Source organism: Shewanella sp. SM73, assembly GCF_025653795.1.
GTDB lineage: Bacteria > Pseudomonadota > Gammaproteobacteria > Enterobacterales > Shewanellaceae > Shewanella > Shewanella oncorhynchi.
The window spans coordinates 576717-634387 of record NZ_JAKKRY010000001.1 but is presented as its reverse complement, the minus strand read 5'-3'; the positions used below and the strand labels follow the sequence as shown (position 1 = coordinate 634387).

49 protein-coding genes and 8 tRNA genes (2 of these 57 cut by a window edge) are annotated in these 57671 nt (G+C 45.9%); 36 read left to right on the top strand and 21 right to left on the bottom strand.

Going from position 1 to position 57671, the window contains the following annotated elements; all coding sequences use genetic code 11:
* The 5 genes from nadA to astE all read right to left on the bottom strand — a co-directional run.
* On the bottom strand, positions 1 to 567 hold the 5' portion of the coding sequence (nadA, locus tag L5M51_RS02805; protein ID WP_263171518.1) for a quinolinate synthase NadA. The gene continues 516 nt to the left of window position 1, outside the view; the window shows 567 of its 1083 coding nt (coding positions 1-567); the start codon lies at positions 565 to 567; the stop codon falls past the left edge of the window.
* Positions 568 to 699: 132 nt separating this feature from the next.
* Complete coding sequence (locus L5M51_RS02800; protein WP_263171516.1) at positions 700 to 2322, bottom strand: dihydrolipoyllysine-residue acetyltransferase; 1623 nt, start codon at positions 2320 to 2322, stop codon at positions 700 to 702.
* 9 nt (positions 2323 to 2331) lie between these two features.
* Positions 2332 to 3309, bottom strand: a complete 978-nt coding sequence (locus L5M51_RS02795; protein ID WP_028759982.1) for an alpha-ketoacid dehydrogenase subunit beta — start codon at positions 3307 to 3309, stop codon at positions 2332 to 2334.
* Between the two features lie 3 nt (positions 3310 to 3312).
* Entirely contained in the window at positions 3313 to 4491 is a 1179-nt protein-coding gene (locus tag L5M51_RS02790; protein WP_263171515.1) for a thiamine pyrophosphate-dependent dehydrogenase E1 component subunit alpha, read from the bottom strand.
* A gap of 162 nt (positions 4492 to 4653) precedes the next feature.
* Positions 4654 to 5688, bottom strand: coding sequence for a succinylglutamate desuccinylase (gene astE, locus L5M51_RS02785; RefSeq protein ID WP_263171513.1), 1035 nt, complete (start codon positions 5686 to 5688; stop codon positions 4654 to 4656).
* A 330-nt stretch (positions 5689 to 6018) separates the two neighbouring features.
* On the opposite strand from astE, the gene msrA reads away from it, so the two are divergent.
* Positions 6019 to 6498, top strand: coding sequence for a peptide-methionine (S)-S-oxide reductase MsrA (msrA, locus tag L5M51_RS02780; protein WP_028759985.1), 480 nt, complete (start codon positions 6019 to 6021; stop codon positions 6496 to 6498).
* Between the two features lie 117 nt (positions 6499 to 6615).
* Here the strand turns inward: msrA and pgm are convergent, their stop codons facing one another.
* Positions 6616 to 8268, bottom strand: a complete 1653-nt coding sequence (gene pgm, locus L5M51_RS02775) for a phosphoglucomutase (alpha-D-glucose-1,6-bisphosphate-dependent) (RefSeq protein ID WP_263171510.1) — start codon at positions 8266 to 8268, stop codon at positions 6616 to 6618.
* Positions 8269 to 8341: 73 nt separating this feature from the next.
* On the bottom strand, positions 8342 to 8884 hold the full coding sequence (seqA, locus tag L5M51_RS02770; RefSeq protein ID WP_198573466.1) for a replication initiation negative regulator SeqA: 543 nt from the start codon (positions 8882 to 8884) through the stop codon (positions 8342 to 8344).
* 298 nt (positions 8885 to 9182) lie between these two features.
* On the opposite strand from seqA, the gene L5M51_RS02765 reads away from it, so the two are divergent.
* The 6 genes from L5M51_RS02765 to efp all read left to right on the top strand — a co-directional run bounded on the left by L5M51_RS02765 (position 9183) and on the right by efp (position 13047).
* The gene (locus tag L5M51_RS02765) at positions 9183 to 9959 is read left to right on the top strand and encodes an alpha/beta fold hydrolase (protein ID WP_263145683.1); all 777 of its coding nucleotides are present in this window, start codon (positions 9183 to 9185) and stop codon (positions 9957 to 9959) included.
* A 101-nt stretch (positions 9960 to 10060) separates the two neighbouring features.
* A complete protein-coding gene (locus L5M51_RS02760) occupies positions 10061 to 10282 on the top strand; it encodes a DUF2788 domain-containing protein (RefSeq protein ID WP_006081578.1) in 222 nt (73 codons plus the stop codon).
* A gap of 10 nt (positions 10283 to 10292) precedes the next feature.
* On the top strand, positions 10293 to 10565 hold the full coding sequence (ybfE, locus tag L5M51_RS02755; RefSeq protein ID WP_006081577.1) for a LexA regulated protein: 273 nt from the start codon (positions 10293 to 10295) through the stop codon (positions 10563 to 10565).
* Positions 10566 to 10619: 54 nt separating this feature from the next.
* The gene (gene fldA, locus L5M51_RS02750; RefSeq protein WP_006081576.1) at positions 10620 to 11147 is read left to right on the top strand and encodes a flavodoxin FldA; all 528 of its coding nucleotides are present in this window, start codon (positions 10620 to 10622) and stop codon (positions 11145 to 11147) included.
* Between the two features lie 112 nt (positions 11148 to 11259).
* Positions 11260 to 12441 (top strand): elongation factor P maturation arginine rhamnosyltransferase EarP, encoded by a 1182-nt coding sequence (gene earP / locus L5M51_RS02745; RefSeq protein ID WP_263145686.1) that lies wholly within the window; start codon positions 11260 to 11262, stop codon positions 12439 to 12441.
* Positions 12442 to 12486: 45 nt separating this feature from the next.
* Positions 12487 to 13047 carry an elongation factor P gene (efp, locus tag L5M51_RS02740; RefSeq protein WP_105252465.1) on the top strand — a complete coding sequence of 187 codons (561 nt, stop codon included), beginning with the start codon at positions 12487 to 12489 and terminating at the stop codon, positions 13045 to 13047.
* A 146-nt stretch (positions 13048 to 13193) separates the two neighbouring features.
* On the opposite strand, the gene L5M51_RS02735 is transcribed toward efp, so the two are convergent.
* Both L5M51_RS02735 and L5M51_RS02730 read right to left on the bottom strand, forming a co-directional pair.
* A complete protein-coding gene (locus L5M51_RS02735) occupies positions 13194 to 14528 on the bottom strand; it encodes a glutamine synthetase family protein (RefSeq protein WP_317629587.1) in 1335 nt (444 codons plus the stop codon).
* A 296-nt stretch (positions 14529 to 14824) separates the two neighbouring features.
* The gene (locus L5M51_RS02730) at positions 14825 to 16207 is read right to left on the bottom strand and encodes a Na+/H+ antiporter NhaC family protein (protein ID WP_263145690.1); all 1383 of its coding nucleotides are present in this window, start codon (positions 16205 to 16207) and stop codon (positions 14825 to 14827) included.
* Positions 16208 to 16961: 754 nt separating this feature from the next.
* Here L5M51_RS02730 and L5M51_RS02725 point away from each other — a divergent pair.
* The 3 genes from L5M51_RS02725 (at position 16962) to L5M51_RS02715 (ending at position 20351) form a co-directional block, all read left to right on the top strand.
* A complete protein-coding gene (locus L5M51_RS02725) occupies positions 16962 to 18176 on the top strand; it encodes a pyridoxal phosphate-dependent aminotransferase (RefSeq protein ID WP_263145692.1) in 1215 nt (404 codons plus the stop codon).
* Positions 18177 to 18388: 212 nt separating this feature from the next.
* On the top strand, positions 18389 to 18976 hold the full coding sequence (gene yfbR / locus L5M51_RS02720; protein ID WP_263145695.1) for a 5'-deoxynucleotidase: 588 nt from the start codon (positions 18389 to 18391) through the stop codon (positions 18974 to 18976).
* A gap of 25 nt (positions 18977 to 19001) precedes the next feature.
* Positions 19002 to 20351 carry an anti-phage deoxyguanosine triphosphatase gene (locus L5M51_RS02715; RefSeq protein WP_263145698.1) on the top strand — a complete coding sequence of 450 codons (1350 nt, stop codon included), beginning with the start codon at positions 19002 to 19004 and terminating at the stop codon, positions 20349 to 20351.
* A 185-nt stretch (positions 20352 to 20536) separates the two neighbouring features.
* Here L5M51_RS02715 and L5M51_RS02710 read toward each other — a convergent pair whose 3' ends face one another.
* From L5M51_RS02710 to zwf, 4 genes are read right to left on the bottom strand one after another with little or no spacing between them, the layout of a single operon-like run.
* Entirely contained in the window at positions 20537 to 21178 is a 642-nt protein-coding gene (locus L5M51_RS02710) for a bifunctional 4-hydroxy-2-oxoglutarate aldolase/2-dehydro-3-deoxy-phosphogluconate aldolase (RefSeq protein ID WP_028759995.1), read from the bottom strand.
* Between the two features lie 20 nt (positions 21179 to 21198).
* Positions 21199 to 23025: a phosphogluconate dehydratase gene (gene edd, locus L5M51_RS02705; protein WP_028759996.1), complete on the bottom strand. Its 1827-nt coding sequence runs from the start codon at positions 23023 to 23025 to the stop codon at positions 21199 to 21201.
* 24 nt (positions 23026 to 23049) lie between these two features.
* A complete protein-coding gene (gene pgl, locus L5M51_RS02700; protein WP_263145701.1) occupies positions 23050 to 23748 on the bottom strand; it encodes a 6-phosphogluconolactonase in 699 nt (232 codons plus the stop codon).
* A 9-nt stretch (positions 23749 to 23757) separates the two neighbouring features.
* Positions 23758 to 25230, bottom strand: a complete 1473-nt coding sequence (gene zwf, locus L5M51_RS02695; RefSeq protein WP_028759998.1) for a glucose-6-phosphate dehydrogenase — start codon at positions 25228 to 25230, stop codon at positions 23758 to 23760.
* Between the two features lie 312 nt (positions 25231 to 25542).
* Here zwf and L5M51_RS02690 point away from each other — a divergent pair, with 312 nt between their 5' ends.
* A complete protein-coding gene (locus L5M51_RS02690) occupies positions 25543 to 26397 on the top strand; it encodes a MurR/RpiR family transcriptional regulator (protein ID WP_006081563.1) in 855 nt (284 codons plus the stop codon).
* A 187-nt stretch (positions 26398 to 26584) separates the two neighbouring features.
* Positions 26585 to 28024: a pyruvate kinase gene (gene pyk / locus L5M51_RS02685; RefSeq protein ID WP_105252459.1), complete on the top strand. Its 1440-nt coding sequence runs from the start codon at positions 26585 to 26587 to the stop codon at positions 28022 to 28024.
* A 230-nt stretch (positions 28025 to 28254) separates the two neighbouring features.
* Here the strand turns inward: pyk and L5M51_RS02680 are convergent, their stop codons facing one another.
* Together L5M51_RS02680 and L5M51_RS02675 are read right to left on the bottom strand one after the other, a co-directional pair.
* Entirely contained in the window at positions 28255 to 30534 is a 2280-nt protein-coding gene (locus L5M51_RS02680; RefSeq protein WP_263145706.1) for an acyl-CoA dehydrogenase, read from the bottom strand.
* A 16-nt stretch (positions 30535 to 30550) separates the two neighbouring features.
* Positions 30551 to 31189, bottom strand: coding sequence for a TetR/AcrR family transcriptional regulator (locus tag L5M51_RS02675; RefSeq protein ID WP_028760001.1), 639 nt, complete (start codon positions 31187 to 31189; stop codon positions 30551 to 30553).
* 220 nt (positions 31190 to 31409) lie between these two features.
* Between L5M51_RS02675 and L5M51_RS02670 the strand changes: the two genes are divergently transcribed.
* Entirely contained in the window at positions 31410 to 33272 is a 1863-nt protein-coding gene (locus L5M51_RS02670) for a M2 family metallopeptidase (RefSeq protein WP_263171507.1), read from the top strand.
* A gap of 84 nt (positions 33273 to 33356) precedes the next feature.
* On the opposite strand, the gene smrA is transcribed toward L5M51_RS02670, so the two are convergent.
* Positions 33357 to 33947 carry a DNA endonuclease SmrA gene (smrA, locus tag L5M51_RS02665; RefSeq protein ID WP_263145713.1) on the bottom strand — a complete coding sequence of 197 codons (591 nt, stop codon included), beginning with the start codon at positions 33945 to 33947 and terminating at the stop codon, positions 33357 to 33359.
* Between the two features lie 118 nt (positions 33948 to 34065).
* Here smrA and L5M51_RS02660 point away from each other — a divergent pair, with 118 nt between their 5' ends.
* Together L5M51_RS02660 and L5M51_RS02655 are read left to right on the top strand one after the other, a co-directional pair.
* Positions 34066 to 34641 (top strand): DUF4440 domain-containing protein, encoded by a 576-nt coding sequence (locus L5M51_RS02660; protein ID WP_028760004.1) that lies wholly within the window; start codon positions 34066 to 34068, stop codon positions 34639 to 34641.
* 104 nt (positions 34642 to 34745) lie between these two features.
* Entirely contained in the window at positions 34746 to 35264 is a 519-nt protein-coding gene (locus L5M51_RS02655) for a YchJ family protein (RefSeq protein WP_263171504.1), read from the top strand.
* A 150-nt stretch (positions 35265 to 35414) separates the two neighbouring features.
* Here L5M51_RS02655 and L5M51_RS02650 read toward each other — a convergent pair whose 3' ends face one another.
* The 3 genes from L5M51_RS02650 to L5M51_RS02640 all read right to left on the bottom strand — a co-directional run bounded on the left by L5M51_RS02650 (position 35415) and on the right by L5M51_RS02640 (position 38828).
* The gene (locus tag L5M51_RS02650; RefSeq protein WP_263171499.1) at positions 35415 to 37598 is read right to left on the bottom strand and encodes a putative bifunctional diguanylate cyclase/phosphodiesterase; all 2184 of its coding nucleotides are present in this window, start codon (positions 37596 to 37598) and stop codon (positions 35415 to 35417) included.
* Between the two features lie 245 nt (positions 37599 to 37843).
* Positions 37844 to 38131 (bottom strand): DUF406 family protein, encoded by a 288-nt coding sequence (locus L5M51_RS02645; protein ID WP_219233569.1) that lies wholly within the window; start codon positions 38129 to 38131, stop codon positions 37844 to 37846.
* A gap of 208 nt (positions 38132 to 38339) precedes the next feature.
* Positions 38340 to 38828 carry a VC2046/SO_2500 family protein gene (locus L5M51_RS02640; protein ID WP_263171496.1) on the bottom strand — a complete coding sequence of 163 codons (489 nt, stop codon included), beginning with the start codon at positions 38826 to 38828 and terminating at the stop codon, positions 38340 to 38342.
* 125 nt (positions 38829 to 38953) lie between these two features.
* Here L5M51_RS02640 and L5M51_RS02635 point away from each other — a divergent pair.
* From L5M51_RS02635 to L5M51_RS02620, 4 genes are all read left to right on the top strand, one after another.
* Positions 38954 to 39038 (top strand) — tRNA-Tyr (locus L5M51_RS02635).
* A 71-nt stretch (positions 39039 to 39109) separates the two neighbouring features.
* Positions 39110 to 39194 (top strand) — tRNA-Tyr (locus L5M51_RS02630).
* 142 nt (positions 39195 to 39336) lie between these two features.
* Positions 39337 to 39421: transfer RNA gene (locus L5M51_RS02625), tRNA-Tyr, on the top strand.
* A gap of 231 nt (positions 39422 to 39652) precedes the next feature.
* On the top strand, positions 39653 to 40798 hold the full coding sequence (locus L5M51_RS02620) for a PLP-dependent cysteine synthase family protein (protein WP_263171494.1): 1146 nt from the start codon (positions 39653 to 39655) through the stop codon (positions 40796 to 40798).
* Positions 40799 to 40896: 98 nt separating this feature from the next.
* Here L5M51_RS02620 and queE read toward each other — a convergent pair whose 3' ends face one another.
* Complete coding sequence (gene queE, locus L5M51_RS02615) at positions 40897 to 41565, bottom strand: 7-carboxy-7-deazaguanine synthase QueE (protein WP_168825223.1); 669 nt, start codon at positions 41563 to 41565, stop codon at positions 40897 to 40899.
* A gap of 171 nt (positions 41566 to 41736) precedes the next feature.
* On the opposite strand from queE, the gene queC reads away from it, so the two are divergent.
* Together queC and rrtA are read left to right on the top strand one after the other, a co-directional pair.
* Positions 41737 to 42459 (top strand): 7-cyano-7-deazaguanine synthase QueC, encoded by a 723-nt coding sequence (queC, locus tag L5M51_RS02610; protein WP_113939679.1) that lies wholly within the window; start codon positions 41737 to 41739, stop codon positions 42457 to 42459.
* Positions 42456 to 43052, top strand: coding sequence for a rhombosortase (gene rrtA, locus L5M51_RS02605; protein ID WP_263171492.1), 597 nt, complete (start codon positions 42456 to 42458; stop codon positions 43050 to 43052). The genes queC and rrtA overlap by 4 nt, the downstream gene beginning before the upstream one ends.
* Positions 43053 to 43128: 76 nt before the next feature.
* On the opposite strand, the gene uvrB is transcribed toward rrtA, so the two are convergent.
* Complete coding sequence (gene uvrB, locus L5M51_RS02600) at positions 43129 to 45135, bottom strand: excinuclease ABC subunit UvrB (RefSeq protein WP_028760013.1); 2007 nt, start codon at positions 45133 to 45135, stop codon at positions 43129 to 43131.
* Between the two features lie 1068 nt (positions 45136 to 46203).
* On the opposite strand from uvrB, the gene L5M51_RS02595 reads away from it, so the two are divergent.
* The 15 genes from L5M51_RS02595 to L5M51_RS02525 all read left to right on the top strand — a co-directional run.
* Positions 46204 to 46279 (top strand) — tRNA-Asn (locus L5M51_RS02595).
* A gap of 57 nt (positions 46280 to 46336) precedes the next feature.
* Positions 46337 to 46412, top strand: a tRNA-Asn gene (locus L5M51_RS02590).
* Positions 46413 to 46444: 32 nt separating this feature from the next.
* A tRNA-Asn gene (locus L5M51_RS02585) sits at positions 46445 to 46520 on the top strand.
* A 43-nt stretch (positions 46521 to 46563) separates the two neighbouring features.
* Positions 46564 to 46639 (top strand) — tRNA-Asn (locus tag L5M51_RS02580).
* A 50-nt stretch (positions 46640 to 46689) separates the two neighbouring features.
* Positions 46690 to 46765, top strand: a tRNA-Asn gene (locus L5M51_RS02575).
* Between the two features lie 210 nt (positions 46766 to 46975).
* The gene (locus tag L5M51_RS02570) at positions 46976 to 48880 is read left to right on the top strand and encodes a GGDEF domain-containing protein (protein ID WP_263171489.1); all 1905 of its coding nucleotides are present in this window, start codon (positions 46976 to 46978) and stop codon (positions 48878 to 48880) included.
* A 125-nt stretch (positions 48881 to 49005) separates the two neighbouring features.
* Positions 49006 to 49584 carry an electron transport complex subunit RsxA gene (rsxA, locus tag L5M51_RS02565; protein ID WP_006081543.1) on the top strand — a complete coding sequence of 193 codons (579 nt, stop codon included), beginning with the start codon at positions 49006 to 49008 and terminating at the stop codon, positions 49582 to 49584.
* A 1-nt stretch (position 49585) separates the two neighbouring features.
* Positions 49586 to 50185, top strand: a complete 600-nt coding sequence (gene rsxB / locus L5M51_RS02560) for an electron transport complex subunit RsxB (protein ID WP_263145741.1) — start codon at positions 49586 to 49588, stop codon at positions 50183 to 50185.
* A complete protein-coding gene (rsxC, locus tag L5M51_RS02555; RefSeq protein ID WP_263171486.1) occupies positions 50179 to 52776 on the top strand; it encodes an electron transport complex subunit RsxC in 2598 nt (865 codons plus the stop codon). Before rsxB ends, rsxC begins: the two co-directional genes overlap by 7 nt.
* Positions 52777 to 52802: 26 nt before the next feature.
* The gene (rsxD, locus tag L5M51_RS02550) at positions 52803 to 53852 is read left to right on the top strand and encodes an electron transport complex subunit RsxD (protein WP_263171485.1); all 1050 of its coding nucleotides are present in this window, start codon (positions 52803 to 52805) and stop codon (positions 53850 to 53852) included.
* 74 nt (positions 53853 to 53926) lie between these two features.
* Positions 53927 to 54565: an electron transport complex subunit RsxG gene (gene rsxG, locus L5M51_RS02545; protein WP_263171484.1), complete on the top strand. Its 639-nt coding sequence runs from the start codon at positions 53927 to 53929 to the stop codon at positions 54563 to 54565.
* A complete protein-coding gene (locus tag L5M51_RS02540) occupies positions 54558 to 55256 on the top strand; it encodes an electron transport complex subunit E (protein ID WP_028760019.1) in 699 nt (232 codons plus the stop codon). Before rsxG ends, L5M51_RS02540 begins: the two co-directional genes overlap by 8 nt.
* Positions 55257 to 55433: 177 nt before the next feature.
* A complete protein-coding gene (nth, locus tag L5M51_RS02535) occupies positions 55434 to 56069 on the top strand; it encodes an endonuclease III (protein ID WP_219233611.1) in 636 nt (211 codons plus the stop codon).
* Positions 56070 to 56332: 263 nt separating this feature from the next.
* Positions 56333 to 57505: a site-specific integrase gene (locus L5M51_RS02530; protein ID WP_263171481.1), complete on the top strand. Its 1173-nt coding sequence runs from the start codon at positions 56333 to 56335 to the stop codon at positions 57503 to 57505.
* A protein-coding gene (locus L5M51_RS02525; RefSeq protein ID WP_263171478.1) for a hypothetical protein crosses the window boundary here: on the top strand, positions 57502 to 57671 show its beginning. 1477 nt of this gene lie beyond the right edge of the window; only the first 170 of its 1647 coding nucleotides appear in the window; the start codon lies at positions 57502 to 57504; the stop codon falls past the right edge of the window. Before L5M51_RS02530 ends, L5M51_RS02525 begins: the two co-directional genes overlap by 4 nt.

Genomic DNA, 57671 nt, shown 5'->3' with positions numbered 1-57671 from the left:
GCTGCCTAAATGACGATCGGGTCCCCAAATGATCTTTTTGCCTTCGCTGTCTAAGTGCTCTACGATTTCAAGGGCAATGCTCGATGTCACCACCCAATCGGCGCGCGCTTTAACCGCAGCCGAGGTATTGGCGTAAACCACCACAGTATGATCTGGGTGCGCGTCGCAGAAAGCGCTGAACTTATCGATTGGGCAACCTAAGTCCAATGAACAGGTTGCTTCTAAGGTCGGCATTAAAATGGTTTTTTCTGGGCTTAAAATCTTGGCGGTTTCGCCCATAAACTTGACCCCAGCAACGATTAAGGTTTTTGCTGGGTGATCGCGGCCAAAGCGCGCCATTTCTAAGGAGTCTGAAACGCAGCCGCCAGTCTCTTCGGCAAGGGCTTGGATTTCAGGATCGGTATAATAGTGGGCAACCAGAACGGCATCTTTTTCAATGAGCAGTTGCTTGATACGCGCCTTGTAATCGGCTTTTTGCGCACCGGACAAAGGCACTGGTTTAGGCGGAAACGGGTAATCAATGGTTTCTATTGTTGGAGCAAATGGGCTGGGGGCTAACTGACTCATAACACATCCATCAGGATAACTACGTTCGGGAATTATACGTAATCGGGATCAAAAGATTAACCCATTTGTGCAAAGCAAATAAAAAAGGACGCTTTTAGCGTCCTTTTAGTGTCAGTTATTCGTGCCAGCGGCTTAGCGCATCGCTAATAACATCTCTTGAGGCTGCTCAAGATACTGTTTCCACAGATTACAGAAGCGAGCAATCGTACCTCCATCGATCACTCTATGGTCACCTGACCAGCTCACTTGCATGATTTGGCGAGCTTCGACTTCCCCTTTCACGTTAAAGCGCGGTAGGGTTTGCAACTTACCTAAGGCCACAATCGCCACCTCAGGTTTGTTGATGATAGGCGTCGCCACTGTGCCACCTAAGGCGCCAATGTTCGATATGGAAATCGTGCCGTCTTTCAGATCCGCTGGCGCCACGCGGCCGCTGCGGGCAGCTTGGGTCAGACGGGTGATTTCTGCCGCCACTTCTAAAATGCTCTTGTCCTGAACATCTTTAATGTTGGGTACCAAGAGACCGACTTTAGAATCCACCGCCATGCCGATATTGTGACGCGCCTTGTAAGTCAGCTCAGTACAATCAGCATTCACTTGGCTATTCATCACAGGGAACTGACTTAACGCGAGCGACATCGACTTCATGAAGAAAGGCATCATGGTCAGCTTCACTTCATCTGACGAATACTTCACTTTCATGCTTTCACGCAGTGCAACTAAGTCTGTTAAATCAAACTCTTCGCAATAGGTAAAGTGCGGAATGCTCGATACAGATTCCACCATCATGCGTGCCATCACAGCTTTTACGCCGCGAATCGGCTCAACCGTGTCAGCGCGTTGAGTCACTGTCGATGTTGGAACTTGGGTTTGAGATGTTTGAGTCGCTTGAACTGACGCCTCTTTTACCTGAGTCGCACTTGATGCAGAAACATTGCTCGCGCCTTGTTGGAAGCGAGTGATGTCTTCCTTATACACACGGCCGTGCTTTCCTGTACCTGGTACTCGGCTCAAATCGATATCTAACGACCGCGCCATGCGACGAACTGCGGGGCTGGCTAAGGCTTTACCTTGGCGAGCAGGTTCTGTATTCACAATCTGCGCTGCAGGTGCGGCATTGGCCACAGTATCTGTATTTATTGTCGCCGCAGGTGCAGAAGCCGTCTGTTCAACTTCAATGGCAAATAAAGGCGCATGTACTTTAGCTAGCTGACCTTTGCGATAATGCAGTTTGGCAATTTTACCCGCTTTAATGGCAGGAATTTGCACCAGCGCTTTATCTGTCATCACGTCGGCAATCGGTTGATCTTCCTCAACCCAATCACCTTCACTCACCAACCATTCAACTAGCTCACATTCAACAATGCCTTCGCCGATATCAGGTAGTAAGAATTCTTCAATGCTGACAGATGAATGAGATGACGTGGTCGCGTTTGTTACTGCCACTGGCTCAGCAGCTTTTGCGATTGTCGCAGCTGCAGCCGCAACAGATTCTTCACCCGCGATTTCAACGGCACCTTCAATTTGTACGGCATAAAGCGGCGCATGCACTTTCGCAATATCGCCCTTCGCGTAATACAACTTAGTGACCACGCCCGCAAAAGGCGCAGGGATTTGCACTAAGGCTTTGTCTGTCATGACATCGGCAATCGGCTGATCTTCAACGACTGTGTCGCCTTCTTTGACCAACCATTCAACCAACTCACACTCCACAACACCTTCGCCAATATCCGGCAAAATAAAATCTTTAATCATACCGGACTCCTAGAAGGTCACTGATGCTTTGATGGCTTCAAACGTTTTGAATGCATCTGGCATGTATTCTTTTTCATGAATGAGTGGGTACGGGGTATCTAAACCACAAACGCGGCTGATGGGCGACTCTAGATACAAGAAGCATTCTTGCTGAATCGTCGCCGCTATCTCACCAGCAAAACCACCGGTTAATGGCGCTTCATGGTTAACCAGTAAACGTCCGGTCTTTTTGACTGAATCGGCAACAGTATCGATATCCCAGGGTGACAAGGTGCGTAAATCGATAACTTCACAGGAGATCCCTTCTTTAGCGGCCATATCGGCGGCTTTTTCAAGGATTTCCATTTGCGCGCCCCACGCCACTAAGGTGATGTCTTTACCTTCGCGAACCACTTCAGCCTTACCCAGTTCAATTTCATAATCGCCCGCGGGCACTTCGCCAACCGATGCGCGATATAAACGCTTAGGCTCAAAGAAGATCACCGGGTTTTTGTCACGGATTGACGCCAACAGCAGGCCTTTGGCTTGCTCAGGGTTGCGTGGCACAACGACTTTTAATCCCGGCGTCTGGGTAAAATAGGCTTCAGGTGATTGCGAGTGATAATGGCCACCCGCAATGCCGCCGCCATAGGGCGTACGGAACACTAATCCACCGACATCGAATTCATTACCGCTACGGTAACGGAACTTAGCCGACTCGTTGACGATTTGATCAAACGCCGGAAAAATATAATCAGCGAATTGAATTTCAGCCACGGCGGTCATGCCATTTGAGGCTAAACCATTGGCAAAACCCGCAATACCTTGCTCTGTCAGCGGGGTATTAAAGCAGCGAGCGCGACCGAATTTTTCTTGAAGACCGGAGGTGGCGCGAAATACCCCGCCAAAGTGGCCCACATCTTCACCAAAAACCACCATGCGTTCATCGGCTTGCATGGCAATCGACAAGGCCTCATTGACGGCCTGTAACATATTCATTTCAGCCACGGCTTATAGTCTCCCTGCACTTTTTGGATAGGCTTGCGGATATTTCTTGATATGTTCTTTAAGCTCGGCGAGTTGCTTTTTCAGCACTGGCGTCGGCTTGTCGTACACATCTTCAATAATTTCATCCAGCATAGGCACAGGAATTTTTTCAGCCACTTTTACCGCAGCCAATACTTCTTCACGATATTTCTCATGCAGTTTCACATCATCCGCTTCAGCCAACCAACCTTTGTTGATAAGCCATAATTTGAAGCGTTTAACCGGATCGTGTTGCTGCCACTTGGCTTCTTCATCTTTCGAGCGATAACCTGAGGGATCGTCTGAAGAAGAGTGTGCGCCGAGACGGTAAGTCATGGCTTCAATCAGCACAGGCGCATTATGCTCAATCGCATAGGCACGGGCTTGCTGGGTTGCCGCTAACACGGCCAACATGTCATTGCCGTCTACACGAATGGTGTGCATGCCATAACCCACACCGCGGCTGGCAATACCGTTTCCAGCAAACTGCTCTTCAGTGGGGGTAGAAATCGCGTAGCCATTGTTACGACAGAAGAAAATCACTGGGCATTTCAGTACCGCGGCCATGTTTAGGCCAGCATGAAAATCCCCTTCCGATGCAGCGCCTTCGCCAAAATAACAAACCGCGACTTTGCGCTTACCTTGCATTTTTAAGCTGTAGCCCACACCAGTCGCCTGCGGGATTTGCGTGGCTAACGGTGACGAAATCGTTTGATAATGCAATGCCGCACTGCCGTAATGGATTGGCATTTGGCGACCTTTACCAAGATCTTTCTCGTTACTGAACATCTGATTCATAAACTGTTCAGTGGTAAAGCCGCGATAACGCAGCGCCGCATGCTCGCGATATTGCGCGAGGATCACATCTTCTTGATCGAGTGCGGCCACACTGCCGACAATCGCTGCTTCTTCACCCGTACAGGTCATGTAGAAGCTGATGCGCCCTTGGCGCTGGGCACCAAGCATACGTTCATCAAGTACCCGAGTGAATACACAGGTATCGTAAATTTTAGTGGCTAAGGTTTCATCTATCACAGGCAAAACCGCGGTTTCATAAGTGGTGCCGTCGGCTTGTAGAATTCGAAGGATAGGAATGTGTAGCGATGCCTTATCCAAGAAGCCGACACGGTGCACTGTATCAGTGTTGGGTGTTGCTTTGCTCATATTGTGCTCTTGTTATCTCATTACGCATCAAAGCGTTTTGATGCGTCTGTTTATACGAATATGCCCGACGAACATTACGTTAACGTAAACTACCTATCAACCATTGGCATAGCTCAAACCACAAGTTATCCCTGCCACGCATGTATATATTGCTTTACAAGCCTAACGCACGTCCGCATTCACCGCAGGGATCAGGCAAATCACAGTGCGATTACCAATAGGCACTTTGGCATTAGGGAACACGACAGACTCAAACTCGTGCTCCACTTTAATTTCTTGCCCACCTTCCCGCGCTAAAACAAAGCCCTTCGGGAAAGATCTGAAGTTTTCGACATCAGTTGCGAAGGTAAATTCAAAATCATCGAAATGTTTATTGATGACGCGGCACACTTGGTACAAGTTAACCTTATCGGCATCAAATTCATCCAGCTCCAACGGCTTAGCGGTGATCAAGCGCATGAACATTTCATGGGTGGCGATAAAACGCGTCATGTCGTTCTGCCCCATGGGATACACTTTGCCAAGCTCAATGGTAAAGGCATCGGCACCGTAGCGTTCAGAGGAAAAATAGCTGAAGGTCGTGGTCGGTTCATGGTGGAAAAGTACTGTATCGACGCAGCTTGCGGCTAAAAACATAATTTGCTCGCCGCTAAAGGCGCGCCCTGGACGATAGGGATAGATAGCGAACTTTTCATGCTTCGAGGCGCGCATCGCCGTGTGCAGATCATAATGGATGCGCTGACGTCCATCGGCAACCGCAGTATAAAAACGATCGACATAGGCTTCGAGTTTTTTCGCGCGTACTCGCTCAGGGTTCACTAACCCTGGTGGATTGGAATGCTCACCACTAAAGAGACGATTCATGTTTTCGTCAATAATCCGCGTGCCGTTATTAATCGCTAATGGGTTACCAATGAGAAATAAAGTGCGCTGCTTTGCGATGATCTTTTGCTGTAGAAGTTGTTTAATTAAGCTATTGCAGAGTTCAATGGGCGCGGTCTCGTTACCGTGAACACCGCAGGAAAGCACAATATCTTTTCCTTCATTCTGTATTGGTTCGAAAACAATAACACCGGTATCCCACACTTCCACTTGAGTATGATCGCCTAAGTTAAATGAAAATTCGCCATCGAACTGTTCAGGATGGGCTAAGGTGAGCGCTAAAAAATCCTTTGAATCTAACAGAGCTTGTAACACAGAATTCTCCTTATAATGATGTGTAACAGTATTGGCGCAATAGCATAAGTACAGGCAGTAATGACCACTTAAGCATTTATCTCACCGCGGTTAGTCTCACTCGCACCTAAAAAACGGCTTCAATACTAACACATGTTTTTAGTGCTGTTCTCAGACATTTATTGCCGTAGGACCCAGTTTTAAGCGGAATGACATTCAACTAAGCTGATTGTTAAATTCTTAGGACATTCCCTAAGAATTTCCCATGATAAATATTCTAGCTTGAGGCTTGCTTTTGCACTCAAGTTTTATCACAATTCTTAGCCATCTAGACTTCTATTGGATTTAATTATGGCGTTAGCAACCTTTGGTGCCGGCTGTTTCTGGGGCGTAGAGTATTTTTTTAGACAAGTGAACGGCGTATCGAATGCCACCTGCGGCTATATGGGCGGCAATAATGCGGCGACAACCTATGAAGAAGTCAAAAAAGGCAAAACGGGCCATGCCGAAGTGGTGCAAGTGGAATTCGATCCCGCCCTTGTCAGTTATGAAGACTTGCTCGATGTATTTTGGAAAAACCACAATCCAACGAGTCTGAACATGCAAGGCGGAGATATTGGCACCCAATATCGCAGCACCATTTTCTTCCACGACCGTGAGCAAAAAGCGGCCGCAGAAGCCTCAAAATTAGCTTTTGCCCGCTCAGGTCGTTGGGGATTACGCCATATCGTCACTGAAATTGTGCCATTGCAACAGTTCCATGTTGCTGAGGAATATCATCAAAATTACATCGATAAGAATAACTTACCGAGTTGTCATATCGAATACTAAGTACGGTCAAATCAGTATTAGATCAACTACTCACAGCTGAATTAGACACAAACAAAAACGCACTCAAATCTGAGTGCGTTTTTTTATTTTGAGGCGTTAGCTAAACCTACTACTGGATTAAGCGTTTAGCGCCTTATCAATTAATGCCTGCGCATCTTTGATGATCTCAGCTAAATGTTGCTCACTGATAAAACTTTCGCCGTAGATCTTAAATAACGCTTCCGTGCCCGATGGACGCGCCGCAAACCAACCATTCGCCGTAGTCACTTTGATGCCACCAATGGCCGCATTATTGCCCGGCGCATGGGTTAACACGTTTTCGATTGACTCACCCGCAAGCACAGTGGCATTTAAGGTTTCAGCATTCAATAACGCAAATTTGGCCTTGTTTTCAAGACTGATTGGGCTATCGATACGCTTATAAAAGCTTTGGCCAAATTGTTTTACTAACTCTTGGTGACGCTGACCTGGGGTTTTACCTGTCACCGCAAGGATCTCTGCCGCAAGTAACCCTAGAATAAAACCGTCTTTATCCGTACACCAAGTAGAGCCATCACGGCGTAAAAATGCCGCGCCAGCACTCTCTTCACCGCCAAAGGCGATTGTGGCTTCGGCTAAACCATCGACAAACCACTTAAAACCCACTGGCACTTCGAGTAACGTTTTGCCGTGGAAAGCACAGATTTTATCGATAAGCGCACTCGATACTAAGGTTTTACCTATGGCTAAGGTATCGCTCCAATCTGGTCTGTGTGTCAGTAAATAATCGATAGCGACCGCAAGATAATGATTCGGATCCATCAAACCCGTACCAGGGCAAACGATGCCGTGACGGTCATAGTCAGGATCATTACCAAGGCATAAATCAAAGGATTCTTTATGGGCGAGTAAACCTGCCATCGCATAGGGAGACGAGCAATCCATGCGGATTTTGCCGTCTTTATCCAGCGGCATAAAGCTAAAGCTTGGGTCAACTTTATCATTAACTAAGGTGATATCGAGCCCATAACGCGCGGCAATCGGTGCCCAGTAGAAAATCCCTGAACCACCGAGCGGATCAACACCGATATGCAGCTTAGCCTTAGCAATCGCCTGCATGTCGATAACATTTTCTAAATCAGCCACATAGGGTGTAATCAAATCAATGGCGTTGACATAGCCTGATGCCAGCGCTTCGGCATACGCTAATTTTTGCACGCCAGCTAACGCTTGGCGCAGGTAATCATTGGCTCGCGATTCAATCCAAGCCGTGATATTACCTTCGGCCGGTCCACCATGGGGTGGATTGTACTTGATGCCGCCATCCTGAGGAGGATTATGGGAAGGCGTAATGATCAAACCATCGGACAGGGCCGCCCCCGTAATATTGGCTTCACGATTGGCGCAAATAACCCCATGGGACACCACTGGCGTTGGCGTAAATCCATCGTTCTGTTGGATTTTCACTGTGACTTTATTTGCCGCCAGCACTTCAATTGCCGACAAATAGGCCGCATAGGATAACGCATGGGTGTCAATCCCAAGGATCAGCGGCCCATCGATATTTGCCGATTGACGGTAGTCAACCACAGCTTGGGTAATCGCCCAAATGTGTTGTTGGTTAAAACTGCCATTGGAAGCGCAGCCTCTGTGCCCAGAAGTGCCAAAGGTGACGCGTTGTTGTACGTCATCCATATTTGGCGTGATGCTGTAATAATGGCTCATCAGTTTTGGAATATTGACCAGATCCGTCTGATTAGCGATTTGTCCTGCCCTTTGATGTATTGCCACCTATGGCTCTCCTGCACTCAATTACAATTAGAAAAAGTAGAAAAATGTCGTACTAACCAGGCTCACCCGAGGATTAAACGCGCTCGGCGATGCCCGCTGCTACTGTCGCATCACAACCAAATTGCACTAAAACTTCCGATAAAATAGTGCGTTTCTTGGCGGTATTGTTGTTACTCGTTACCCAGAAACCACTTGCACCAATTTCTTTTGGGTTAGCCGAAGCACTCGCTTCGAGCAGTTGCTCCTTAGAGCGAGCAAAATACAAACGATCGCGCCCTTGGATCTGCAAAATTTGTGAGAATTGCTCTGGGGCTAATTGATACAAACTTTCGAGCAAAAACAGAAAACGACCTACTGCGCCTTTTTGCTGCGATAACTGATGTTCATCGACTAAGCGACTAAAATCATTCACTGCTGGCACTGTTTGCGCCGCGATGGGCTGAATAGGTTCAGCTTCAAGACTGGGTTGGCTAATCGCCAAAGGCTGGGGTTGTTCGACCGCATCGACGGACAGGCCGAGTAATCGACGAAGAATGTCAGAGGCGCTCTCACCAATTCGTTCTGTTTTGCTGGCAATATGACGATAGAGCTCTTCATCTACTTCGATATATTTCATAACCTTAATTATCCTTTGTTATTCGACAGGCTTAACCGAAAAAAGTGTACCACAGCGATCGGGGCAGATCATTGCGATCTGTTACCAGTGTATCTATCTCTATCAATCTGATAAAGCGCCATTATTCTAAAAGTGCGGGAAATAGCACAGCAAACTAGCAGTTAATCGACAATTGCCGAAAAAGCACACAAGTTACTGGCCGCCCCCACTATAGAAATGGCAACTGACTTGTCAAGCCAACGGCATTAAGGGCACAATTCGCGTCACGCTAAGCTAAAAATCTCCAACAGGAATCACCATGAACTTTGTTTCCACAGGCCAAGGACCCGCAGTGCTCTTGATCCACGGCTTGTTCGGTAATCTAGATAACCTCAAAGGTCTAGGGCAAGTATTAGAAAATCAGTATCAAGTTATTCGTGTCGATGTGCCCAATCATGGTTTAAGTGAGCATTGGGATCAAATGGACTACCCTCGTCTGGCCACTGCAATGATCAGCTTGCTCGACGAACTGGCTATTGAACGCGCCCATATTGTGGGTCACTCCATGGGCGGTAAAATCGCCATGGCGACGGCGTTAGCCTTTCCAGAGCGCATTATCAGCATGGTGGCAGCCGATATCGCCCCCGTAGCCTATGAGCCAAGACACGACACAGTGTTTGCTGCATTAGAAAGTCTGCCCTTAGAAGGCCATACCGACAGGCGCTTTGCCCTAAACCACTTAATAGACAATGGTATTGACGAAGCCACGGCACAATTTTTACTCAAAAATCTACAACGCACTGATACAGGCTTTCGTTGGAAAATGAACTTAAGTGGCCTAAAGGCTTGTTATCCTAATATTATTGGCTGGCAAAATCAGACGCCAAATCCAGTACAAAGCTATGCTGGACCAAGTCTGTTTATTCGCGGCGGCGACTCAAATTATGTCACTAGCGAGCACAGAAGCGCTATCATGGCGCAATTCCCCGCGGCACAGGCAAAAACACTTGAAGGATGTGGTCATTGGTTGCATGCGCAAAAACCCGTCATTTTTAACCGGATCGTGTCTGAATTTATTGACAAACATTCAATGTAAATCAGCAGCAAACTCGACCGAAAGCATATGGCAGCCGCCATCTTGTTGTGATATATTCGCGCCTCTTTTGGCCTTAGAACACTCTCAAGGACTAAGAAAGTATGTTATCTCAGTACATGGAACAAATTGAAACCATCGGCCTGAACCTGTTTTTTGCCTCGATATTTTTCTTTATCGGCATGGCCATCCACGATGTGCTTAAACAAGGTAACGTGCCAAAATTTGGTCGATTTATTGTTTGGTTAGTGTTATTTCTCGGCTGCGCCGGGTTTATTGTAAAAGGTATTATCCAGATCACTTGGGAAGGCTCAGGGATCGGTTAACAATAAGAACATGGCAAAAGAAGCGACAGACAGAACCACCATTGACCTTTTTGCCAATGAAAAGCGCCGGGGCCGCCCAAGAAGTAATCCTTTGTCCCGTAGCCAACAGCTTAAGGTCAACAAACGCAATCAAATCCAGCGCGATAAAGCCAACGGATTAAAGCGAATAGAGTTAAAGGTGTCACAAGATTTGTATGACGCCTTGAATGAGCAGGCATTGGCCAGTAACATCAGCCGTAGCCAGTTAATCGAATTAATTCTTCAGCAACAAGTTGAGTGCTGAACGAGTACCAGCAAGATTAACCTAATAAGTGAACTAGACATTAAAGGATAGACAATGGCAACTGTAGGTCTTTTTTTCGGTAGCGACACAGGTAACACCGAAGCTGTAGCCAAGATGATCCAGAAAAAACTGGGTAAAAAAATGGTTGAGGTGAAAGATATCGCCAAAAGTACCAAAGAACAGATTGCAGAGTATGACTTGCTGCTGTTCGGCATCCCGACCTGGTATTACGGTGAAGCGCAATGTGACTGGGATGATTTCTTCCCTGAATTAGAGCAAATTGATTTTACTGACAAACTTGTCGCTATTTTTGGTTGTGGTGATCAAGAAGACTACGCTGAGTATTTCCTTGATGCCATGGGCATGGTTGGCGATATTGTTCAGGCCCGTGGTGGCATCATCATCGGCCATTGGCCAACTGCAAGCTACAATTTTGAAGCCTCTAAAGGTCAAGTCGATGACGACCACTTTATTGGTTTAGGTATCGATGAAGATCGCCAACCAGAGCTGACTGAAGAACGTGTTGATGCTTGGGTTAAGCAAATTTACGAAGAAATGTGTTTAGCTGAATTAGAAGATTAATTCTGTTAACCATTTGATTAAAGCGGCTTAACGCCGCTTTTTTTATGCATATATTTCTGACTTGTTGCAACTATCTACTTTTTGTAACTAAGAATAACGACATACCACACTCATGACCAACACAGCCCGCTCTAATCACTGGGATATTTTTTGCACCGTCGTTGATAACTACGGCGATATTGGCGTCACTTGGCGTTTAGCAAAACAAATAGCCAATGAGTATCAGATCCCTGTTAATCTGTGGGTCGACGACCTCGCAAGCTTCTCCCATATTTTACCGACACTCGAACCACTAAAAGCCACTCAAACCTTCAATGGTGTGAATATTATTCATTGGAAAGAGCCTTTGCCTGTAGCGTTTGTCGCAGGAGCTGTGCTCATCGAAGCCTTTGCCTGTGAACTCCCTGAACAGGTAAAAGCGCAGCTGGCTTATTTACATCAGAACGCCCCAAAATCTGTACCTGTCTGGCTGAATTTAGAGTATTTAAGTGCTGAGGATTGGGTTGAAGGCTGCCATGGTTTGCCATCGTTACAAGCCAATGGTTTGAAGAAGTATTTCTACTTTCCCGGTTTTAGCGCCAAAACGGGTGGACTCATTTGCGAGCAAAATTTGTTTGCAGAGCGTGATGCTTGGCAAGCTGATACTGCCAATAAATTGCAGCTTTTTACTGATCTAGGTCTTAAGGACATTCAGGCACAAGACACTGTTATTAGCGTTTTTAGCTATGAGACCGAGGCGCTACCCGCATTATGTGAGTTATGGCAGCAATCGGTAGAAAAAATCCATGCGCTGGTCCCCAAGGGGCGTAGCTTAAACAGTCTGACGCATTTACTACCCTGTGAAATTGCTGCTCTAGTGCCGGGTCAACAGATAAATCATGGCAATTTAACCCTGCACATTTTACCCATGACAGACCAACAGGGGTTTGATCGCCTGCTCTGGAGCAGTGATTTTAATATCGTGCGCGGTGAAGATTCCTTTTTACGTGCCCAATGGGCCGCAAAACCCTTCATTTGGCACATTTATCCCCAAGAAGATGATTATCACCTCGTAAAATTAGAAGCTTTTCTCAAACTTTACTGCGATAATCTGCCACCTAAAATTGCTTGTTATTGGTCTGAATTGAATCTCGCGTTCAACCAAGCACAGCAATCAGCCGTGAGCCTTCACTGGCAAAACCTTAATCCTGTTAATTTGCCCTTGTTGCATCACCATGCTAAACAATGGCCAATTAATGCATTAAATGCTGCAGATCTCGCTACTCGACTAGTTCAGTTCGTTAAAAACAGCTAAGATACTGCGCGAAAACAGAAAAATCTAAATATAGGAAATAGTGTAATGAAAACTGCTCATGAAATCCGTCCTGGTAACGTGATCATGTTAGATGGCAGCCCATGGGTTGTGCAGAAAACTGAAACAACTCGTTCTGGCCGTAACGCTGCTATCGTTAAGTTAAAGTTAAAAAACTTGCTGCTTAACTCTGGTACTGAAACGACTTTCAAAGGTGAAGATAAGTTAGAAGACATCATCCTAGATCGTCTTGACTGCACATATTCTTACTTTGCAGATCCTATGTTTGTATTCATGGATGCAGAATACAACCAATACGACGTAGAAGCTGAAAACCTAGGTGATGCAGCGGCTTATATCGTTGACGGTATGGAAGAAACTTGCCAAGTGACTTTCTATGATGGCAAAGCTATCTCTGTTGAAATGCCAACCACTATCGTACGTGAAGTGATCTACACTGAGCCTTCAGCCCGTGGCGATACTTCAGGTAAAGTGATGAAGCCAGCGACTATCACTGGCGGTGGCACAGTAAGTGTTGCTGACTTCGTGAAAGTAGGCGACAAAATTGAAATTGACACTCGTACTGGTGAATTCAAGAAGCGCGTTTAATCGCCCTTCTCGTTTCCAGACGAAGAAAAGCCAGTGCTTGCACTGGCTTTTTTGTCGCTATTTTTTAGTCACTCATTTTTAAGACTCTTGAGTCATTGAAGGGGTTAAAACTTTTATAAGTAATAATTCCCTTATTCATAAAAGCGTTAGCATTGCGGCCCTAAGAAACGTCGCTCCCAAGCCCCTATCTCACTCAAATAACTTTGGAATTCAATTTCCTTCACCGATACAAAGCCAGTGACAAAATCGTCCCCGAGTAAGCGTCGTGCCGAATCACTTTGGCGCATTTGCGTTAACGCAGCTAAAAATGTCTGCGCGAGGTCATGGCAGCTATCGTAGGCGCTCCCAGTTTCTGGTGCACTTGGCGATAATTTTTCTTCTATTCCGGCAAGGCCCGCAGCCAAAGATGCGGCAATCATCAAATACGGATTGGCATCGGCGCCCGCAATACGATTCTCTACCCGTCTCGCCACTGGAGCACTTAATGGCACACGTAGGCCCGTGGTGCGATTATCAACGCCCCAGCTTAAATTAATCGGCGCTTGACTGCCGGAAATGTAACGTCTAAATGAATTGATATTGGGTGCAAATAACAACATTAAATCAGGTAGATACTTTTGTAATCCGCCGATATAGTGGTGAAAACGGTCAGTGTCGCTACCATCTGCATGGCTGAAAATATTATGACCTTTATCATCGACGACACTTTGATGTAAATGCATAGAACTGCCGGGTTGACCCGCTATGGGTTTCGCCATAAAAATCGCATTCAAGCCATGTTTTATGGCGATTTCTTTCGCGGCGTATTTAAACATAAAGGCTTGATCTGCAAGAGCCAGCGGATCGCCATGCACTAAGTTAATTTCATATTGCGATAGCCCCATCTCATGGATCCAAGTATCACCTTTAATCCCAATCGCATCGATAGCAGCATTAAACTCATCCCAAAATGGCGCGAGTTCATTGAGCATATTCATGCTAAACGCAGATTGACCGTTTTCAGCTCGGCCACTTTTTGAAATGGGCGCCTGATACGGCACACTCGGATCGGTATTGGCTTCAGTCAGATAAAACTCAATCTCAGGGGCCACCACGGGTGTTAACCCAAGGGCTTGGTAACGGGCCAACACATTTTTTAACATAGAGCGCGGCGCAAATGGACATAAATTGCCATCCAGTAATACGCAGTCATGGATGGCAAATGCGCGCGGGACTGTGCTCCATGGGATCATCTTGAGAGTGCTGTAATCGGGGACGAGTAAAAGATCAGGATCAGCATCAGGGAAAACAGGATCGTAGGAATACTCACCGGTAATCGCCTGCATCGAAATCGCTTGGGCAATACGTAATTCAGCACCCTGAGCAAAACTTCGGGCTGGCATAAGCTTTCCCCTTGGATAGCCTGAAATATCAGGGAATAAACACTCGACATCACGTATTGTGCCGTGCTCGAAAAACGCAGTAAGAAGAGTTGAGTCCATTTGATTCGTTTGCCACTAATGTTGAAAATAATGCCCTGAAGGATGCAAAGTATAATCAGGCTTTGATTTGAAAAGCTACATGGCGACGATGAAATATGTAAAATATAAATGACAATTCCGTAAAATATAATTTGACATCAGTTGAAAATCTTCATTTAACAGTGTAATCGTGTTTATCCTAGTTCAAGCCTCCTCACTCTTTACTCACCTTTTACTCATTCTAGCCGCCTAACCCCATTACGGCAGACATAAAAAAACCAGCCGTAGCTGGTTTCTTATATTAATCGTGACAGAAGTTATGCAATCACAATAAAGCCGATAAATGCTATTACTGCTGCGATAAGTGCATAAGGTAACTGAGTCACAGCATGGCTCACTAAGTTACAACCTGAGCCTTGGGCGGCCAATACGGTTGAATCTGAGTAGAAGCACGCTTGGCTACCAAATGATGATGCAGACAATAAGGCCCCAATGACTAATGGGATGTCCGCCCCAACCGCTTGCGCTAATGGCATCACGATAGGAATCGTCACGGCAAATATACCCCAGCTCGAACCTGTGGCAAACGCGAGTATAGCCATAGATAAAAACACTACCGCAGGCAGCAATTTAGGTGTCATAAATGGGCTTAATGACTCAATGACATACTGCGGCAGTAACAACTGATCGCACACATCCTTAAACACAAACGCCGCAATCACAGTGCTAATCGCCGGTAGCATGCTCTTAAAGCCATCGATCATCTGATCCATCATCTCGGATAACGGCATTAAACGCTGCCCCGCATAATAAGGAATCGTGATCACTAAGGTCGCCAGCAAGCCTTTCCACACATCGATATCAAAGTACACGGTAAAGGCCACTAACAAACAAATCGGCACTAAAAAGTTATGCAGTTTGCCATGATTATCGGCGTGCTTAAATTCCTCTTCGATGGCTTTAACCGCATATTCATCCGAGGTTTGCACTTGGTCGAAATCCACTTGGGCTTCTGCTGGTTCGCCTTGGGCGGCGCGCAGCTGCGCAGTCTTCATCGGACCAATGGCAGGCACTATGCCGAGTGCCACAAGCAGCACCATAGCCACGGCTAACCAAGCATAAAGCATGTAAGGAATCGCTTGCATATAAACAGCAATGCCCTGACCTTCTGCTGCCACACCGTTATCGACCAGTAATCCACCAAAGAATACAGCCCAGGTCGACAATGGCACTAACACGCACACGGGCGCGGCGGTGGAATCTACGACATAGGCGAGCATTTCACGGGATACTTTAAATTTATCCGTTACACGCTTCATGGTTTCACCCACGGTCAACGCATTGAGATAGTCATCGATAAAAATCACGATCCCAAGGATAAAAGTCATTAATAGGGAAGATTTAGGTCCTTTCGCCAATTTAAGTGCATTGCGGCCAAACGCTAATGCGCCGCCAGTTCGAACTAAAAGTGCGATGAGCGCGCCAAAACCACCACACACCAGAATCAACCAACCTATGGTTTCATCGGCCATAACCTTCAATGACACACTAGCAAAATTGTTTAAGACTTGACTGGGATCGAGTAACAGGAAACCGGTTACCGCACCTATGATCAAAGATAAAATAGGACGGCGTAACCAAATAGCTAACACCAATACCACCAAAGGTGGAATGAGACTTAACGCTGTCGGTTCAGACATGCACTTAGGTCCTCTAAATAAATCGCCTAAAAGGCAAATGGTTTTAGAATAACGTCTGAAATCAACACGATTCAGAACGTCAACACAGCTGCTTCATGATGACTAACCCTGAAGATAAAACCCGCGAATTGCTTGCTATCTAAGGTGCCTTGCCAAAAACATCGCGCAGAAAATAAAGCGCATCGAATATTGAGTCAACTATAAATTTAACTTGATAGAAAATAAATTTAATTCCCGCGAGACAATTTTACATAACCGTATAATCTAGAAGACTTTTAACGCCATTGTAACTTAAACATTTATGATCTTCTTAGCTTAATAAGCATTCAATAAATATGCCTAATTATCACAAAATAAAATGCCGCTTGCATAAGTTTACCTTATCAAAAATCTGTGATTAAAAATCAACCATTAAGTATCAGCTAAAATACATTTTCTTCTGTCACGATTGATATGGCTAATATAGAGAAATTAAATATGGGTCAGCTAATGAAAACGCATTTTCATCTTTCGAAATGAAAAAACATAAACAAGATTCCCCTACCAACCCAATAGATAAACAATCTTAAAATCATGCCAATGTCAGAACATAAAACTTGTGCAGATTTCTTTAATCGACTGTTAAAGCATATTTAACTGAGGGGTATTTATAAAAAAAGCGCAATTCTGTGCTTATCCCCCCTTTCATCTGCAATGAAATTTCGTTATGGTGCGCTAACTTAAGCCAAAACTTTATGCATGTTCCGAGGTGTAAATGCGCCCTATCATCAAATCCAACAAGCTGGATACCGTTTGCTATGACATCCGCGGCCCAGTGCACAAGGAAGCCAGACGTTTAGAAGACGAGGGGCATCGAATCCTCAAACTCAACATTGGTAATCCGGCCCCCTTCGGTTTCGAAGCGCCTGAAGAAATTGTGCGCGATGTGATCCTCAATTTACCCAGTGCCCAAGGCTACTGTGAGTCAAAAGGATTATTCTCTGCCCGTAAGGCCATAGTGCAGCATTATCAAGCCCAAGGGATTTTTGGTGTCGATATCGAAGATATCTATATAGGTAACGGCGTTTCAGAACTCATTATGATGGCAATGCAAGGCCTGCTAAATACCGATGATGAGATCTTAATCCCCTCACCAGACTATCCCCTGTGGACAGCAGCGGCGAATCTCGCGGGCGGCAAGGCTGTGCATTATCGCTGCGATGAAGAAGCGGACTGGTTCCCCGATCTCAACGACATTAAAAGTAAAATTTCATCACGTACTCGCGGCATAGTGCTGATTAACCCGAACAACCCAACCGGAGCGGTATACAGCAGAGAATTACTGCTGCAAGTGGTTGAACTGTGTCGTCAACATGATCTGATCCTTTTTGCCGATGAAATTTACGATAAAATTTTATACGACGAAGCCAAGCATATTCCTGCTGCGGGTCTATCAGACGATATTTTAACTGTTACTTTTAACGGTTTATCAAAGGCTTATCGTGCAGCAGGATTTCGTGTTGGTTGGATGATGTTATCTGGCAATCTTAAGGCTGCTAAAAGTTACATCGAAGGCTTAGAGATGCTGTCCTCGATGCGCCTCTGTGCAAACGTGCCCAATCAACATGCGATTCAAACTGCGCTCGGCGGTTATCAGAGTATTAACGAGCTTATTTTGCCTAATGGCCGCCTCACAGTCCAAAGGGATGCCTGTTACGAATTGCTTAACCAAATTCCAGGCGTGAGCGTTAAAAAACCCAAGGGCGCACTCTATGCCTTCCCGAAACTGGATATGAAAAAATTCAATCTGCGGGATGATGAGCGTTTAGTGCTGGATTTGCTCAGAGAAAAGAAAATCCTGTTAGTCCATGGCAGCGCCTTTAACTGGCCTGAGCCTGACCATTTGCGAGTGGTTTTCTTGCCCTATAAAGATGATCTGAAAAAAGCATTTACCGAGTTTGGCGCCTTCCTCGAAAACTATCGGCAGTAAGTTTATCCTCAGTTAACAGTTTGAGTCATAAAGCGATCTTAGTGGTCGCTTTATTTTTAGCTATTTCTTTAAATCCTCCACGCTCATGCTCACGTGTCATCCAAGGCTGTGATAATCTAAGACTTCACTAGCGTCAATACTGCCTATTCACTCGTTTCATGTCTTCCATTGCAGCTTGTCGCCTACCGATTTCACTCTTTAGCAGGAAAACTATGAGTCACTTATTTGCGCATTTAGCTCGCATGAAACTTATCCAACGCTGGCCTTTGATGTACAACGTTCGCACTGAAAATGTTCAAGAACACTCGTTGCAAGTTGCCATGGTGGCCCATGCACTGGTGATCATCAGTAATAAGAAATTCGGCACGACGCTCGATCCCCATCAAGCCACGAGTCTGGCGATTTTTCACGATGCCAGTGAAATTCTCACGGGTGACTTACCGACGCCGGTAAAATACTTCAATAAAGAAATTGAAGCCGAGTATAAAAAGATTGAGGCGATTGCCGAGCAGCGCATGTTAGATATGGTACCTGAGGAATTTAAAGAAGATTATCGCAGTCTGTTCATCAGCGATTACGCCGATCCCGTTTACAAGAGCATAGTGAAATCGGCTGATACTCTGTGTGCCTATCTTAAATGCCTTGAAGAAAACCGTGCAGGCAACAGTGAATTCAATACTGCCCGCAAGCGACTTGAAGACATGCTAGCGACGAATCCTAATCCTGCAGTACAGTATTTTATGAACTGCTTTGTGCCCAGTTTCACTTTGAATTTAGACGAAATTAACAAGATGCTTTGATTTTCCACTCTCGCTAGGAATGCATATGACTTCAAGTGTTTGGCAAGAACGCCGTCATGGTGAAGATAAACAACGGCGCTTTGATCACCGCAGCCCTTACCAAAGAGACAGGGCGCGTATTCTCCACTCGGCCGCCTTTCGCCGCCTTCAGGCCAAGACCCAAGTGCTCGGCGTTGGCATGAATGACTTCTATCGCACCCGATTAACCCACTCACTCGAAGTCTCGCAAATTGGTACCGGCATAGCTGCTCAGCTCAGGCGCAAATATCCACAACATAAACAACTGCTTTGCTCTATGAGCTTATTAGAGTCCCTGTGCTTGGCCCACGATATTGGTCATCCTCCCTTCGGCCACGGTGGTGAAGTCGCATTGAATTACATGATGCGCGACCATGGCGGTTTTGAAGGTAACGGCCAAACTTTTCGCATTTTATCTAAGCTTGAGCCCTATACATTAGATTTTGGGATGAACTTGTGTCGGCGTACCATGCTCGGGATTTTAAAATACCCAGCGCCGCACTCGAGGCTATTTGTCGCGGGTGAACATAATGAAATCACCAACCATAGACAGCTCAAGCCGTCACAATGGCCGCCGGTTAAGGGCATTTTCGACGATGATAACGACATCTTCGCTTGGGTGCTTGAGCCTTTGTCTGAGGCGGATAGCCGTCGTTTTACCTCGACACAGCAAGGTTCACACCCCGCCCTGCACCACTATCCACATCTGCGAACCCAGTTTAAATCCTTCGATTGCTCGATTATGGAACTGGCAGATGACATCGCCTATGCGGTGCACGATCTCGAAGATGCGATTGTGATGGGCATAGTCACAGCGTCCCAGTGGCATCAAGATGTGGCGCCGACACTGACCAGCAGCAGTGATGCGTGGATAAAACAAGAGCTGGCAGATATTGGCAACAAGCTGTTTTCACATGAGCATCACCTACGTAAAGATGCCATAGGCACACTCGTTAATGGCTTTGTCACCGCTATTGTTATCTCAGAAGATGACGTGTTCGAAGAGCCATTATTGCGCTTTAATGCGACGTTAGAGCCGGAGTTTGCCATTGCGCTCAATGTACTTAAGCAACTGGTTTATAAATACGTTATTCGTAAACCCGAGATCCAAATGCTCGAATATAAGGGCCAGCAGATTGTGATGGGATTATTCGAAGCCTTCGCTTCCGATCCCGAGCGTTTACTGCCACTGAACACCCAAGAGCGCTGGCGCGAAAGTGAGCAACAAGGCTTAAACAGTCACAGAGTGTTGGCGGACTATATTTCAGGGATGACAGATGAGTTTGCGGGGCGACTGTATCAACAGTTATTTAGCCCCAAAGCCGGCTCAAATGTCGAATTGAGTAAGGAAATGTAGCCAAGCTGACATTACGTAGCCCGACTTGCTATAAATCCAGACCGTTTGTAAATGTGCGAGTTACTGTAAAAACCAGACTTTCTACAGAGTCAGCTATCGCAGCCGTTCTTTATCAAAATGCGAAAAATAAAAGACAAAAAACCACCTCGCGGTGGTTTTTATTTTGTCACTATTTCAAACTCGATTTATAAAGCGCCAATGGCATCTTTACAAAGTTGAGTGATACGATCCCAATCGCCGTGTTCCATTGCATCCGTTGGCGCAATCCAACTACCACCAATACAATCGACGTTTTTCAGCGCTAAATAATCTTTATAGCTACTTGGCGTAATGCCACCTGTTGGGCAGAAGCGAATATCCGCTAGCGGACCCGAGAAGGCTTTAAGAGCATCAACACCACCCGAAGCTTCAGCTGGGAAGAATTTAAAGTGGGTGTAACCGAGCGCCATCCCCGTCATCACTTCTGAAATGCTCGCAACCCCTGGAATTAAAGGGATTGGACCATGCATACCCGCTTTGAGCAGTTCAACCGTTGCACCTGGGGTAATAATAAACTGCGCACCCGCGGCAATCGCAAGATCAAGCTGAGCTTCGTTTAAAATAGTACCCGCGCCCACTAAGGCCTCTGGCACTTCTTTGGCGATTTTAGTGATAGCTTCGAGTGCACAAGGAGTACGCAAAGTCACTTCTAATACGCTAATGCCGCCGGCAACCAGTGCTCGCGCTAATGGCACCGCATGTTCAATCTTGTTAATCACCATAACAGGAACAATAGGGCTGCGTTTAAAAATATCTTGTGGCTGTAGTGACCAGTTATTCTCAAGCATTGCGTTATTCTTCCTTTGTATTAATAAAGTTCATCGATGGCATTAGTACAACGCGCACCAGTTTCTGGACTACTTAGATTTGAACGTAGCGCACTAAATAACTCGCGGCCCATGCCATAACGTGAGCGATGTAAATCCACAATTCCCGCGGCTCTGGTGGCAAGTTCAGCTTCAGAGACCAGCAGGCTCAGTTCGCCAGTTAACGCATCGACACGGATCAAGTCGCCATCTTGGACTTTGGCAATTAAACCGCCATCTAAGGCTTCTGGCGTTAAATGAATGGCCGCAGGGACTTTACCCGACGCGCCAGACATACGACCGTCGGTCAGCAGCGCGACTTTAAAGCCTTTGTCCTGAAGCGTTCCCAATAATGGGGTTAACTTGTGCAGTTCTGGCATACCATTGGCTTTCGGGCCTTGACCTTTAACCACCACAACACAATCTCTATCCAGAGCACCGGCTTGGAACAAGGCATCGAGTTTGTTTTGATCGTCAATCACCACAGCGGGCGCTTCAACGACACGATGTTGTTCTTGTACTGCTGACACTTTGATCACAGCGCGGCCTAAGTTACCTTTGAGTAATTTCAAGCCACCGTTGCCTTGGAAAGGTGATGCGACTGACGTTAACACTTCAGTATCTAAGCTAGTCGTTGGACCATCGACCCAGCGCAGTTCACCGTCGAGCAACCTTGGCTCTTGGGTATAACGGCGTAAACCAAAGCCCGCAACGGTATTCACATCTTCATGCAATAAACCCGCATCGAGCAATTCTTTGATTAAGTACGCCATGCCACCGGCTGCATGGAAATGATTAATATCGGCATGACCGTTTGGATACACGCGCGCCACTAATGGTACAGCATCGGATAATTCAGAAAAATCATCCCAGTTCACAATAATACCGGCAGCACGAGCCGCGGCGACAATGTGCATCGTCAAGTTAGTAGAACCACCAGTAGCCAAAAGTGCCACTATGCCGTTAACCACAGATTTTTCGCTGACCACTTCACCGATTGGGGTATATTGAGTCCCCATTTCGGTTAAACGACACACTTGCTTAGCTGCCATCTTATTTAATGCTTCGCGCAGTGGATCATCAGGATTCACAAATGACGAGCCAGGTAACTGCAGGCCCATCACTTCAAGCATCAACTGATTCGAGTTTGCCGTGCCGTAGAAAGTACAGGTTCCCGCACTGTGGTAAGACTGGGCTTCAGCTTCTAACAGTTGCGCGCGATCCACTTTACCTTGGGCAAATTGCTGACGAATACGGGCTTTTTCTTTGTTCGGGATACCTGATTTCATCGGCCCAGCAGGCACGAATAACATAGGCAAGTGACCAAAGCTTAAGGCGCCGATAAGCAAACCTGGAACGATTTTATCGCAAATGCCGAGCAGTAAAGCGCCATCAAACATGTTGTGAGACAAGCCCACAGCCGTTGCCATCGCAATCACTTCACGACTCAGTAAGCTCAATTCCATACCGGGTTGACCTTGAGTCACACCGTCACACATGGCCGGAACACCGCCCGCCACTTGTGCAACACTGCCGACTTCCTGACAGGCTTTTTTAAGCAATTCAGGATAGCTTTCATAGGGTTGGTGCGCAGATAACATATCGTTAAATGCCGTCACTATGCCGATGTTCGCTTTATTCAATTGACGCAATGCATTTTTGTCGTCTGGATTACAGGCGGCAAAACCATGGGCTAAGTTGCCACAGCTCAATGAGCTACGGTGTACACCATGGTTACGGGCATCATTCAATGCGGCGAGATAACCTTCACGTGACGCTTTACTACGGGCAATAATTCTGTCGGTAACAGCTTGAACTACTGAGTGTATTTCTACTGAGTGCATAGTGACTCCTTAAGCGCTCCAGAACACATCAACGGGCGTTTTACGCTGCGCTAATACGGCTCTGATAGGCATAGCATGGACATCATCACTTTCTAACGCTTGACGATATACGGATAATTTCTGTTCCCCGACCAAGTGCAGATAAATTTGTCTGCTGTTCAGAATCGCACTCTTAGAGAGCGTAATTCTACCATGGGGCGCTGTGGTGGGGTTCGTCGCCACACACAGGGCTTGGGTTGTGAGCGCATGTTCAAGCTCAGCACTGCAGGGAAACCAAGAGCAGGTATGACCATCGTTACCCATGCCTAACACCACCACATCAAAAGGACGTGGGAAGTTAGACAAGGACTCGGCGGCCATATCGGCGCCCGCTTCTGCGGTCGAAAACATGTTTTTTAAACCGCGGAATTTGGCATTCGCCGCACGGTTTTGTAATAAATGTTCACGCACGAGACGCTCATTAGAAGCATCGGCGTCGGCTTCAACCCAGCGCTCATCGGCAAGCGTGATATAAACATCACTCCAATCGATGGATTTCATGCTCAATAGTTGAAATAACTTAAGCGGCGTCGAACCACCGGAAACCACTAAGCTGGCTTTTCCGCGGGCATCGACGGCTTCCTGCAACTGGCTCGCAATTCTATTCGCAAGCTGTTGTTCTAACGCACTTGGCGTATCGAAAGATTTGAATACGGTTTCTTTAATCATCAAAGTCTCCTACTCGTCCCACGAACGGCCATCTTTGGTAATCAAAGCAACTGACGCAACTGGACCCCAAGTACCCGCAGGATAAGGTTTTGGTTTTTCGTTGCTTTGTTCCCACGATTGGATAATGCCATCCACCCAAGTCCATGCCTGCTCGACTTCGTCGCGGCGCACGAACAGCGCTTGATTACCGAGCATAGCTTCGAGTAATAGACGCTCATAGGCATCGGCGATACGTTCATTTTTAAAGGTATCGGAGAAGCTCAAATCGAGTTTAGTGGTTTGTAGACGTTGTTTTTGCTCCAAACCTGGCACTTTGTTCATCATCTGGATTTCAACCCCTTCATGGGGCTGCAAACGGATTGTCAGCTTGTTCGGTGGCAGATTACGGTAGCTTGAGCGATACAAGTTATGCGGTGGGTTTTTGAAATACACCACAATTTCAGAGCTCTTAAACGGCATACGTTTACCGCTACGTAAATAGAAAGGCACGCCCGCCCAACGCCAGTTGTCGATATCCACACGAATAGCCACGAAGGTTTCTGTGTGTGATTGAAGGTTGGCGCCTTCTTCTTCTAAATAACCCGGTACTGGGCTGCCCTTTAAGAAGCCAGCACTGTACTGACCGCGTACGGTATTTTCATACACATTGTCAGAATTAATCGGACGCAGTGATTTGAGCACTTTGACTTTTTCATCACGGATGCTGTCAGCGTCTAAGTTGACCGGTGGATCCATAGCAACGAGCGTTAACACTTGCAGCAAATGGTTCTGGATCATGTCACGCATTTGACCCGCTTTGTCGAAGTAACCCCAACGGCCTTCGATGCCCACTTCTTCTGCGACTGTGATCTGGACGTGGTCAATCGTACGGTTGTCCCACTTAGAGGCAAATAAAGAGTTCGCAAAACGCAGGGCAATCAAGTTCTGTACGGTTTCTTTACCTAAGTAATGGTCGATACGGTAAACCTGACGTTCTTTGAAGTAAGCGGAAACTTGGTCATTGATAACGCGAGAAGAGTCTAAATCTGAGCCGATGGGCTTTTCGAGCACCACGCGTGAATCTGGGTGGATAAGATCTTGTTCATGCAAACAACGGCAAATGTCGCCGAATATTGCAGGTGGCGTAGCAAAGTAACTGACCATAACGCGCTCTTCTGGTTTGAGCAGATCATGGAAGGCACTGTAGCCCGCTGAATCGGTAAAGTTAGTGCCTATATAGTGGCAGCGGGACAGGAAACGTTGGAGAGTCTCTTCGCACAAAGGCTCTTTCACGAAGGTGTTTAATGCAAGCGTGACTAATTCGATAAACTCATCTTGAGTAAACTCGTCTTTCGCGACACCGATCACTTTCGTATCTTTATCGAGAAGTTCAGCTTTATCTAGCTGGTATAAAGAAGGTAACAACTTGCGTCGTGCCAAATCGCCTTTAGTACCAAAGAGTACGAAGTCACAAGCTTTGGCGCCTGATGTTGTTTTGCCCATTGCGTTACGATCTCCTTTGTATGTCGTGTCCCTTCATGTCGATGAAGAAATCCACACTTTTGTTGTAATATAACAACAGAATTTGTTAAATGCATCTATTTTTATAAATATTAACATTCTTGCTAACTAGTCACTTGCTGCATAAATCTGATATGCTTTTTGTGCTTAAATTACTGAAGGTAGTAAAGTCTTATTTCAAAATTGTACTGAAAAGTTACTACATAGAGTCTATTAGTGGGCCGCCAGTCTTGATCTGCTCCCACGAAATAAAAATAAATAAAATTACATTCTCAATTTAGCGGACATACGCGTATGAATACCCTAGAAAAGGTTCAAAAAAGCCTCACCCATTTTAGTAAATCAGAACGCAAAGTTGCAGAGGTGATCTTAGCATCACCACAGACAGCTATACATTCTAGCATCGCCACACTGGCTAAGATGGCAGATGTCAGTGAACCTACTGTGAATCGTTTCTGCCGCCGCTTAGATACTAAAGGTTTCCCTGATTTTAAGTTACATCTAGCACAAAGTCTTGCGAACGGTACACCTTATGTGAGCCGCCACGTTGAAGAAGATGATTCGACTGAGTCTTACACGACAAAAATATTCGAATCTTCAATGGCTTCGCTCGATACCGCACGTCAAAGCCTAGACATTTCAGCCATTAATAAAGCCGTTGATATTCTCACTCAAGCTAAGACTATTTCCTTTTTTGGCCTAGGCGCATCCGCTTCAGTTGCCCATGACGCGCAAAATAAATTCTTCCGCTTTAATGTCCCTGTCATCTGTTTTGACGATGTTCTAATGCAACGCATGAGCTGTATTAACAGTAATGAGGGCGATGTGGTGGTATTGATTTCCCACACTGGCCGCACTAAGTCATTGATTGAAATAGCGCGTTTAGCGAGAGAAAATGGTGCAGCTGTGATTGGTATTACCGCCCGCAACTCGCCTTTGTCAATGGAATGTACACTGCCCGTGACAATGGAAGTGCCAGAAGATACAGACATGTATTTACCTATGGCCTCGCGTTTAGCCCAATTAGTCACTATAGATGTATTGGCAACGGGTTTTACCTTACGTAGAGGCCCACGTTTCCGCGATAATTTGAAACGAGTGAAAGAAGTGTTAAAAGAGTCTCGCATCAATAAAGATCCGATACTGTAACTCACTTCCTTTTCTAAAAATGGCTAGTGTTGATCCTTAACCTAGCCATTTATCGTGCAAATATCAGCGATACCTCACAATTTTCATACATAACTTTAGATCAATTTGATTGTAACTTTACTACAAAATTTGGAATTGCATGGTAATATAGTCCCAAGATTTTTTTTAACTTTAACGGAGTATCCTTATGTTCCGCAGAACCAAAATCGTCACCACTCTAGGTCCCGCTACCGATCGTGATGATAACCTACGCCGCATCATCGCGGCAGGTGCAAACGTTGTACGTCTTAATTTCTCCCACGGTTCCCCCGAAGATCATCTAAAACGAGCAACTCAAGCGCGCGAAATCGCTAAAGAGTTAGGCGTTCATGTGGCCATTCTTGGTGACTTACAAGGCCCTAAAATCCGCGTTTCTACTTTCAAAGACAATAAGAAAGTACAACTCGTATTAGGTCAAGCCTATGTACTTGATGCCGAGTTAGCCAAAGGTGAAGGCGACGAGACCCAAGTGGGTATCGATTACAAGCAATTGCCAGACGATGTGACTGTTGGCGATATCCTGATGTTAGATGATGGCCGTGTTCAATTACGCGTTGAGCGTGTTGAAGGCCGTAAAGTGCATACCACAGTGACTGTGGCAGGCCCTTTATCTAACAACAAAGGTATTAACAAACAAGGCGGCGGACTTTCTGCTGCTGCGCTGACCGAAAAAGACAAGGCTGACATTCTCACTGCAGCAATGATCCAAGTGGATTATTTAGCCGTGTCTTTCCCGCGCAGTGGTGCTGACTTGGACTATGCACGCGATCTTGCCCGTCAAGCCGGTTGTAATGCGTTGATCGTTGCTAAAGTTGAACGTGCTGAAGCGGTTGCGACCGATGCCGCTATGGATGATGTTATCTTAGCGTCTGACGTTGTTATGGTTGCCCGTGGTGACTTAGGTGTTGAAATTGGTGATGCTGCACTCGTTGCAGTACAAAAGAAGTTAATCGCCCGTTCACGCCAACTGAATAAAGTCGTCATCACTGCCACCCAGATGATGGAATCGATGATTTCAAGCCCAATGCCAACCCGCGCCGAAGTGATGGACGTGGCGAACGCTGTGCTTGATGGTACCGATGCTGTGATGTTATCTGCTGAAACTGCTGCCGGTGACTTCCCAGAAGAAACCGTTAAGGCAATGGCAAACGTGTGTGTTGGCGCTGAATCTCACCCAAGTGTGATTGTGTCTAAGCATAGATTAGATGTGCGTTTCACTTCAGTTGAAGAGACCATTGCGCTATCAACTATGTATGCAGCAAACCACCTAGAAGGCGTTAAGGCGATTATCGCTCTGACTGAATCGGGTGCAACACCACAGTTAATGTCTCGTATCAGTTCTTCACTGCCAATCTTAGGTTTATCACGTCACGCAACAACCTTAGCCAAAATGGCCTTGTACCGCGGCGTGTTGCCAATCTACTTCGATTCAACGATCCACCCAGCCGATGAGCTAGCGCAAAAAGCGTTAGAAGCATTAACAGCGGCTGGTTATTTGAATAGCGGTGATATGGTATTAATGACCAAAGGCGATGCAATGGAAACCATCGGCGGCACTAACACCTGTAAAGTGTTGATCGTAGCTTAAGTTGCTTAAGCTTCTTCTAACAACTCAAGCTCGTTAGAAAACAGCCAATAAAAAACCACCTCATGAAGGTGGTTTTTTTATATTGACTGTTTTCTGTAAGTGCAGATTTCTGTTGGTGAAAATTTGTTGGTCTCTCATTTCAGAGGTAAATCCAAACGGCCCAAGCGGCTTAGCTATCGAACTTAACACCGCTTAGACCAAACTGCGCTAACATCAAACACTAATAATCACTATAACGCTTCGAAATCATTCACATTAATTGCCGCTAAGCGCAGCTTATCAGCATGCTGTAACTTTTGTTCTTCGTCGGCAGTGATAACGCCAGTCTCGAGTGCTTTTGCAAACAAGACTTGATTCGGCACTTTTGCTGGCAACTCACCGGCACGCTGCGCTTTCTTCAGTTTTTTATAGATATCTTTACAGGCATATTGCGCGATAAATGCTTGCTCAACTTCAGCAATACCGCCCTTATCCCCTTCAAATTCAGGACATAAGAAAGTAATACGTTCGCGAGCAGGGCCAGGCTTCAACATGCCGCTAACTAAATCGGTCGCCATTTTGTCGCTCGGTGCAGTGAAGTGATTACCCAGCGGGAAGATTAAGCCACGCAGTAACCATGCCACAGGACGGCTTGGAAAGTTACGAATCGTGTCTTCCAACGCTTTCGCCGCCAAGTGCAAACGATTGGCCATTACATAACGTACCGCAGGCAAATCGTCCTGTTGACGGCCATTATCTTCAAACAACTTCAAGGTTGCTGAGCCTAAATATAACTGGCTGAGCACATCACCCATACGTGCTGAGAGCATTTCTTTGCGTTTTAAATCGCCGCCCATGATCAGCATTGATAAATCTGTCATTAAGGCTAATGCAGACGAAATACGCGACATATCTTTATAGTACTGCTTAGTTTCACCGCTCACTGGCGCACTACCAAAACGGCTACCGCTTAACGCGCTAAACAAAGCACTGAAAGCATTACGCGTGGCATAACCCATGTGACCCATTAATAACGCATCAAAACGCTCTAAGGCTTCATGTTGGTTTTCCATCGCTGCGGCTTCCATTTCGGCAAGTACGTAAGGATGGCAGCGAGTCGCACCTTGACCAAAAATCATCAATGAGCGGGTTAGAATATTCGCGCCTTCCACAGTGATCGAAATTGGATTCGACATATAAGGGTGGCCTAAATAGTTTTTAGGTCCTAATTGAATGCCCTTACCCGATTGAATATCCATGGCATCGTTCATCACAGAACGGCCTAATTCAGTCATGTGGTACTTAGCTATTGCAGTCACGACCGAAGGTTTGACTTTAAGATCGATACCCGTGGTTGTTAAACGGCGTGCGGCTTCTAACTGATAAGTGTTGGCAATAATACGCGCCAGCGCTTCTTGCACCCCTTCAAACTGACCAATTGCCATTCCAAACTGGTGACGCACATAGCTGTAAGCCGTTGTCGTCTTAGTCGCCATATGACCAGAAGCCGTTGCCAATGCTGGCAATGAAATACCGCGGCCCGCTGACAAACACTCAACCAGCATACGCCAGCCTTTACCGGCAAACTCAGGGCCACCGATAATCCAATCGAGCGGAATAAACACTTCTTTACCTTGAGTAGTACCGTTCATAAACGCCATGCCCAGCGGATTATGACGACGACCAATCACCACACCAGGATGATCCGTTGGGATCAACGCACAGGTAATGCCTAAGTTTTTCTTATCGCCAAGCAGACCTTCAGGATCGCGCATTTGGAACGCTAAACCCAGAACTGTTGCTACAGGCGCCAGCGTGATATAACGCTTATCCCAGGTGAGTTTTAGCCCGAGCATTTCTTCGCCATTGAAGGTATCACGGCACACAATACCCACATCTGGGATAGCGCCGGCATCACTGCCCGCTTCTGGACCAGTTAATGCAAAACAAGGAATTTCATCGCCTTTAGCTAAAGCAGGTAACCAACGTTCTTTCTGCTCGCTCGTACCATAGTGGGTCAGCAACTCACCTGGGCCTAAAGAGTTCGGCACCATCACAGTAACAGCGGCGCTTACGCTACGGCTGGCTAATTTGCTGACAATGGTCGAGTTTGCATAGGCAGAGAAAGCTTTACCACCAAATTTCTTCGGAATGATCAGTGCGAAGAAACCTTCTTTCTTAAAGTATTCCCACAGCTCTGGCGGTAAATCCTTGCGGTTATGCACTATGTCGAAATCATCGATCATCGTCAGTGCTGTCATCACTTGATTATCAATAAAGTCTTTTTCTTCTGCAGTTAGCGTGGGTTTGCCATAGCTATGCAAGGTATTCCAGTTAGGATTTCCGCGAAATAACTCCCCTTCCCACCAGACATCACCCGCTTCCATCGCTTCACGCTCGGTATCGGAAAGTGGCGGCAAGACCTTCTTGAAAAAACTAAAAACTGGGCGGGTAATAAACTGCATCCGGATATTTTTCACCGCAAACAACACGACAATGGCTATCAGGGCAAGAATTATAATCGTCAACATTATCAAGACCTTTTAATTAAGAAGAAACGGGGACTGATACGCCAGCCGCCATGTAGGGGATCACTTTACGGATCACGGCTTCGATGTCGTTATGCTCACCAAACTCAGCAGCAGCAATGTCATTTAGGGCATCAGCGGACGCCATAGTGAACACGATAGTGCCTAAGGTAAAGTGTAAGCGCCAAAACATTTCAGCGGGTGGAATATGTGGTGCACTGGCCGACACGGCTTTAACAAAAGCATCGAGATGCTGGCCGTAATGGGTAGTAATAAACCAACGTAAATGCCCTTGGCTTTCGATATAGCCACGGCCTAAAAGCTGCAGGAAGATCGTGGTGCCTTCGGTACGTAGCGCGTTTAAATCCAATAAAGGATCGACCAAAGAAGACAGGATCTCTTCGAGTGTTGCTTGTGCTGGAGCGGCATTTAAACGATGAATTTGGCTTGAAGCGGCAGGCATAAACACGTCTAAATAGCGGGCTAACACTGCACGGATCAGCTCTTTTTTAGAACCAAAGTGATAATTGACCGATGCTAAATTCACCTCAGCTTTGCTGGTAATGAGTCGCAAGGAGGTCTCAGAAAAGCCCCGTTCGGCGAACAGTTTTTCTGCGGCATCAAGTATTCTAGTTTTTGTATCGGATCGACTTGCCATTCCGTGACCTTGAATTAATTTAAAACACTCGTTTAAATTAAACATTGGCACCACGGATGTCAAACTAAAATTGGACAAATTCACCGCTTTCTAGTCTGTGATACAAGCGGTATGTCGTACATGTCCGAATAAGTGTTAAAAACAAGTCAATTAACCCTTGTGCAATAACTTTGTGGTTTAGGTAAACTGTGTAACACAAAAACAACAAGGACAACTAGACATGGTTATTTCATTGAATCGTCGCAGTAAAATCGCCCTCACAGTGGCACTCGCGCTGGGATTAACGGCCTGTAATGATGCACAAAGTAAAACAGACAAGACAGCTACTGCAGCAGCTGTCATCAATATCGCCCCAGATAAAGCACAAGCCATTGCTTTTATTAACGATGCTGAAGCCAAGATGGCCGAATTATCGATTGAATCTAATCGCGCCGAGTGGATTTACAGCAACTTTATTACTGATGATACCGCGGCCCTGTCTGCCGCAGTCGGCGAAAAGGTCAGTGCCGCGTCGGTAAAATTTGCAACCGAGGCGGCTAAGTACGCCAATGTAGAACTCGATCCCATTAATGCCCGCAAGCTCAATATCCTGCGCAGTGCGTTAGTGTTACCCGCGCCGCTCGATCCTGCGAAGAACACCGAGCTGGCGCAAATTAGTTCAGAATTAAATGGCTTATACGGCAAAGGAAAATACTGTTTTGCCGACGGCAAATGTATGACCCAGCCTGAGCTATCGAGCTTAATGGCCGAATCACGAGATCCCGTAAAATTACTGGAAGCGTGGAAAGGCTGGCGTGAAATAGCTAAACCCATGCGCCCCTTGTTTCAACGCGAAGTTGAACTGGCCAATGAAGGCGCAAAGGATCTCGGTTATGCCAACCTGTCTGAGCTATGGCGCAGTCAATATGATATGAAACCCGATGATTTTTCACAGGAACTCGATCGTCTTTGGGGCCAAGTAAAACCCCTTTATGAATCTTTGCACTGTTATGTGCGCGGTGAACTCAATAAAGAATACGGCGATAGCGTCGCACCGACCACTGGCCCCATCTCTGCACACTTACTTGGCAACATGTGGGCCCAGCAATGGGGCAATGTGTATGATCTCGTCGCCCCTGACAATGCCGATCCGGGTTACGATGTCACTGAGTTATTGGCAAAGAAAGGCTATGACGAGCATAAAATGGTGAAACAAGCCGAAGGCTTCTTCACATCATTAGGGTTCGCACCATTGCCAGAAAGTTTTTGGGCGCGTTCTCTATTCGTACAACCAAAGGACCGTGATGTGGTTTGTCACGCTTCGGCGTGGGATCTCGATAATCTCGACGATATCCGCATTAAAATGTGTATCCAAAAAACTGCCGAAGATTTTAGCGTTATCCACCACGAACTTGGGCATAACTTCTATCAACGCGCTTATAAGCAACAACCCTTCCTATTTAAAAACAGCGCTAACGACGGTTTCCATGAAGCAATTGGTGACACGATTGCACTGTCGATCACGCCAAGCTATTTAAAGCAAATCGGCTTATTAGAAGAAGTACCTGATACATCTAAGGATATCGGCCTTTTACTAAAACAAGCCTTAGACAAAATTGCTTTCTTGCCCTTTGGCCTGATGATAGATCAGTGGCGCTGGAAAGTGTTTAGCGGCGAAATCACGCCTGCCCAATATAACCAAGCTTGGTGGGATCTGAGGGAAAAATACCAAGGCGTCAAAGCACCGACTGAACGTAGTGAAGCAGATTTTGATCCGGGTGCTAAATACCATGTACCAGGCAATGTACCCTACACCCGTTACTTCCTAGCGCATATTTTGCAATTCCAATTCCATCAAGCGCTGTGTGAAACTGCAGGCGATAAAGGTCCGGTACACAGATGCAGTATTTATGGTAATCAAGCCGCGGGAGAGAAACTCAATAAGATGCTCGAGTTAGGCTTAAGTAAACCTTGGCCAGAAGCATTGAAAGAAGTCACCGGCAAAGAAACGATGGATGCAAAAGCGGTGCTCGATTACTTCGCCCCACTTAAAACATGGTTAGATGAGCAAAATACCACCGCAAACCGCCAGTGTGGTTGGTAAGGGTTCATAAAATCATCACCCAATAACATAAAACAAAATGCCCAATAAAATTGGGCATTTTTATTCAATACTTATCTGTTTAATCTAACGCCATCCCATTCCTTTACGATTGGCTTCACGGTTTTCAAGCTTAAGCTGTTCTGACTTAGTTAACATCACATAAAGTGCCCCAGCACCGCCCTGCTCGGTTTTCGCCGAATGATAGGCAAGCACCATGTCGAGTTGTGATAACCAATAGCACACAGCGGATTTGAGCAATCCCGCAAAGGGTTGACTCTGATAGCCTTTACCGTGGATCAACATGACACAGCGTTCACCATGTGCCTGCGCTGCCAGTATATAGTTAAGGACGGCATCACGAGCTTGGTTTAACCGATAAGCATGCACATCAAGCTCCATCTTGATGCTGTATTGCCCCATTCGGAGTCGTTTAAAAACGCCGCCTTGTACCCCCTCACGCTTAAAGCTCACAATGTCATCTGGCGCTTGCTGTGGAAACGCTTTTAAATCCAGTGGCATACACGCTAGGAAGGCTTCCCGTTGTAAAGCATCGCGTCTGTGTATTTGCTCAGCCGTCAACGCTTTCGGTGCTAAATTTACCACTGGCATATCGCCTTTTAGTGGCACGACTCCAGCCATTTCCTCAAAAAACAGTGCTGATTCATCATCCAGCATGGCAAGCTCCTTTACTTCACACTCTTGTACAGAAACACACTTTGTAAACATTCAAGGCTTTAGTTCAGCGGGCGCCTCCATTATAGTGACGCCATGATTGCCAGATTAGAATAAAGTAATGAAATTTTTGCCGCTAGTCCTGATGTGCTTATTGTCACTACCAAGCTTAGCCAATCCAGCTAAAACTCATACAAAATCCACTGATGATCAATTGATCAACGCTAATTACCCTTTGTTTATTAGCGCTTTTAATCAATTGTCTCCTGAGGTGACCCGTGAGATTTACGCTGATGACGCTAGCTACTTATCTGAGAGTCAAAGTAAAGAAATTTACTATGGACGAGACAATATTGTCGCCATTTACAAGAAGTTTTTCGATAAAATCCGCGCCAAAAAAGCCACTATCGACGTGGATTTTCGCATTACTAAACGCAAAATTATCGGTAATGGTGCCATAGATACAGGCTATTATTTGGTTCGATTTTACCCAGCACAAGAAACTGGCGAACCTGTGAGTGAATTTGCGGGCAAATTTGCTATTGGTACAGAAAAAGTCTCATCCACTCAATGGAAAGTGAGCTTAGATACCAATAACCGCGCAGAACCTAGCTATTATCTGAATGCGAAACCAGTGCCTAACTTGTATTATGGTCGCCAATTTCCGCCTTTACCTGCGGGTAAAAAATTACCCTAATGTTAATGCCGATTACGTTTAAATGGGCTGTCTAACATCTAACGCATTTAGATAGAAATCGAATAAATTTAAACAAATACAATTAAATTAAAGATTTAGCTAACATGACTACAACTAAGCAAACCTGTCCCTGTGGCAGTGGGCTAAGCTATCAAGATTGCTGTGGTCCACTGCATACGCATGTAGACTCTGGGCAAGTGATTGCCCGTACACCTGAACAACTTATGCGCTCACGCTACTGCGCATTTGTATTGAAAAATTTTGATTACATTTTAAAAACACATCACCCTGACCATCTAAATGGCCTTACTCTCACGAGCCTCAAGGCTGGTCCTCACCCACATTGGTTAGGATTAGATGTACAGAGCAGCACTGAAACACCAATCCACAATGCTCAAGCGGCGATAGCTGAACAACGACATGGCACAGTTACTTTTAAAGCTTGGTATAAGCTCGATGGTGAAATTGATGCTATCTATGAGCGATCCGAATTTATCTACCAAGCAAGTCGCTGGTATTACAGCCAAGGCCAGCAAATGACGGCTAAATTACCCGGTAGAAATGATCTCTGTATTTGCCATAGTGGCAAAAAATTCAAACAATGCTGCTTAAAATCTCGATAGGTATACAGTGCTGAACTGCACTGGAGAATTACGGTGAAGGTTTATAGTGCTGATTGAACAAGCACAGAGATCAACAATAAAGGCAACCTAGATTACAAACCTAGGTTGCCTTTATTTTATCGTGAGCAGCGCATTTGAAATAATTGTGACTTAGTGGGTTATGACTGAAGCGCTTTTCGCCGACAAGATAAATTGTGCAAACTCAGGCTCCCGTAATGCAGGGCTATAGAGATAACCCTGTGCCTGATGGCAAAAACTTTTCGCTAAAAACGCTTCTTGCTCAAGGGTTTCAACCCCTTCTGCCGTTAAAGATATATTTAATGCATTCGCCATGGCGATAATGGCTGACACAATTTCACGACTTTCACGGCTGACGGTAAGATCTGAAATAAACGAACGATCAATCTTAAGTTTACTGATCGGAAACTGCTTCAAATAACGCATAGAGCAGTAACCCGTCCCAAAATCGTCAATCGCGAGCCCTACGCCTAATTCCGCTAATTCTTGACATAACAAGGTCGCATGGCGAATATCACCCATCAATTCAGTCTCAGTGATCTCTAAGATTAAAGTCTTAGGTTTCAAGCGATAACGCGTCAACAACTGCCACACTTGCTCGAATAAATTACCACTGAAGAACTGGCGGGCCGACACATTCACATGCATTGTCATATCTGCATTATGATGCTGCCATAGGTTTAACTGTCGACATGCGGCCTCTAAAACCCAACTGCCGATAGAATTAATCATCCCCGACTGCTCAGCAATATCAATAAAGGAAGCTGGAAATAACACGCCTCTTTTAGGGTGGTGCCAACGGATTAAGGCTTCGGCGCCAATATAGGTATTCTGCTCAAGATCCCTCAGTGGCTGATAATAAAGCTCAAACTGACGGCCACGGATCGCACTGTGTAAATCACGTTCTATCTGCGCATCCTCTTTAAATGCGCTCAATAACGTGCTGTTAAATACTTGGATTGCAGTGCCTTTTTTCTTTTTAGCATACTGCACTGCAATATCGGCACAGGTTAATGGGGCAAACAAACTCGCCACAGAGGCAATATCAACCACAGCTAAAGCAGGCTTTGGTTCGACTTGCTCGCGGCCGATTAAAATAGGCATGGCAAGATGTTGATACAGGCGCGTACTAAAATAATCGAGATCGTAAACCGCATTATCATCGATCAACAGCACTGCAAATTCATCGCTGCCGACGCGAGCAATTTCAGTGGCCTTATTAATCTCAGAAAAATGTTTCAAACGGCGGGCAATTTCTATCAACAAGCTATCGCCATTTTCATGGCCATAGGTATCGTTAAAACGCTTAAATCCCACTAAATCAACTAATAACAACAGTCCCTTCGTGGTACGTTCAAGCACTCGATTAAAATGAGTACGGTTATGGAGTCCCGTTAATCCACAACGCCAAGCAAGCCGTTCAAGCTCTGACTTATAGTTATGCTCGTCGGTATTTTCTTCACACGAGACCAAGGCATAATGATTGCCGCGATCGGTAATGAACTGACTCAGCACGTATGTCAGCCAATAACGACTACCATCGGCACGACTAAACTGCACTTCGCCTTTGGCAATTTCCCCCCTAAAGATTTGCGCTAGGGTTTGCTCGGCTAATTGGGCATGCTGCTTGAAAAAAGCCAACTCACGAATATTCGCGCCGATAATCTGCTCACGGGGTATGCCGGTGATTTCACTGTGCGCCTGATTCACATACTCGACTTTTTCAGTATGCAGATTAATTAACATACTGATTTGTCGCGATTGTTCAGTGGCACAGCGAAATAAACTCAAGCTTTCTTCTTTATCGTAGCTGTGCTTTGTCGCTAAGGTCAGGGCTAATTGGTCGGCCATCTGGCACGCGAGGTGAATTTCACTGTCATGCCAGTGGGGAGTCAATTGTGCCCGCTCAATGCAGAGCACACCTTCGAGATGACCATTGATGCGAATGGCGATGTCAAGACTCGAGTTGATTTGCCGCGGGATAAAATAGCACTCAGCCAATTCACTTAAACGTGGATCGGTCAGGGCATTGCCTGCATCGATATGGCGCAGAGTTTTGAGCTCGTGTACATACCGGGGACAATCTTGTAATAACTTAGGTCTATGAATGTCTTGCAACATCATAGAACCAAATTGTGCGACGAGTGATTGGGTTTGTTGATCAGATGAAAAAGTCCACACTGATACCAAAGAAACCGCTAAATTCTGGCACAACAACTCTGTGGTTAACTCTGCCGTCTTTGTGAAATCGCCCTGCTGTTTTGCAGTTGACTGTACCAAAGACTCCAATAAATGCTGATGCTGACGTCGCTTCACGCTGGTTCCCTACAAAACTTCGTGTTGGGCTAAAGGTCTTTGCTGTTAGCAAACTTACCTTGAAATTTAGAATTAAGCTGATTGAATTATTCTTATTTGGAGGCAGATTACACTAACTGTTGCAAGCACAGCAACATGTGGCACAATTTATTACAATTTGGCTAACAATAGCAGCATTTTTAGGCAATTAGCGCGATTTCTGTGACATCTATGACCGACTAAAAACTAAAGTGCTGCTCTAAAAATTACAGGCCGTTTTCCAATTGAAAAATCATTTTTTCCGCGCTGACATTGAAGGTCAGCAGTAAGTCGACGCCTTCAGCTTTAGTCACAAATTCAGTTTGCACTTCAGCAAATCGAGTTTGAGCGCGTGTTGCCATGCTTTCGGCATCCGCTTGAGCGCTATCGCCAACAAAATTTAACGTCAATAACGTATCGTGTTCATCAATAACGGCGCCGATATCGACAAAGCTGCCGCAATCGGTGCAAGTGTCATTCACTGTCGGGCTCTGTGCTTCTATTATGCCTTTCATCTGTATTCCTTAATGTATAGAGCGACTGATTAACGGCATCACTAAAATATGCTCGTTAAATTTTTAACGCGGTAAATTTTAACTCGATAGGTTAATACGAATTATAGGTAATTAAGCTTCAAGATAACTGGCTTTAGCTCACGCTTATTTATCGAAATGGATCAAATTGACCCTATGGGTATTGAAGATCACTTGCGGGAAGACTGCCTTAGGCTGAAGCGAGCAAAGGCACAAGATTACGTTGGATTGCCAATTGATCAGCAAAGTGCATGATCTCGACTTTGGGTGCGGTTAATTGGCCCCTTTGCCTCAGCTGAGTCACATGATCACAGTTACTTAACGCTTCTGCCATTGCGACTGACTCGCCGCCACGGATGACTAAGGCCTCCGGTCGCAATGCTTGTTGTAATTGAAACGCACGTGGACCTTGAGCCATAAAAATACTGCTGTTATCAACCACTGGCTCAGCAGACGATAAATCCGCCATTAAACTTTGCTGTGGTGGCAATTCAAATTGGCGTTGTAACTTTTGCGCCATATCGAGTTCATTTTGCCATTGGAATTGCGCCATGTCCCGAGCGTCAACCGACAGTAACGACAGCAACAGGGCGAATTCGCCCCGTCTGTCGTTTTCTATCGCCGCGTTTAAGCGGGTGCCAATTTGGACTTCGTTGACTAAAGGAACATCAATTTGCATAAAAAAACATCGTCAAAACAATTCGTTGTTAGTTAATCGACCATTTGATACATAACTTTAGGAATATTTTTAAATTGGGTATTTACATGGAAAAGGTTTCTGACTACTATGGCGGCCGCAATTGAGGAGGGGTTCCCGAGTGGCCAAAGGGATCAGACTGTAAATCTGACGGCTCAGCCTTCGAAGGTTCGAATCCTTCTCCCTCCACCATTTGCACTGCAAGTTTTATCGTGTTGTTCGAAAATGATGTAGAGTTTTACAAAAGCGTTAAAGGTATTCGTGGAGGGGTTCCCGAGTGGCCAAAGGGATCAGACTGTAAATCTGACGGCTCAGCCTTCGAAGGTTCGAATCCTTCTCCCTCCACCATCTTTATCTCTAACGCAGATAATCATTTTCAAACACTAAACATGGCCAATGTTTAGTTTTGTCTTGATAAACAAGTCTGTTATTGATGATGTTTTGAAAGACAATTTTAAAAGTCAGTTGTAAAGCTAAAAAGAAAGTTTGTGGAGGGGTTCCCGAGTGGCCAAAGGGATCAGACTGTAAATCTGACGGCTCAGCCTTCGAAGGTTCGAATCCTTCTCCCTCCACCATTTCTTTCACTCTCGCATATCCTTCTTGTTCCACTTCCGCTTAGTCTGTTCCAACTTAATCTGACTGTTCCAGCTTAATCTAATTAAATTCTTGGCATTTCTATATTAAGTAAACCTCTTGGTGAGCGACATTTGTTTTTGATTTCAATTACGTCGTGCTCTACTTTAAGCGAATGACTTCAAGCTCATCCAATAAAACCGCTTTGCCCGTCCCTGTGATATGCTCTGAAAATGATCTCTTTCGATGTGACTACTATGATTTCTAACACGATTCAACCACCAGTGGATTCTCACAGCGCTCACAGACTCTGCCCAACATGGGAAGCCCACGCGATAGGCAAGATTGAAGCGGATTTTCAGCGCAGCGCCGATACCCACTTGATTAAGCTTGAATTACCTATGCTCGATGGCATAGATATTTATCTTAAAGATGAAAGTACCCACCCGACAGGGAGTTTGAAGCATCGCCTCGCCCGCTCACTCTTCCTCTATGCCCTGTGTAACGGCTGGATTAAGCAAGGCACGCCAATTATCGAATCCTCATCGGGCAGTACGGCGATTTCTGAAGCCTACTTTGCCCGCTTACTCGGTTTACCTTTTATTGCCGTAATGCCCAAAAGCACGGCTAAAAAGAAGATTGAGCAGATCACTTTCTATGGCGGTCAATGTCATTTTGTCGATCATTCCAGTGAGATTTACGCAGAATCGGCGCGCCTTGCCGCAGAGCTTGGCGGCCATTATATGGATCAATTCACCTACGCCGAGCGTGCAACCGACTGGCGCGGTAATAACAACATAGCCAACTCTATCTTCAATCAGATGGAGCGCGAGCCACACACGATCCCGCGCTGGATAGTGATGAGCCCAGGCACTGGCGGCACATCGGCGACCATAGGCCGCTACATTCGCTATCAGAGGTTGGCAACACAACTTTGCGTGGTCGACCCGCAAAACTCCGTTTTTTTTGATTTCTATCAGAGCGGCGATGCCAGCTTAACCTGTTGCAATGGCAGTAAGATTGAAGGCATAGGTCGACCGAGAGTCGAGCCATCGTTTATTCCTGGAGTTGTCGATACTATGCTGCAAATTCCCGACGCCGCATCTGTGTCGACAATTCATTGGTTAGAACAATTAATTGGCCGTAAAACCGGCGCATCCACAGGAACCAACCTGTACGGTGCATTACAACTGGCTGTACAAATGCAAGCGCGTGGAGAGCAAGGCTCAATAGTAACCCTCATTTGTGACTCGGGTGAGCGTTACCTTGATACTTATTACGATACAGATTGGATTACAGCTAACATCGGCGATATTGCGCCCTATCAGCGCCAACTTGCAGCATTTAATCATTTCGGCCAGTTAAGTGAGCTTGATTAAGCAACTGTATTAAGTCGTTAGGTTTAGAATCCACAAAACATCCACCATAAAAAACGCCCCACAACTGTGAGGCGTTTTTTATGCTTTGCAAATTAGCATTAATCAATATTCAAATACTTATGGGTCTGGATCGATAAGCGCCAATTACGGGCGATACACACTTTCATCGCCAGTTCTGTCGCTCTAGGCTTTTGACTAATAGGCTGAAGGCAAATCGTTTTCGCTGAAATATCGATGTCTTGCAGTAATTCATCAAGTTCATCGATGTGATTTTCAGTAGCGATAGGATGCTTAATCTCATTGGCGCGGTTCAGCGCCTGTGCTAATACCTGATAGCCCCCTTTCATGTTCACCTTGGGTGATACTGTCACCCAAGTGTCATCGGCACAGTTGATTTCGAAGGTGCCACTGGTTTCGATTTGAGTCGCAAAGCCTTGGCTGTGCAAGGTCTCGGTTAATTCGCGTAAATCGTACATACAAGGCTCTCCGCCGGTGATCACGATATGCCGCGCAGTAAAACCTTTAGCGTGAAAGGCAGCGATAAGACTTTGCGCCGTATGATCAGCCCAGCGACCAATGGTGCCGTCCACGGTAATCACTTGCTCTGGCGACACCTTATTGGCTTCAAGCACATCCCATGTCTGTTTCGTATCGCACCAAGCACATCCCACAGGACAACCTTGTAGGCGGACAAATATAGCAGGCACTCCGGTAAAAACACCTTCACCTTGAATGGTTTCAAATACTTCGTTGACAGGGTAATTCATACTGACGTTCCACTTTTCTGGGGCGGCATTTATAGTGGATTTTAGCTTGAGCTGCAAGTCTTTGCGCCGAGAAAGCCTATTTCGACCCTATAGTCAGAGTTTGCAAGCCCTATGGCCTGAGTTACACTAACGCCCTATTTATACCTGTTCTACGGTGAAGTGAAATCCTTTATGTCAACGAGCTTAGTGTCAAAAACAGTGGTGTCCAAAGCAGTGGTGGTATTCAGTGGCGGACAAGACTCAACAACCTGTCTTATTCAAGCCCTAACCCAGTACGATGAAGTACATGGGATCACTTTTGACTACGGTCAACGTCACCGCGAAGAAATTGAAGTTGCCAAATCCTTAGCAAAACGCCTGAAGATCACCAGCCATAAAGTCATGGATGTCACCTTACTTAATGAGTTAGCTATTTCAGCCCTCACCCGTGATGCAATACCCGTTTCACACGAGTTGATGGAAAATGGCTTACCCAATACCTTCGTGCCCGGCCGTAATATTTTATTTTTAACGCTTGCAGGCATTTATGCCTATCAATTAGGGGCGCAAGCGATTATCACAGGCGTGTGTGAAACCGATTTTTCAGGCTACCCTGATTGTCGTAACGATTTTGTCAAAGCGATGGAATCCGCCTTGGTTCAAGGCATGGATAAACAACTAAAAATCATCACGCCTTTAATGTGGCTCAATAAGGCACAAACCTGGGCACTGGCGGATAAATATCAGCAACTTGATCTGGTTCGCCACCATACTCTCACCTGTTATAACGGCGTGATTGGCGATGGCTGTGGTGATTGCCCTGCCTGTCATCTTCGCAAACGTGGATTAGATGACTATCTACAGAATAAAGCAGCGGTCATGGCTGAGCTTGACGCCAGCGAGCCAAAAGCATGACACGCAGTCCCTATTGGGTCGCGCTGATGGTGAGTCTGATCTGTGCGGGTTTGTATGCCGCAGGCTTAGCAAGCACCGCTGTCGATAACTTACTCGCCTATCGCCGCAGTGCAATTAGTGAGGGTGAATGGTGGCGATTAATCAGTGGAAATTTACTGCACACGAATCAATGGCATCTATTGATGAACCTTGCAGGGCTGTGGGTGGTGCTATTTTTGCACCATTTTCATTATCATCTCAAAGGCTTAAGTGCACTATTTTTCGTGTTATGTTTACTTGAAGGTATAGGCTTGTATTTAGGCTACCCGCAATTGCTCGGTTATGTCGGCTTAAGCGGTATGTTGCATGGTTTGTTCGCCTACGGCGCAGTGCAGGATATTGTCCGTAAGCTGCGCTCAGGCTATCTGCTGCTCGTTGGCGTTATCATCAAGGTCGGTTACGAACAGCTTTATGGTGCCAGCAGTGATGTCACCGCCATGATAGGTGCGCGCGTGGCAACCGAGGCGCATTTGGTCGGCTTAATCTGCGGGCTGATTTGCGCTTTAGCGGTGTTTATCAAGCTAAAAATGAGCCAATCAAAAGTCCCTGCTTAATCCAAGTCAAGATATTAAAAAGCCGTCGCTGCATGATTGCTGGATGGCTTTTTTAATGCTGAGCGCAAGAATAAATCTAGGCTTTGATCAACAGGTCCCGCAGGTGCTTGACTTCATCACGCATTGCCGCCGCTTGTTCAAACTCTAAGTTGCGCGCATGTTCATGCATCTTCTTCTCAAGCTGATCGATTTGATGGCTCAACTCTGCCGCATCGGCTTTATGATAATGGGACTTAGGCTCAGCCACTTTGCCATACACAGCTTTACTGTCGCGGCCATCATCCACATCCATCACATCGGTGATCCGTTTAACGACGCCCTTAGGCGTGATACCGTGTTTTAAGTTGTGCGCCCGCTGACGTTCACGACGTCGGTCAGTTTCACCTATCGCTTTCTCCATCGAATTGGTGATGCGATCGGCATAAAGGATCACTTTACCATTGACGTTACGCGCCGCGCGGCCAATCGTTTGGATGAGCGAGCGTTCAGAGCGCAAGAAGCCCTCTTTATCGGCATCTAAAATACACACCAATGACACTTCAGGCATATCTAAGCCTTCGCGCAATAAGTTGATCCCAACCAATACATCAAACTTACCTAAACGCAGATCGCGGATGATCTCAACCCGTTCGACAGTGTCTATGTCCGAATGCAGATAACGCACTTTTACGCCATGTTCGTCGAGGTATTCAGTCAAATCCTCCGACATACGCTTAGTCAACGTCGTCACTAACACCCGCTCATTGACGGCCACTCGCTTGGCGATTTCAGACAATAAATCGTCCACTTGGGTCCCAACAGGGCGCACTTCTAATTCAGGATCGAGCAATCCCGTTGGCCGCACAACCTGCTCAGCAATCTCGCCTTCGCTCTTTTCCAGCTCGTAGGCACTCGGTGTTGCCGACACATAGATAGTTTGCGGCATCAATTGCTCAAACTCTTCAAACTTGAGCGGCCGGTTATCCAAGGCAGACGGTAAGCGGAAACCATATTCCACAAGTGTGGTTTTACGGGAACGGTCACCTTTGTACATAGCGCCGATTTGCGGCACAGTCACATGGGATTCATCGATAATTAATAAGCCGTCGGCAGGCAAATAGTCGAGCAAGGTTGGTGGCCCTTCCCCTGGTGCGCGGCCAGACAAATAGCGCGAGTAGTTTTCGATGCCAGAGCAGTAACCCAACTCCACCATCATTTCCACATCGTATTGCACCCGCTCATGGATACGCTGGGCTTCAATTAACTTGTTGTTATCGAGTAGATATTGCTTACGCTCACGCAGTTCTTCTTTAATAAACTCAGTGGCAGCGATAATTTTTTCCCGCGGCGTGACATAGTGAGTCTTAGGGTAAACCGTCGTACGGGCGATACGTTTAATAATATGGCCCGTTAACGGGTCAAACTCACTTAAACGTTCAATCTCATCGTCGAACAACTCGACTCGAATGGCATTACGCTCAGAATCGGCGGGGAAAATATCAATCACTTCACCGCGCACACGATAAGTACCACGTTGTAGCTCAATATCATTGCGCTTGTACTGCAATTCACTGAGACGAATTAAGATGTCACGCTGCCCCATCACATCGCCTTGGCGTAGATGCAGCAACATTTTTAAATAGGAATCGGGATCGCCCAAGCCATAAATAGCCGACACCGAAGCAATCAGCACCACATCTTTACGTTCTAACAGCGCCTTAGTGGCGGATAAGCGCATCTGCTCAATGTGAGCATTAACCGAAGCGTCCTTTTCGATAAAGGTATTTGACGCAGGTACATAGGCTTCGGGCTGGTAGTAATCGTAGTAAGAAACGAAATACTCGACCGCATTATGGGGAAAGAACTCTTTCATCTCGCCATAAAGCTGCGCCGCCAAGGTTTTATTAGGCGCCATGATAATCGTGGGCCGACCTAACTTTTGGATCACATTGGCAATCGTGAAGGTTTTACCTGAGCCCGTCACCCCGAGTAAGGTTTGGCAGGCCAGACCCGCTTCGAGTCCATCGACTAATTTGGCAATCGCTGTAGGTTGGTCGCCTGCGGGGGCGAATTGCGATTCAAGCTGAAAAACAGATTCTGACACGCGCACATATCCTTTTAGTGAGTCGCCCCATTCTAATCAAGTCACCGACTAAGCTCCACAGTTATCCTTCCTGTCGTCATATCAATACGATCTAAAACCGCAAGATGACAATTTAAAGGAAGAAACATGAAACTTTTAAACTAAGGCGTTTTCAGCGTTTTTTGCTCACAAAACACCCGCAAACTAAGCAAAAATGCCAATTTAATACACAAGAAATCAATTTCGTTCGATTACAAAATTGCAACCTTGTTTTCACCCTCAATAAAAACCACTTGCTTTTAGTATGCATTTGATAATGCTTAAATTTATTTTTGAACCCCAAAATAGTGCATTTTAAGTCCGCCGCCCATACCCCAAGGCTTTGGCGGCCATTTTCCAGGACAACTCACAGGGTTATCCACAGATTTTGTTGATAAGTCGAAATAACCTAGAAACCACGCGGGATTGGAGGCTGTCATGTGTCTTAACAACCGTCTCTCGGCATTTAGTAATTTAATTACATTTGATAAATGTTGCTACTTGTATCAATTTCACTAACTGTAATTAACGCGAGCTGTAGTCGCGCATCTGGTACCACAACTTATAGTGAAGTGCATCACTTAATTTGAAAAACAGCTCACGCTAATTCGATAAAGCCTCAATTAACACCTCCATCAACAACAGCAAACTTGTTAAAACAGAAAAACGGGCTTTAACAGCGAAAAGATAACCCACGTTTTCTATCGGTATAAAGAACTGAGTAAATTCACATTACCCCACCTGAGATCCTTTTTTGAGCGGTTTGAGTCTTAAGTACTCGACCAAGTACCGAAAACGGTGTCGATTATTTAGCGAATGATTTCAATTTCATAGAATCACCGCTTAAAAACGATGGACTCAATTATGGCTATATTGCGAATTGTTAAGTGGTTTTTCACGAAAAATGTCGAATTCTGCACCACGATGCACATTAGATGAGCACTTAACAGCATAATTACACTTTTTTTAGTAACTCGAGTTGACTCATCCAACAGAGCGTTTTACTATGCGCTCCGTTCTCAACGAGTCGCTACGATTGTGTGAAACGATTCCCCTGTAGTTCAGTCGGTAGAACGGCGGACTGTTAATCCGTATGTCACTGGTTCAAGTCCAGTCAGGGGAGCCACTTTAAGCACATGATAAAAATGAGTTAGAACAAGCAGTAAGATAAGTTGTAAACAATTCCCCTGTAGTTCAGTCGGTAGAACGGCGGACTGTTAATCCGTATGTCACTGGTTCAAGTCCAGTCAGGGGAGCCAATTACGTTATCAAGCTGAAGCATTAAAATGATTCCCCTGTAGTTCAGTCGGTAGAACGGCGGACTGTTAATCCGTATGTCACTGGTTCAAGTCCAGTCAGGGGAGCCAATTTAAGCAAGCAAAAAAGTCGATAGTAATATCGCACCTCGATTCCCCTGTAGTTCAGTCGGTAGAACGGCGGACTGTTAATCCGTATGTCACTGGTTCAAGTCCAGTCAGGGGAGCCATTTAAAAAGTGTTATTTCTGTAAAGTCGATAGCAATATCGCACCCTCTACTCCCCTGTAGTTCAGTCGGTAGAACGGCGGACTGTTAATCCGTATGTCACTGGTTCAAGTCCAGTCAGGGGAGCCAATTATTCTTAGTTTTGTTCCCGTGTCTTTGCCTCTTCTGGCTTCTAGTTACCCTATTCTTTTCCGTTTTGTTTTTAAGCAAATGCAGTTACACTGTTATCAGCTTATTAATAAAAATTTATGAGTGTCATCACACAGATAGCTGCAGTTAAGTATTCTTGACTTAAACTTATCCTGTTTGAGCTCACCCAAAAAAATAGAGCGGATTTTTATGGCCATGTCAAAATCATATCCAATTTTTTTACTGCTTATTTTCTTAGGTCTTTTTGCTTGGGTATATCAAAGCGAAAATAGCCAATTACAAATCCAACAACAGCAAGAACTGGATAGCTTTAAAACCAGTTTAACCCGCTACCAACAATGGCAAGGTGATGGCGCCGAACTCTTCAAAAAGCTTTCTGAAAATTACCCATTCCAATTTTTCCAATATATTGATGATACCGATGGCCAACTGAGTCATACCGAAGGTCGTTTAGACAGCCAACATCCTCATCCCTTAGCGCGTTTATTTTCTATTGAGCTCAGTCATACACAAAAATTGGCAACCGGTCGTTTACAAGTCAAACTCAGTGCAAACCAAGCGATTGAAACTTCGATTCGTCATACTCAAAAGCTCGGTGTCATGTTACTGGTGGCTTACCTTATCTTGCTGTTAGTGTTTATTCTGTTAATGTCAAAACATAGGGCGGCGATACGTTATGCTGCTGATTATATTTCAAAAATACCTGAGTTAGGGTTTTCTGCTGTCGCATCATCAAAACTCACAGGTGAGCTCAACCCCATTGGAATATCCCTTGAAGAGTGTCGTCTTCAACTTAAAGCCCAAATCGATAAACTCAATCAAGAGAATGAAAAGCTGCATAAAGCGGCCTATCAAGACACAGTGACGGGTTTTGGTAGTCGCCAGCGCTTTACCCAAAAATTAGAAACCATAAGTAATCCCGATATTCCTCAATTGGGGCTGATGGCAATGGTTAAGGCGACAGAGCTTGCGCAAATCAATCAAAAACAAGGGCGAACAGCGGGGGATGATTATCTTTCAAGGGTGGCAAATTGTATCCGCAAAGCCTGTAGTAAGTATTCAGACGCAGAATGTTTCAGGGTATCGAGCGCTGATTTTGCCATCTTTATTCCTGATGTCATGCTGAAGGATGCGCCAAAATTTTTAGACCAATTAAAAATTTATCTCGATGAATATTTGCAGATGACAAAAGCGGAATCTGCTGCCCATATCGGTTTAGTTCCCTATCACCAAGGTACCGATGCGGTTAATTTGCTGACGATTGCGGATACCGCAGTCAGCATAGCGCAGACCCTTGGACCGAATAGCTATCATATCCAAGAAAAACTCAATGGTGACGAGCAGTTTGGTGATGATCGCTGGAAAATGGCGATCAATGATTTAGTCACTCGCCAAGCATTAAAATTCTACCAACAGCCAATTCAGCCGTGTCGTACCGATGTAGAGGTTTACCGTGAGTTGTTGGCGCGCTTTTACAATAGCGAAGGCAAGTTCTTACCCACCACCACAGTGATCGCTATGGCAGAACGTCACGGTATGAGTTCTGAATTAGATAAACTGGTGGTGATCAGTGCATTAAGAATGCTTAAGGAAAACCCGACCATTTCGGGTAACTTTGGCATCAATATCAGCGCATTTTCTGCGCATCAAGATATGTTTGTCGCTTGGCTAAAGGACATTTTAGGCAAGCAAAAATACATCGCCTCGCGCTTAGTATTTGAGATCAATGAGTCAGGTATGCAGTCTAACTTAGGGGCAAGCTATAAGTTCGTTCGCGAAATACATAGCGTTGGATCACGGGTGTCGATAGAGCGTTTTGGCATGAGCTTTACGTCCTTCAAATTCTTCAGCGAAGTGCGCCCAGACTACATAAAGCTTGATGGCAGCTACACATCGAACATCGATGAAGACAGCAATAATAAGTTCTTCGTCCGTATGATGGTGGATGTTGCAAGACGGATAGGCATTCGGGTTATTGCGACCAGCGTCGAACGCCAAGAAGAAAAACTCACCCTCGAAAAACTCTTAGTTGATGGATTGCAAGGCTATTACATAGCACAGCCCCAAGCCATGGCGATTACAGATCAAATTTAATACTTTAACGGGTTAATTCGTCGCCAAAATTTACAGTAAAGATGGTTAACCCTGCATTCTATATGTTGTTTATGCAAACGGAAAAGTCGATAATACGGCCAAGATCCGTTTAGAAAAGTATTGAGATGACTGAATATCTCCTCTTGTTGATCAGTACAGTACTGGTCAACAATTTCGTTTTAGTAAAATTCTTAGGCTTGTGTCCTTTCATGGGGGTCTCCAGTAAACTGGAGTCCGCTATTGGCATGTCTATGGCGACCACTTTTGTGCTGACGTTAGCCTCGATTCTCAGTTACCTCGTCAACCAGTATCTACTATTGCCCTTTGATCTGAGCTACCTGCGAACCATGAGCTTCATTTTAGTGATTGCGGTTGTGGTGCAATTTACTGAAATGGTGGTGCAAAAAACCAGTGCTGCACTGCATCGCGCTTTAGGCATTTACCTGCCGCTGATCACAACTAACTGTGCTGTGTTGGGTGTTGCCCTATTGAACGTTAACGAGAAGCACGATTTTATCCAATCGGCTATCTATGGCTTTGGTGCTGCGTTAGGCTTCTCATTAGTGTTAATTCTCTTCTCGGCGATGCGCGAACGTTTAGCTGCCGCAGATGTCCCCTTACCTTTCAAAGGCGGCGCCATAGCGATGATCACCGCAGGTCTTATGTCCCTCGCCTTTATGGGATTCACAGGATTGGTTAAGTAAGATGTCCGGAATTTTAATTGCAGTCATATTGTTGACCCTATTGGCATTAGTCTTTGGGCTATTACTCGGTTTTGCCGCCGTTAAATTTAAGGTTGAAGGCAATCCGATTGTCGATGAACTCGAAGCGATTCTGCCACAAACACAATGTGGTCAATGTGGTTACCCTGGCTGTCGCCCTTATGCTGAAGCGATTGCCAACGGTGATAAAGTCAACAAATGCCCTCCCGGCGGCACTGCCACCATGGAAAAACTGGCGACCCTGATGGGCGTCGAGCCAGAGCCGCTGAATGCCGAGGCACAATCTCAAGTGAAAAAGGTAGCCTACATACGTGAAGACGAATGTATTGGCTGCACTAAGTGTATTCAAGCCTGCCCTGTGGATGCGATTATCGGTGCAGGTAAGCTTATGCATACTGTGCTGACAACCGATTGCACAGGTTGCGATCTCTGTGTTGAGCCTTGTCCCGTCGATTGTATTGATATGATCCCAGTCACCCAGAATCTTAAAAATTGGAACTGGCGCTTAAATGCCATCCCAGTGACTCTCATTCAAGAGATTCAGAGCCAAGAACCACAGTTAGAAGAGGAAAAGCGGTGTTAACTTTATTAGATCAATTAGATAAAGGAACCCTTTGGCGCTCACCCGGTGGTATACATCCACCCGAAGTCAAATTCCTCTCGAACGCGACGCCGATTAGCCAACTGCCCTTAGCCACTACGTACTTAGTGCCCATCCCTCAAGTCGGTGAAAACTGCACACTTGCGGTAAACATCGGCGATAGCGTATTAAAAGGCACACCGTTAACTCAAGGTACCTCCATTTGGCATTTACCTGTGCATGCGCCGACATCAGGCACTATCGTTGCCATTGAGCCAAGGGCCAGTAACCATGCTTCAGCATTGCCAGTTAACACTTGCGTTATCCAAGCCGATGGCAAAGACACTTGGTGTGAGCTGGTGCAAAATGAGCTTGAGGATTTAACCCATCAGCAGATGATCGATAAGATCCGTGCTGCTGGTATTGCAGGCATGGGCGGCGCGGCGTTTCCAACTCATATTAAGCTTAATCCGGTCAGTGAAATTGATTTAGTCATCATCAACGGCGTCGAGTGCGAACCTTATATCAGCGCCGATGACAGATTAATGCGCGAATACAGCCAAGATATCCTCGCCGGTATTGGCATTATTCATCGGTTATTAACGCCAAAACGCATTGTTATCGCCATTGAAGATAATAAGCCAGAAGCGGCCAAAGCCATGCAAGCTGCAGTCGTCCAATGTGGGCTCCCAGCGGACAGCATTCGGGTAACGGTCATTCCGACAAAATATCCTTCTGGTGGTGAAAAGCAGTTAATTCAAATCATTACTGGCCGCGAAGTGCCCTCGGGCGCTATTCCCGCCAAACTCGGTATCGTCGTGCATAACGTCGGCACTGCCTTTGCGATTCATCAAGCGGTTACCCAAGGTAAACCGCTGATTGAGCGCGTTGTGACTGTGACGGGCAAAAATGTCGGTAAACCGGGGAACTACTGGTTACCGATAGGCACACCTGTTGAGCATGTGCTTGCTGCGACTGAGTTCACGCCAGAGCCTGAACAAAAGGTGATTATTGGCGGGCCTATGATGGGCCATGCATTGGCGAATATCCAAGTGCCTATTTTAAAAGGTACTAACTGTATTCTGGTGCCAAGCAGCCAAGAAATAGGAACTACGCCAGAAGAAAAAGCCTGTATCCGCTGCGGCGAATGCGCCAATGCCTGCCCTGCTCTCCTATTGCCACAGCAACTCTTTTGGCACGCCAAGGCCGAAGAATATGACAAAGCTGCCAGCTACAATCTAAAGGATTGTATTGAATGCGGTTGCTGTAGTTACGTCTGCCCGAGTGATATTCCCTTAGTCGAGTATTACCGCATTGCCAAGTCTGCACTTAAACAAGCCGCCGATGAAAAGCAACAAGCGGAGCGCGCTAAACAGCGTTTCGATGCCCGTTTAGCGCGTCTTGAAGAAGAAAAGCTTGCCCGTGAAGCTAAGGCCAAAGAAGCCGCAGAGCGCCGACAAGCGACTATGACTGGCACGGATAAAAATGCAGTCGCCGAAGCCATGGCACGGATCGCCGCGAAAAAAGCCGCAGCGGCACAATCAGTCACTGGTGAATCAATTACCGAAGAGTCAAGCGCCACAACAACTGACACCACGGAAGTGCCAAAAGGTAAGGCCGCCGTTGCCGCCGCCATCGCCCGTGCTAAGGCGAAAAAAGCTGCACAAGCAAATGCCGATGGCACTGACACCAATGGTGCTGAAACTGACAGTGCCAAAACAGACAATGCGGTGAATGTTGACGCAAACGACTCCATCTTAGCAACAGATGCAATCGCGCAAGAAGCGCCGTTATCTCAGAAGGACAAAGTCGCCGCGGCCATTGCTCGCGCCAAAGCTAAAAAGGCGGCTCAGCAAGCCGATATCGCGCCGCTTGAAACGACTGAAACGGCTGACAGTACACCAGAAGCCAGCGCTGCCGATGATAAAAAGGCCAAAGTAGCTGCCGCAGTCGCGCGGGCAAAAGCCAAGAAAGCGGCGCAGCAAGCAGACACCGCCGCTAGTGATATTGAAGTTAGCAATACTGAAATTATCGTTAGTGACGTTAATGATTCAGAAGCGATTAAGAAAGCCAAAGTAGCCGCCGCGGTTGCCCGTGCTAAAGCGAAAAAAGCCGCGCAGCAAGTTGAGACAAATGCTGACAATGATTTAACTCAGACCGCGACTCCAGCAGTTGATTCCGCAGCTAGCGTTCAAGCAGATGTGAATGATGATACAGAAGCAGCCGCTACTGACGTTAACGACGCTGAAGCAATTAAAAAGGCCAAAGTGGCCGCCGCTGTTGCTCGTGCTAAAGCGAAGAAAATAGCTGCGGCATCAGCTGCTGAGTCTGAAATAGAGCCCGTTGACGACATTCAAACTAAAGCTAACGTGGCATCGCCGTCGATAGCAGCACTTGACGCCGTCGCAGCTAAACCCGAAGCCGTTTTACCATCCGCAGAACAAATTGCAGAACCCATTGAAACGACAGCCTTATCAGGCGATGAGCTTAAAAAAGCACGGATTGCTGCGACCATCGCCAAAGCGAAAGCCAAAAAAGCGGCACTCGCTCAAAAAACCGAAGCTTCGAGCGATTCAAGTGTTGCTAATGATTAAGAACAGAATGATAAAAAGGGAACACAATGGCGTTTAAAATAGCCTCATCACCCCATGTCACACGTAATTTGCAAACCTCAACTGTGATGCAAAGGGTGATTTTATGTTTACTACCGGGCCTTGTGGTGCAATGCGCCTTTTTTGGCTGGGGCACGCTTGTTCAAGTGCTGCTTGCGATTCTTGTTGCCCTAAGCTGTGAGGCTGCGGTGATGAAACTTCGCAAGCGTAATATCAAAGCCAGCCTTAGCGATAACAGCGCCATGCTGACCGCAATCTTGATTGGTGTCGCTATTCCTCCCCTAGCACCTTGGTGGGTGATAGTGATGGGCACCGCCTTTGCGATCGTTATCGTTAAGCACCTTTACGGCGGTTTAGGCCATAACCTGTTTAACCCTGCAATGGCGGCGTATGTATTGCTGTTAATCTCATTCCCAGTGCAAATGACCACTTGGATAGCACCAAGTACCGTTGCGCTGCATTCGCCTAGCCTAGCTGAGAGCTTGCAACTTATCTTCAACATTGGCGCCCACGTTAACTTGGAACAGTTTCGTTTAGGGATAGATGGCATCGCAATGGCGACGCCACTCGATACCCTTAAAACCGATTTATCCCTAGGATTAACCACCACAGAAAGCCTGACTAAAGCCATCTTTGATGGCAGCACAGGCGTAGGTTGGTTCTGGGTGAATTTAGCTTATCTGGCTGGCGGTTTAGTGTTACTTAAACTGAAAGCCATTCGTTGGCACATCAGTACTGGCGTGTTATTGGGGCTTTTTGTTGCATCGAGTATCGGTTTCTTACTGTCGCCCGATACCCAAGGCAGTCCCCTATTACATTTGTTTTCTGGCGCGACCATGTTAGCGGCATTTTTTATCGCAACCGATCCCGTCACAGCAGCAACCAGCCCCCGTGGTCGCATTATCTTCGGCGCGTTAATTGGTGTGTTGGTGTACATCATCCGCATTAAAGGCGGTTACCCTGACGCCTTTGCCTTTGCCGTGTTATTGGCTAACCTCTGCGCCCCCTTTATTGACTACTATGTGCGGCCACGCACCTATGGTCATTCAGCTAGCTAAGGCCATTTGGCGGACTACAGTCATGCTACAAGATAATGTCATTCTGCTGGCAACGAGAGCTTAAGGAAAAAGAGTTGAAAAATCCGATGATTAAAAATGGTTTTTTATTGGCACTGTTTGCCTTGATCTGCACGGGTCTCGTCGCCGCGGTCAATCAACAAACCTTTGACAAGATTAAGCAGCAAGAACAACAGGAATTGATGCGAGTATTGCAACAATTAATCCCTGATGAAATACATGATAACGAGCTTACCGCTCAGTGTACCTTGCTATTAAACAAAGAAGCATTAGGCACGGATAGTCCAATGCCGGCATATATTGCTACCCATGCAGGCAAGCCTGTCGCTATCGCCATGGAAGCCATAGCACCCGATGGCTATAGCGGTAATATCAAATTAATTGTTGGAATTAATATCCAAGGTGAAGTCTTAGGCGTACGTACCTTGTCCCACCAAGAAACCCCTGGGCTGGGTGACAAAATTGAACTACGTAAATCGGATTGGGTCACTCAGTTTGTTGGTAAAGTGTTGGGCTCTGAAGATGATAAGCAATGGTTAGTTAAAAAAGATGGCGGCGATTTTGACCAATTTACCGGTGCAACCATCACCCCGCGCGCTTATGTTAAAGCAGTCAAAAACGCGGTATGGTATTTCAGCACTAACCAAGCACAAATTTTCAGCCAGCCGCTAAATTGTGAGGCCAACCATGACTAATTATCGCGAAATTGCGTGGCAAGGACTGTGGAAAAACAACCCAGGCCTAGTGCAACTGTTAGGTTTATGTCCGCTACTTGCGGTTACTGCAACGATCACTAACGCCCTTGGCCTTGGTCTAGCCACTATGCTGGTGCTGATTGGCTCTAACATTTTGGTGTCACTGGTGCGCGACTATGTACCCAAAGAAATTCGTATTCCTGTGTTTGTGATGATCATCGCCGCGCTAGTCACCACAGTGCAACTGCTCATCAATGCCTATGCCTACGGCCTGTATTTATCCCTTGGGATCTTCCTGCCATTAATTGTGACTAACTGCATCATCATCGGCCGCGCCGAAGCCTTTGCCTCGCGCAATAATGCGTTTAGTGCCGCCTTCGATGGCTTAATGATGGGCCTTGGTTTTACTTTAGTGCTTACAGTGCTGGGCGCAACGCGGGAAATCTTAGGTCAAGGCACACTGTTTGATGGTGCGGATCAACTACTCGGCCCATGGGCTAAATCGTTAACCATGCATCTATGGCAAGTCGATACCCCATTTCTCCTTGCTATGTTGCCACCCGGCGCATTTATCGTGATGGGATTATTGATTGCATTGAAAAATGTGATTGATAAAAAAGTCAAAGAACGCCAACCTCAAGTCGCCGCAGAGCCGAGTGTTACCCGCGCACGGATCACTAAGGTAGGTTAACAGGCATTATGGCGCTCGTGTTAACGCGTTTAATGTGTGCCTAGCACATGATGAGCGGCAAAACTCAAAGTATAAGAAAATCAGCGAACGTGGGTTGTAAACTCATCAATCATCATTAATAAGATAGTGATAATGAACGGTTGAGAGTTGAAACCCACCACAACGCAGGAATCGTACATGAATCAAGAAAAACGTATCCAGATCCTCACTCGTCTTCGCGATAACAATCCCAAACCTGAAACCGAACTCAATTTTTCAAGTCCCTTCGAACTGCTAGTGGCAGTGACGTTATCGGCCCAAGCAACAGATGTGAGCGTCAACAAGGCAACAGACAAGCTCTTTCCTGTGGCAAACACAGCCCACAGCATTTATGCCCTTGGCGTAGAAGGTTTAAAGCAATACATAAAAACCATAGGCTTATATAACAACAAAGCCATCAATGTGATCAAAGCCTGTGAGATCTTGATTGAAAAGTACAATGGCGAAGTACCAGAAAACCGCGAAGCCCTAGAGTCTCTGCCCGGCGTTGGCCGCAAGACGGCTAACGTGGTACTAAACACTGCGTTTGGTTGGCCAACCATCGCCGTCGACACCCATATTTTCCGCCTCGCCAATCGCACTAAATTCGCGCCCGGCAAGAACGTAGTCGAAGTGGAAGAGAAAATGCTAAAAGTCGTGCCGGCGGAATTTAAAGTCGATGTACACCACTGGTTTATCCTGCATGGCCGCTACACTTGCCTTGCGCGCAAACCCCGCTGTGGCAGCTGTATCATTGAAGATTTATGTGAGTACTCTCCACCAAAAATAAAGTAAAGAATCAGATTTAGTTTGTATCACAGATTCGTTAGATAATCTGTTTTTTATCTTTACAAAACCACAAAGACCCATCATAGTATATTTATGTATAATCGACATTAAATTATGTAATGAATAATTTAAGGGATAATGTTCAGGTTAGGATATATAAGGATATAAAAGGCGCTTCGTTTCCAGTCGTGGTTAGGAACGGCTGCATCCCATGCTGCTTGTACCTGAATGCTTACCTAAACGACAATCATAACTCCCAACTTTCCAAAATGAGATCACGTACCTCAAAACAGTCACTTTCATTCTACACCCGAAAGAAATATGCCTATGAGTTGAAGTTTTTATATTCCTTCTTCATGGAGAACGGTATTGACCTTGTTGAGCGTGTAGCATGTGGATCGTTTTTATCGATCGAGGAAATTGATGACTACATTCGTGCTTGTAAATTCTATGTGGACACAGAAGACGTTAACAAAGACAGAACGTTAGTCAGCCTGACTGATAAAAGGATCACAGATGCGATACATGCGACATCCAACAGTCAGCCAGAAGTGTCAGCGCATACGTTTAATCAACGCCTCAATCGCCTGAAAGCCTACATTGAATTCCTATATGTGTGCCATCACTACGATAGAGCTGAAACTGATCAGCAAATCAGTACGGATGCTCAATTTAATAAATTTAAACTCTACATAAGCTCGGTGATATCTCACTCTAGAAAAGACAACACAGTTGTTAAAGATCCCTTTGAATCCGTGATTTCAGCGAATAAGTTCTTTGATTTATTAGAAATTATTAAAGAGCGCTCGCCAAATAACCCATTCAAGTCGAGCAAGCTTCGAAATCAAATCATCGCCCAAATATTGATTGATACTGGTGTTCGTGTGGGTGCTGTATTGAAATTGAAGGTGAGTGATTTAGTGGATGATTGGGGCACCCCTAGATTCCGACTGACCCGAACACCTAATGACCCTACGGACACAAGGCGGCTTCCCGCCGCGAACAAAACAAAAGCACTCTCAGTTTCTATCTCTCATGACTTGATGAAGCTCATTAAGCTCTACATTGAAACCGTGCGTAATAGTACCCCAAACACTCATGAGCATGATTTTGTGTTGATCTCGGAAAAAGGGAAAACCATCGGAAAGCCTATATCTTACAACGCCATTCACAAGGTCATTAAGACCTTTGGGGATGCCACTGAGATAGCACTGCACCCCCATTTACTTCGTCATAAATGGAATGAAATCTTTGAAGATAAAGCAAAAGAGAAAGGATTTTCGGCAGATAAAATTGAAGACCTTCGTAAATATGCGATGGGTTGGGTGGAAGATTCAAAAATGGCCTCCGTTTACAACGAATTCCAATTAGCCATGACGGTGGCGGAAATCTCATCGAAAAACCAGAGACGATCCGTGCCCAACCTGAGAGGTGACCAATGAACAGCCTTGAATTAAATGATTTAATTAATCGTTTTGAAGGAACAAGTACCTTTCAGTCAAAAATGGAGGGCTATGATTTCGACCTCTTTTCAGATGAGTGGGTGCTCGGTTACAAGAAAACCCTTTACCTTGGCTGGATGCACTCGTTAGACAGCGACGTTTTTCT

Excerpts from the sequence above, each read along its gene's own strand:
- rrtA (WP_263171492.1), top strand. The coding sequence starts at position 42,456 with ATGACACGCAGTCCCTATTGGGTCGCGCTGATGGTGAGTCTGATCTGT.
- L5M51_RS02660 (WP_028760004.1), top strand. The coding sequence starts at position 34,066 with ATGAAATTTTTGCCGCTAGTCCTGATGTGCTTATTGTCACTACCAAGC.
- efp (WP_105252465.1), top strand. The coding sequence starts at position 12,487 with ATGAAAACTGCTCATGAAATCCGTCCTGGTAACGTGATCATGTTAGAT.
- yfbR (WP_263145695.1), top strand. The coding sequence starts at position 18,389 with ATGAGTCACTTATTTGCGCATTTAGCTCGCATGAAACTTATCCAACGC.
- queE (WP_168825223.1), bottom strand. The coding sequence starts at position 41,565 with ATGAATTACCCTGTCAACGAAGTATTTGAAACCATTCAAGGTGAAGGT.
- fldA (WP_006081576.1), top strand. The coding sequence starts at position 10,620 with ATGGCAACTGTAGGTCTTTTTTTCGGTAGCGACACAGGTAACACCGAA.
- earP (WP_263145686.1), top strand. The coding sequence starts at position 11,260 with ATGACCAACACAGCCCGCTCTAATCACTGGGATATTTTTTGCACCGTC.
- L5M51_RS02570 (WP_263171489.1), top strand. The coding sequence starts at position 46,976 with ATGGCCATGTCAAAATCATATCCAATTTTTTTACTGCTTATTTTCTTA.
- seqA (WP_198573466.1), bottom strand. The coding sequence starts at position 8,884 with ATGAAATATATCGAAGTAGATGAAGAGCTCTATCGTCATATTGCCAGC.
- rsxA (WP_006081543.1), top strand. The coding sequence starts at position 49,006 with ATGACTGAATATCTCCTCTTGTTGATCAGTACAGTACTGGTCAACAAT.
- pgl (WP_263145701.1), bottom strand. The coding sequence starts at position 23,748 with ATGATTAAAGAAACCGTATTCAAATCTTTCGATACGCCAAGTGCGTTA.
- L5M51_RS02760 (WP_006081578.1), top strand. The coding sequence starts at position 10,061 with ATGTTATCTCAGTACATGGAACAAATTGAAACCATCGGCCTGAACCTG.
- L5M51_RS02530 (WP_263171481.1), top strand. The coding sequence starts at position 56,333 with ATGAGATCACGTACCTCAAAACAGTCACTTTCATTCTACACCCGAAAG.
- L5M51_RS02675 (WP_028760001.1), bottom strand. The coding sequence starts at position 31,189 with ATGGCAAGTCGATCCGATACAAAAACTAGAATACTTGATGCCGCAGAA.
- ybfE (WP_006081577.1), top strand. The coding sequence starts at position 10,293 with ATGGCAAAAGAAGCGACAGACAGAACCACCATTGACCTTTTTGCCAAT.
- L5M51_RS02690 (WP_006081563.1), top strand. The coding sequence starts at position 25,543 with ATGAATACCCTAGAAAAGGTTCAAAAAAGCCTCACCCATTTTAGTAAA.
- L5M51_RS02655 (WP_263171504.1), top strand. The coding sequence starts at position 34,746 with ATGACTACAACTAAGCAAACCTGTCCCTGTGGCAGTGGGCTAAGCTAT.
- L5M51_RS02735 (WP_317629587.1), bottom strand. The coding sequence starts at position 14,528 with ATGGACTCAACTCTTCTTACTGCGTTTTTCGAGCACGGCACAATACGT.
- L5M51_RS02645 (WP_219233569.1), bottom strand. The coding sequence starts at position 38,131 with ATGAAAGGCATAATAGAAGCACAGAGCCCGACAGTGAATGACACTTGC.
- queC (WP_113939679.1), top strand. The coding sequence starts at position 41,737 with ATGTCAACGAGCTTAGTGTCAAAAACAGTGGTGTCCAAAGCAGTGGTG.
- L5M51_RS02725 (WP_263145692.1), top strand. The coding sequence starts at position 16,962 with ATGCGCCCTATCATCAAATCCAACAAGCTGGATACCGTTTGCTATGAC.
- msrA (WP_028759985.1), top strand. The coding sequence starts at position 6,019 with ATGGCGTTAGCAACCTTTGGTGCCGGCTGTTTCTGGGGCGTAGAGTAT.
- L5M51_RS02540 (WP_028760019.1), top strand. The coding sequence starts at position 54,558 with ATGACTAATTATCGCGAAATTGCGTGGCAAGGACTGTGGAAAAACAAC.
- L5M51_RS02640 (WP_263171496.1), bottom strand. The coding sequence starts at position 38,828 with ATGCAAATTGATGTTCCTTTAGTCAACGAAGTCCAAATTGGCACCCGC.
- L5M51_RS02730 (WP_263145690.1), bottom strand. The coding sequence starts at position 16,207 with ATGTCTGAACCGACAGCGTTAAGTCTCATTCCACCTTTGGTGGTATTG.
- L5M51_RS02765 (WP_263145683.1), top strand. The coding sequence starts at position 9,183 with ATGAACTTTGTTTCCACAGGCCAAGGACCCGCAGTGCTCTTGATCCAC.
- rsxD (WP_263171485.1), top strand. The coding sequence starts at position 52,803 with ATGGCGTTTAAAATAGCCTCATCACCCCATGTCACACGTAATTTGCAA.
- L5M51_RS02680 (WP_263145706.1), bottom strand. The coding sequence starts at position 30,534 with ATGTTGACGATTATAATTCTTGCCCTGATAGCCATTGTCGTGTTGTTT.
- L5M51_RS02790 (WP_263171515.1), bottom strand. The coding sequence starts at position 4,491 with ATGAGCAAAGCAACACCCAACACTGATACAGTGCACCGTGTCGGCTTC.
- L5M51_RS02800 (WP_263171516.1), bottom strand. The coding sequence starts at position 2,322 with ATGATTAAAGATTTTATTTTGCCGGATATTGGCGAAGGTGTTGTGGAG.
- rsxB (WP_263145741.1), top strand. The coding sequence starts at position 49,586 with ATGTCCGGAATTTTAATTGCAGTCATATTGTTGACCCTATTGGCATTA.
- L5M51_RS02670 (WP_263171507.1), top strand. The coding sequence starts at position 31,410 with ATGGTTATTTCATTGAATCGTCGCAGTAAAATCGCCCTCACAGTGGCA.
- smrA (WP_263145713.1), bottom strand. The coding sequence starts at position 33,947 with ATGCTGGATGATGAATCAGCACTGTTTTTTGAGGAAATGGCTGGAGTC.
- zwf (WP_028759998.1), bottom strand. The coding sequence starts at position 25,230 with ATGGGCAAAACAACATCAGGCGCCAAAGCTTGTGACTTCGTACTCTTT.
- L5M51_RS02710 (WP_028759995.1), bottom strand. The coding sequence starts at position 21,178 with ATGCTTGAGAATAACTGGTCACTACAGCCACAAGATATTTTTAAACGC.
- nth (WP_219233611.1), top strand. The coding sequence starts at position 55,434 with ATGAATCAAGAAAAACGTATCCAGATCCTCACTCGTCTTCGCGATAAC.
- L5M51_RS02715 (WP_263145698.1), top strand. The coding sequence starts at position 19,002 with ATGACTTCAAGTGTTTGGCAAGAACGCCGTCATGGTGAAGATAAACAA.
- L5M51_RS02620 (WP_263171494.1), top strand. The coding sequence starts at position 39,653 with ATGATCTCTTTCGATGTGACTACTATGATTTCTAACACGATTCAACCA.
- pyk (WP_105252459.1), top strand. The coding sequence starts at position 26,585 with ATGTTCCGCAGAACCAAAATCGTCACCACTCTAGGTCCCGCTACCGAT.